Source organism: Caulobacter sp. LARHSG274 (genome assembly GCF_052871235.1).
In genome coordinates, this window is sequence record NZ_JBIXJO010000011.1 from 1 (window position 1) to 57179 (window position 57179).

51 protein-coding genes and 1 pseudogene (1 of these 52 running past the window's edge) are annotated in these 57179 nt (G+C 66.3%); 26 read left to right on the top strand and 26 right to left on the bottom strand.

Annotated features, from left to right (window positions below):
* Positions 1-224 (top strand): transposase (locus tag ACIPQB_RS16985; protein WP_446483963.1); only part of this gene is annotated, 224 nt, incomplete at its 5' end.
* 497 nt (positions 225-721) lie between these two features.
* Here the strand turns inward: ACIPQB_RS16985 and ACIPQB_RS16990 are convergent.
* A complete protein-coding gene (locus ACIPQB_RS16990) occupies positions 722-2740 on the bottom strand; it encodes a hypothetical protein (protein ID WP_446486436.1) in 2019 nt (672 codons plus the stop codon).
* Between the two features lie 150 nt (positions 2741-2890).
* Between ACIPQB_RS16990 and ACIPQB_RS16995 the strand changes: the two genes are divergently transcribed.
* Both ACIPQB_RS16995 and ACIPQB_RS17000 read left to right on the top strand, forming a co-directional pair.
* Positions 2891-3709 carry a phytanoyl-CoA dioxygenase family protein gene (locus tag ACIPQB_RS16995; protein WP_446486437.1) on the top strand — a complete coding sequence of 273 codons (819 nt, stop codon included), beginning with the start codon at positions 2891-2893 and terminating at the stop codon, positions 3707-3709.
* A gap of 125 nt (positions 3710-3834) precedes the next feature.
* Entirely contained in the window at positions 3835-5868 is a 2034-nt protein-coding gene (locus ACIPQB_RS17000; RefSeq protein ID WP_446486438.1) for an FkbM family methyltransferase, read from the top strand.
* A gap of 690 nt (positions 5869-6558) precedes the next feature.
* On the opposite strand, the gene ACIPQB_RS17005 is transcribed toward ACIPQB_RS17000, so the two are convergent.
* Together ACIPQB_RS17005 and ACIPQB_RS17010 are read right to left on the bottom strand one after the other, a co-directional pair.
* Positions 6559-7263, bottom strand: a complete 705-nt coding sequence (locus ACIPQB_RS17005; protein ID WP_446486439.1) for a nucleotidyltransferase family protein — start codon at positions 7261-7263, stop codon at positions 6559-6561.
* 12 nt (positions 7264-7275) lie between these two features.
* On the bottom strand, positions 7276-8751 hold the full coding sequence (locus tag ACIPQB_RS17010; protein WP_446486440.1) for a PfkB family carbohydrate kinase: 1476 nt from the start codon (positions 8749-8751) through the stop codon (positions 7276-7278).
* Positions 8752-9111: 360 nt separating this feature from the next.
* Between ACIPQB_RS17010 and ACIPQB_RS17015 the strand changes: the two genes are divergently transcribed.
* From ACIPQB_RS17015 to ACIPQB_RS17025, 3 genes are read left to right on the top strand one after another with little or no spacing between them, the layout of a single operon-like run.
* On the top strand, positions 9112-10821 hold the full coding sequence (locus ACIPQB_RS17015) for a hypothetical protein (protein WP_446486441.1): 1710 nt from the start codon (positions 9112-9114) through the stop codon (positions 10819-10821).
* A 39-nt stretch (positions 10822-10860) separates the two neighbouring features.
* Positions 10861-11541 (top strand): class I SAM-dependent methyltransferase, encoded by a 681-nt coding sequence (locus ACIPQB_RS17020; RefSeq protein ID WP_446486442.1) that lies wholly within the window; start codon positions 10861-10863, stop codon positions 11539-11541.
* Positions 11542-11580: 39 nt separating this feature from the next.
* Entirely contained in the window at positions 11581-12411 is an 831-nt protein-coding gene (locus ACIPQB_RS17025) for a TylF/MycF/NovP-related O-methyltransferase (RefSeq protein WP_446486443.1), read from the top strand.
* Between the two features lie 112 nt (positions 12412-12523).
* Here the strand turns inward: ACIPQB_RS17025 and ACIPQB_RS17030 are convergent, their stop codons facing one another.
* From ACIPQB_RS17030 to ACIPQB_RS17075, 10 genes are all read right to left on the bottom strand, one after another.
* Positions 12524-13780: a hypothetical protein gene (locus ACIPQB_RS17030; protein ID WP_446486444.1), complete on the bottom strand. Its 1257-nt coding sequence runs from the start codon at positions 13778-13780 to the stop codon at positions 12524-12526.
* Positions 13781-14194: 414 nt separating this feature from the next.
* Positions 14195-14857 (bottom strand): class I SAM-dependent methyltransferase, encoded by a 663-nt coding sequence (locus ACIPQB_RS17035; protein ID WP_446486445.1) that lies wholly within the window; start codon positions 14855-14857, stop codon positions 14195-14197.
* An 11-nt stretch (positions 14858-14868) separates the two neighbouring features.
* The gene (locus tag ACIPQB_RS17040; RefSeq protein ID WP_446486446.1) at positions 14869-15882 is read right to left on the bottom strand and encodes a phosphotransferase; all 1014 of its coding nucleotides are present in this window, start codon (positions 15880-15882) and stop codon (positions 14869-14871) included.
* A 3-nt stretch (positions 15883-15885) separates the two neighbouring features.
* Positions 15886-16509, bottom strand: coding sequence for a hypothetical protein (locus ACIPQB_RS17045; protein ID WP_446486447.1), 624 nt, complete (start codon positions 16507-16509; stop codon positions 15886-15888).
* Positions 16510-16512: 3 nt separating this feature from the next.
* A complete protein-coding gene (locus tag ACIPQB_RS17050) occupies positions 16513-17550 on the bottom strand; it encodes a zinc-binding dehydrogenase (RefSeq protein WP_446486448.1) in 1038 nt (345 codons plus the stop codon).
* 94 nt (positions 17551-17644) lie between these two features.
* A complete protein-coding gene (locus ACIPQB_RS17055; protein ID WP_446486449.1) occupies positions 17645-18574 on the bottom strand; it encodes a transketolase family protein in 930 nt (309 codons plus the stop codon).
* Positions 18571-19407 carry a transketolase gene (locus tag ACIPQB_RS17060; RefSeq protein WP_446486450.1) on the bottom strand — a complete coding sequence of 279 codons (837 nt, stop codon included), beginning with the start codon at positions 19405-19407 and terminating at the stop codon, positions 18571-18573. The genes ACIPQB_RS17055 and ACIPQB_RS17060 overlap by 4 nt, the downstream gene beginning before the upstream one ends.
* A 30-nt stretch (positions 19408-19437) precedes the next feature.
* Positions 19438-20433, bottom strand: a complete 996-nt coding sequence (locus tag ACIPQB_RS17065) for a GDP-mannose 4,6-dehydratase (protein WP_446486451.1) — start codon at positions 20431-20433, stop codon at positions 19438-19440.
* Positions 20430-21065, bottom strand: a complete 636-nt coding sequence (locus ACIPQB_RS17070; protein ID WP_446486452.1) for an SIS domain-containing protein — start codon at positions 21063-21065, stop codon at positions 20430-20432. Before ACIPQB_RS17070 ends, ACIPQB_RS17065 begins: the two co-directional genes overlap by 4 nt.
* Positions 21062-22018: an NAD-dependent epimerase/dehydratase family protein gene (locus tag ACIPQB_RS17075; RefSeq protein ID WP_446486453.1), complete on the bottom strand. Its 957-nt coding sequence runs from the start codon at positions 22016-22018 to the stop codon at positions 21062-21064. Before ACIPQB_RS17075 ends, ACIPQB_RS17070 begins: the two co-directional genes overlap by 4 nt.
* Positions 22019-22198: 180 nt before the next feature.
* Between ACIPQB_RS17075 and ACIPQB_RS17080 the strand changes: the two genes are divergently transcribed.
* The 4 genes from ACIPQB_RS17080 to ACIPQB_RS17095 all read left to right on the top strand — a co-directional run bounded on the left by ACIPQB_RS17080 (position 22199) and on the right by ACIPQB_RS17095 (position 26411).
* On the top strand, positions 22199-23308 hold the full coding sequence (locus tag ACIPQB_RS17080; protein WP_446486454.1) for an NAD(P)/FAD-dependent oxidoreductase: 1110 nt from the start codon (positions 22199-22201) through the stop codon (positions 23306-23308).
* A 245-nt stretch (positions 23309-23553) separates the two neighbouring features.
* On the top strand, positions 23554-24330 hold the full coding sequence (locus ACIPQB_RS17085; RefSeq protein ID WP_446486455.1) for an ABC transporter permease: 777 nt from the start codon (positions 23554-23556) through the stop codon (positions 24328-24330).
* Positions 24331-24346: 16 nt separating this feature from the next.
* On the top strand, positions 24347-25105 hold the full coding sequence (locus ACIPQB_RS17090) for an ABC transporter ATP-binding protein (protein ID WP_446486456.1): 759 nt from the start codon (positions 24347-24349) through the stop codon (positions 25103-25105).
* Positions 25062-26411, top strand: coding sequence for a glycosyltransferase family 4 protein (locus ACIPQB_RS17095; protein ID WP_446486457.1), 1350 nt, complete (start codon positions 25062-25064; stop codon positions 26409-26411). The genes ACIPQB_RS17090 and ACIPQB_RS17095 overlap by 44 nt, the downstream gene beginning before the upstream one ends.
* Here ACIPQB_RS17095 and tkt read toward each other — a convergent pair.
* Positions 26383-28338 carry a transketolase gene (gene tkt, locus ACIPQB_RS17100; RefSeq protein ID WP_446486458.1) on the bottom strand — a complete coding sequence of 652 codons (1956 nt, stop codon included), beginning with the start codon at positions 28336-28338 and terminating at the stop codon, positions 26383-26385. The genes ACIPQB_RS17095 and tkt overlap by 29 nt on opposite strands.
* Before the next feature lie 200 nt (positions 28339-28538).
* Between tkt and ACIPQB_RS17105 the strand changes: the two genes are divergently transcribed.
* The gene (locus tag ACIPQB_RS17105; RefSeq protein WP_446486459.1) at positions 28539-30575 is read left to right on the top strand and encodes an NAD(+) synthase; all 2037 of its coding nucleotides are present in this window, start codon (positions 28539-28541) and stop codon (positions 30573-30575) included.
* 105 nt (positions 30576-30680) lie between these two features.
* A complete protein-coding gene (locus ACIPQB_RS17110; protein WP_446486460.1) occupies positions 30681-31997 on the top strand; it encodes a mannose-1-phosphate guanylyltransferase/mannose-6-phosphate isomerase in 1317 nt (438 codons plus the stop codon).
* Here the strand turns inward: ACIPQB_RS17110 and ACIPQB_RS17115 are convergent.
* The gene (locus tag ACIPQB_RS17115; protein ID WP_446486461.1) at positions 31981-33138 is read right to left on the bottom strand and encodes an AGE family epimerase/isomerase; all 1158 of its coding nucleotides are present in this window, start codon (positions 33136-33138) and stop codon (positions 31981-31983) included. The two genes, ACIPQB_RS17110 and ACIPQB_RS17115, sit on opposite strands and share 17 nt — an antisense overlap.
* A gap of 97 nt (positions 33139-33235) precedes the next feature.
* On the opposite strand from ACIPQB_RS17115, the gene ACIPQB_RS17120 reads away from it, so the two are divergent.
* The 7 genes from ACIPQB_RS17120 (at position 33236) to ACIPQB_RS17150 (ending at position 38185) form a co-directional block, all read left to right on the top strand.
* Complete coding sequence (locus ACIPQB_RS17120) at positions 33236-33775, top strand: D-glycero-alpha-D-manno-heptose-1,7-bisphosphate 7-phosphatase (protein WP_446486462.1); 540 nt, start codon at positions 33236-33238, stop codon at positions 33773-33775.
* Positions 33776-33847: 72 nt separating this feature from the next.
* Positions 33848-34501 carry a fructose-6-phosphate aldolase gene (fsa, locus tag ACIPQB_RS17125; RefSeq protein WP_446486463.1) on the top strand — a complete coding sequence of 218 codons (654 nt, stop codon included), beginning with the start codon at positions 33848-33850 and terminating at the stop codon, positions 34499-34501.
* A 120-nt stretch (positions 34502-34621) separates the two neighbouring features.
* Complete coding sequence (locus ACIPQB_RS17130; protein ID WP_446486464.1) at positions 34622-34846, top strand: hypothetical protein; 225 nt, start codon at positions 34622-34624, stop codon at positions 34844-34846.
* Between the two features lie 97 nt (positions 34847-34943).
* The gene (locus ACIPQB_RS17135; RefSeq protein ID WP_446486465.1) at positions 34944-36344 is read left to right on the top strand and encodes a pyridoxal-phosphate dependent enzyme; all 1401 of its coding nucleotides are present in this window, start codon (positions 34944-34946) and stop codon (positions 36342-36344) included.
* Positions 36345-36400: 56 nt separating this feature from the next.
* Positions 36401-36664 (top strand): type II toxin-antitoxin system ParD family antitoxin, encoded by a 264-nt coding sequence (locus ACIPQB_RS17140; protein ID WP_446486466.1) that lies wholly within the window; start codon positions 36401-36403, stop codon positions 36662-36664.
* The gene (locus tag ACIPQB_RS17145; protein WP_446486467.1) at positions 36665-36988 is read left to right on the top strand and encodes a type II toxin-antitoxin system RelE/ParE family toxin; all 324 of its coding nucleotides are present in this window, start codon (positions 36665-36667) and stop codon (positions 36986-36988) included.
* 21 nt (positions 36989-37009) lie between these two features.
* Positions 37010-38185, top strand: a complete 1176-nt coding sequence (locus ACIPQB_RS17150; protein ID WP_446486468.1) for a trans-sulfuration enzyme family protein — start codon at positions 37010-37012, stop codon at positions 38183-38185.
* Here ACIPQB_RS17150 and ACIPQB_RS17155 read toward each other — a convergent pair.
* A complete protein-coding gene (locus tag ACIPQB_RS17155) occupies positions 38115-39095 on the bottom strand; it encodes a mechanosensitive ion channel family protein (protein ID WP_446486469.1) in 981 nt (326 codons plus the stop codon). The genes ACIPQB_RS17150 and ACIPQB_RS17155 overlap by 71 nt on opposite strands.
* Before the next feature lie 146 nt (positions 39096-39241).
* Between ACIPQB_RS17155 and ACIPQB_RS17160 the strand changes: the two genes are divergently transcribed.
* The 4 genes from ACIPQB_RS17160 to ACIPQB_RS17175 all read left to right on the top strand — a co-directional run bounded on the left by ACIPQB_RS17160 (position 39242) and on the right by ACIPQB_RS17175 (position 43488).
* Positions 39242-40402: a DegT/DnrJ/EryC1/StrS family aminotransferase gene (locus ACIPQB_RS17160; protein ID WP_446486470.1), complete on the top strand. Its 1161-nt coding sequence runs from the start codon at positions 39242-39244 to the stop codon at positions 40400-40402.
* 64 nt (positions 40403-40466) lie between these two features.
* Entirely contained in the window at positions 40467-41243 is a 777-nt protein-coding gene (locus ACIPQB_RS17165; protein WP_446486471.1) for a hypothetical protein, read from the top strand.
* Positions 41243-42127 carry a hypothetical protein gene (locus ACIPQB_RS17170; protein ID WP_446486472.1) on the top strand — a complete coding sequence of 295 codons (885 nt, stop codon included), beginning with the start codon at positions 41243-41245 and terminating at the stop codon, positions 42125-42127. The genes ACIPQB_RS17165 and ACIPQB_RS17170 overlap by 1 nt, the downstream gene beginning before the upstream one ends.
* Positions 42128-42267: 140 nt before the next feature.
* Positions 42268-43488 (top strand): multidrug effflux MFS transporter, encoded by a 1221-nt coding sequence (locus tag ACIPQB_RS17175; protein WP_446486557.1) that lies wholly within the window; start codon positions 42268-42270, stop codon positions 43486-43488.
* Here ACIPQB_RS17175 and ACIPQB_RS17180 read toward each other — a convergent pair.
* Together ACIPQB_RS17180 and ACIPQB_RS17185 are read right to left on the bottom strand one after the other, a co-directional pair.
* Complete coding sequence (locus tag ACIPQB_RS17180) at positions 43485-45092, bottom strand: cisplatin damage response ATP-dependent DNA ligase (protein WP_446486473.1); 1608 nt, start codon at positions 45090-45092, stop codon at positions 43485-43487. The two genes, ACIPQB_RS17175 and ACIPQB_RS17180, sit on opposite strands and share 4 nt — an antisense overlap.
* A 2-nt stretch (positions 45093-45094) precedes the next feature.
* Positions 45095-46144 (bottom strand): ligase-associated DNA damage response exonuclease, encoded by a 1050-nt coding sequence (locus ACIPQB_RS17185; RefSeq protein WP_446486474.1) that lies wholly within the window; start codon positions 46142-46144, stop codon positions 45095-45097.
* Here ACIPQB_RS17185 and ACIPQB_RS17190 point away from each other — a divergent pair.
* Complete coding sequence (locus tag ACIPQB_RS17190) at positions 46143-46640, top strand: PaaI family thioesterase (RefSeq protein WP_446486475.1); 498 nt, start codon at positions 46143-46145, stop codon at positions 46638-46640. The two genes, ACIPQB_RS17185 and ACIPQB_RS17190, sit on opposite strands and share 2 nt — an antisense overlap.
* Entirely contained in the window at positions 46637-47056 is a 420-nt protein-coding gene (locus ACIPQB_RS17195) for a PaaI family thioesterase (protein ID WP_446486476.1), read from the top strand. Before ACIPQB_RS17190 ends, ACIPQB_RS17195 begins: the two co-directional genes overlap by 4 nt.
* A 409-nt stretch (positions 47057-47465) precedes the next feature.
* Here ACIPQB_RS17195 and ACIPQB_RS17200 read toward each other — a convergent pair.
* Positions 47466-48368 (bottom strand): annotated as a pseudogene (locus tag ACIPQB_RS17200) (histone deacetylase family protein); the annotation flags it as partial.
* A gap of 79 nt (positions 48369-48447) precedes the next feature.
* Between ACIPQB_RS17200 and ACIPQB_RS17205 the strand changes: the two are divergent.
* On the top strand, positions 48448-49305 hold the full coding sequence (locus ACIPQB_RS17205) for an acyl-CoA thioesterase (protein WP_446486477.1): 858 nt from the start codon (positions 48448-48450) through the stop codon (positions 49303-49305).
* 21 nt (positions 49306-49326) lie between these two features.
* On the opposite strand, the gene ACIPQB_RS17210 is transcribed toward ACIPQB_RS17205, so the two are convergent.
* The 7 genes from ACIPQB_RS17210 to ACIPQB_RS17240 all read right to left on the bottom strand — a co-directional run.
* Positions 49327-49899, bottom strand: a complete 573-nt coding sequence (locus ACIPQB_RS17210; protein WP_446486478.1) for an NUDIX hydrolase — start codon at positions 49897-49899, stop codon at positions 49327-49329.
* A 10-nt stretch (positions 49900-49909) separates the two neighbouring features.
* Entirely contained in the window at positions 49910-50458 is a 549-nt protein-coding gene (gene rimM / locus ACIPQB_RS17215; RefSeq protein WP_446486479.1) for a ribosome maturation factor RimM, read from the bottom strand.
* 66 nt (positions 50459-50524) lie between these two features.
* A complete protein-coding gene (gene rpsP / locus ACIPQB_RS17220) occupies positions 50525-51043 on the bottom strand; it encodes a 30S ribosomal protein S16 (RefSeq protein ID WP_446486480.1) in 519 nt (172 codons plus the stop codon).
* A 25-nt stretch (positions 51044-51068) separates the two neighbouring features.
* Positions 51069-52604, bottom strand: coding sequence for a signal recognition particle protein (gene ffh, locus ACIPQB_RS17225; protein ID WP_446486481.1), 1536 nt, complete (start codon positions 52602-52604; stop codon positions 51069-51071).
* Between the two features lie 1481 nt (positions 52605-54085).
* Complete coding sequence (locus tag ACIPQB_RS17230; RefSeq protein ID WP_446486482.1) at positions 54086-56272, bottom strand: M10 family metallopeptidase C-terminal domain-containing protein; 2187 nt, start codon at positions 56270-56272, stop codon at positions 54086-54088.
* Positions 56273-56304: 32 nt separating this feature from the next.
* Positions 56305-56799, bottom strand: a complete 495-nt coding sequence (locus ACIPQB_RS17235; protein ID WP_446486483.1) for a hypothetical protein — start codon at positions 56797-56799, stop codon at positions 56305-56307.
* A gap of 147 nt (positions 56800-56946) precedes the next feature.
* Positions 56947-57179 carry the 3' end of a TraB/GumN family protein gene (locus ACIPQB_RS17240; RefSeq protein ID WP_446486484.1) on the bottom strand. The gene runs 754 nt beyond the window's last position, so only the last 233 of its 987 coding nucleotides appear in the window; the start codon falls outside the window, past its right edge — the gene reads right to left on this strand; the stop codon is at positions 56947-56949.

Genomic DNA, 57179 nt, shown 5'->3' on the forward strand with positions numbered 1-57179 from the left:
GGCTGGCCATCGAGGCCAGGGGCGCCCAGTTGGTCTTCCTGCCGCCCTACTCGCCCGATCTCAACCCCATCGAGATGGCGTTTTCCAAGCTCAAGACCCTGCTGCGCAAGGCCGCCGAACGAACCCGGGACAATCTGTGGGACCGCATCGGGCTGGTCCTGGACGCCTTCACCCCCGACGAATGCGCCAACTATTTTCGGCATGCCGGATATGTGTCAACTTAAGCGACGAATGCTCTAGCCGGCGAGCGTTGAGAAAGACCGCCAGGATGAAGCTGTCGATGATCTTACCGTCGCTGACGATGGCTTCGAACCGGTTGACCGACACCAGGTCCACTCGCCCATGCTTTCGTCGGGTACCGGCTTTCCGAAGCCGCCGATCCGAGCGAGATCGACGGCGACGCCCGCCGCGTTACCCCACTCGTCGCACGACGCGACGGTGCGCGCCCGGGCCGCCATCTAGGAATCGCACCGCGTCGCGAAGCACCCGCAGACAGGGATTTCCGTCGCCAAGGCCTTCCGGGCCCTCGCGACGAGCCAGCCGTTGCCGGCGTAGCGAACCGCCATCCTTTTCGATTCCGGCGATCTCCAGAGGATCGACGACGATCGCCACTCCGTCGACTGGGCCGCCGAACCAGTCGGGACGCTCTTTGACCAGGACCGGATACCCGGCCAATCGTGCGTCGCGGCTTCGACTGACCCGGCGACCGCCTCTTTCGGGCTCATCTGAGCGGCCCAGCCTCGTGACCTGGAACGACGCCGGAGAAGATCGCGCCGCTGGGATGGTAAGGCGCGGCGTCGCCGACGCGGCTCAGGCGGGCGGCGAGCGCCCAGCCAAAGCGCAAAAGGCCCTTCAGCCGCGTCATTCCCGATCGGCTGGCCAGTTCGCCCCGCGCTACGGCGATCCGAACCGCGTACTGATGGTGCTTGTGCGGGAAGGGATAGTTGCCGTGACGCTTGTCGATCAGCGGCGCCACCGCGAAGGCGCGTATGTCGTTCGTCGCCCGCCCCGCTGAATCCTCGTGCGTCGGATATTTGCACAACAGGGTGACGCGGCCGCCAGGTTTGATGGCGGGGAGAACGTTCTTGAGAATCCGCTCGAGCTCGGCCTGCTCCACGCCATTCTGCAGGATCACCACCTCATCCAGCGGAGGCTCGGGCCGGAAACGCCAGGTGGCGGCGATCAGCGGCTCCGTACGCAGTATGCGGTCGTGGTCGACCGGGAATACCCCGTCGATCCAGCCGCCGAGATCGGCGACCACCATGGCGCGGTAGTCGTGATCGCCGTCGATCCTGGACCGGACATGATGGGCGTGCCGAACCAGCGGGGCAAGGCCGCTGGCGTCGGGATGCAGGCGGGAGTAGGCGGGCAGTTCGCCGAAAATCCCGCGACGAATCTTCTGGGCGAGATTCGTCGCCGGGCCGGCGCCGCGATAGGCGCGACGTTGGCGGTCGGGATCGAAGGTCGGATGCTTCAACGCACCCGAGGCCAGGGTCAGGTCCAATTCCGGGGGCATGCCCGCCAGGCTGTCCTTCTCACTGCGGCGGATACGCCAGGCGGCCACCCCGTACACCCAATAGTAGTGACCAGGATGGGGCGCGGGCGTCCGGACGGAGGCCAACTGCCATTCGACGTAGTCGCCCGAGCCTGACAGGACCAGATCGATATTCGGCGGTAGGGCGCCCGCGTGATAGACGATCGGCTTGCGGGCGATCTGGGTGTGTTCAGGGGTGCACCACTCGTCGATGCTGGCCAGCCAATGGGGCTCGCGCCCGCCGCCGAAGATGACATCGTCGGCCTCTTGGCTTCGACCCTGAAGCTCCAGCAGGCAGACCTTGTCGCTGTCATCGACCACGTGGATCGGCTCGTTGGGGCAGAAGGCGGGCACGAAGCTGTAGTCGCAGTAGCCGTCGATGGTCGGGCGCGCGTGGGTCGGCCGCAGGCACAGCATAAAGATTTGGTAGAAGCGGGCGATCAGGGTCTGGTCGTCGACGTCCCAGAACAGGTGGTTGGGGCTACGGGCCCAGCAGAACTCCTGGTTGACGGTCTTGGCGATCTGCATGATGTGCGGATGCTCGAAGACGTACCGGGCCAGTTCGCGAGGCGGGGTGATCAGAACGCCGGTCTCGTCGACCTTGGCGTTGAGCAGGGGCTCGACCTCTTCCGACACCACTCGCACGCTGCCGCCCAGGATGACGTTCCGACCGTCGAGAATTTCATCGCTTAGATAGGCGAAAGATCCGTCGCCAACCACGAAGTCGGCGTTGCAGTAGATGAAATGCATGTCCGACATCGCGTCGCCGAACATCGCCATCCCGCGGGTGTAGGCCAGGGTGAGCGTAACGGAATACAGACCTGGCACGATCAGGTCGTCGATCGCCACGTAGCGAACCCCGGCATGGCCGCGGAGTCGCTCCATCTGCTTGAGGGCCTCAAAATGTTCGAAATCGGCCCGGCCCGTCAAGAAGATGAATTCGACATCGCAGACCGCCGCCAGGGCCGGCAGATTGCCCGGCGCCAGGATCGACGCCAGGCTCAAGCTGCCGAATCGGCGTATGTAGGATTCGCCCCAAACCGGGACGAGAATCTTGACTCTGGGCTTTGCCTTCGGCTCGGCCGCCTTGGATCTGGCGCTTCCTGCCGGAGCGGCCTTGGACCCGGGCCTCGCGGCCCCAACCGGCTTTTGAGCAGGCGTCTCCCCAGCCTTGATCGTCCTGGAGCGTCTTGCTCTCTGAGCCATGAAGTTCCCCCCGGCAAAACCCTGGGCGCCGCCACACGCGCGACGCGTTTCATGGTTCTAAGGGAACAGGGATTTCGGACAATACCTAGCGGCTTGCAAGCCGCAGGTAAGTTTGCTCTTTTTGCTGCGTATCAGAAAAGGCGGCCTCCCGTGACGGCATTTCCCTCTCAAAAGGTCACTTCGTTCGACGTACCGATGCTTGAGGGTCTTCCTGTCCTGACGGCGTCGGATCTGTTCGAAGGCCCCCGATCGGAAAAGAACTTTGGCGGAGCGCTGGGCCTTGGCCGGGGGCCGGCTTTTCGACCCTCCGAAGTCGCGCGTATCGGCGAGTTGATCAAGGCCCACATGCTGAACATGGCCAAGGAGGTCTCGCCCGAAGCGGTCGAGGAGTTGGAGGCCACGCCGCTGCAGCGCTTCCACGAGGTGGGCGGTTACGACCATCCGAAAATGCTGTCGAAGCGAGGGCGCATCCTGACCAAGGCGGCGGTGGACGAAATCAAGGCGATGTCGTTCTTCGATTTTGTCCGCGACGGATTTGGCGACTTCTACCTCGCCGACGAGGAAGAAGTCGGCCACGAGCAGATCACCTTTCGCCTCGTTCGGCCTCACCAGGAAGACGATGTCGGTTCGCTGCACCGCGACGCCTGGTTCTGGGACGCCTTCAGCACGCCGCTGCCCGAGGGGGTCAATCGCACCAAGGTCTGGACGGGGATTTTCGTCGAACCGGAGCTGAATGGCCTGCGTCTGGCGCCCGGCTCACATCGCCTGCCCGCGCCCTACCGCGTGGACGACAGCGGTTCGAAGGTCGCTTTCGTTCCTGATTTCGATATCACCAAGATCGGGCTGCGGCAGTTCGGCGGCCAAGCGGGCGAGACTATCCTGTTCAATTATCACACACTGCATGTGGGCTCGTTCAATCGTGCCGACGAGTCGCGGATTTCAATCGAAACCACGATTATGTATCGCTAGACAACGACACAGCGAGAGTTGTGTCGAGGCCCGATTCTCCCAGGCGCTCGAGGCGCGCCGTCGCAGAGCACGACGGCCCTGCGCCGCAATAATTCCTGAGCCGTGTCGACCGGGAGGGTAGAGTAATGGATCCGAACTCGTCGTTCTTCGACTGCAAGTTCCTGTATACGGCCGACGCGGTTCGTGGCGACGAGCCCTATGTCGTCTTTCAGGATAAATCCTCCGATCCGTTCACGGTGACGCTGATCGCCGCCTGTCGGCGGTCGCAAGGCGCAGTTTGTGCCGAGATCGACCTCGTAGCGGACTTTGTCGGCTTGGTCTTCGTGGAGGCGCCGGTCTGGCATCGGAACCATGCGCGCCTTGCGGCGGCCGGGGTGCGTGGCGATCGCGTACGGGTGCTGTTCTATTTCGACTTTGATCCCAGCGGCTATTGGGATTTCGCCAAGGCGGCCGGGGCTGCGCTCCCCGACCTCTTGGCGCGCGCGCCGCTGTCGGGCGCGACCCTGGAGGCCCTGACGCCGTTCCTGGAGCAGTGGATTTCGGGGCGCCCGGTCGATGGCCGCTTCAGTTCGGCCGTGGGCTTCGCCAACCGCGACTATGCTCCGCTCGTGCAGAGCAACGGCAACGCCATCGCCAGAATTTTTTCACACTTCGCCGACGATGTCAGTCGACAAGTCTACGCCCGGATCCTGTTCGGCACTCCCGAAGAGATCTTCGCGGCCTTTTCCCGCCAAGTGTTCGGCGAGCAGCAATATATGGAGATTGTCGACTTCAAACCTGGCGACTCCATTGTCAACTGCGGAGTCAACCGCGGCTGGGAACTACCTTATTTCCTGTGTAAAACAGGCGGGCGGGCCGCCATCTACAATATCGATCCGACCATTTGCTACGACAGCAGTCCCTATGGCGGGCTCATTGGAGATTTTGAGGATCGGATTACCAATCTACGCCTGATCGCCGGAGCGTCGGACGGCACCATCGACCTGCCTGTGGCCGACGCCGATATGATCCAGTCGAGCGCGACTCTCGCCGACGCCGATGTGCCCAAGATGACCTTTCCCATGCGCTCCATAGACTCGATGGTCGAGGAGGGCATCATCAAAGATATCACCTATCTAAAAATGGACGTTGAGGGTGGTGAAAAGTACATCTTGGAAGGGTCCATGCAAGCTATCAAGAAGCTTCGTCCGAAGTTGGCAGTAGCAATTTATCATGAACCGCATCATTTCTGGGAATATCCGACATATTTGCTCGACAACTTGCAGGACTACAAATTCTATCTTCGTCAATACGGCTATAGCCGGTTCGAAACCCTCCTCTATTGCATCCCCAGGGAACAGGTCGAGGCGCGTTCGGGCGAAGAAGCCTTGGGCTTCCCCCTCGACGAGGCGCGCCTGAAAGAGGGGGCCGTCGCCGCCTGCTATCTGCGCGATCTGAGACCGCGCGATTTTTATCTCGGTCCGAAACGCCTGCTGACCCGGTTCGAGGGCCGCTCGTGGCGGTCGGCAGATCTGACGCCCAGCGTCCGGGTCGATGACGACGTGATTTGCGGCATGCTGGAACGTGGCGAAGAGACCTATATTCTGGCGCGACATCGGTATGAGGATGGTCAGACTCGGTTCGTCCTAGGCCGTTGCGGGGCGACTCCGCTGCATCCCGAATGGGTAGCGTCCTATGGCTGCGCCCACGACGCCACCTGCCTGTTGGTGCCCGGGGTGGTCGGAGGAGTTGGGATCGCATCCTTCGAGCCTGGCGCGCACATTTCGGTGGGCATCTGGCGAGGCGGCGAGTTTACCTGGATCGCCGCTACGGGCGCGCCAAGCGCGCCGGTCTACGTCCATGCGGTCGACGAGGGTCGAGCCTTTGAAATGTTTGTGCTGGACGATATGCGCCGGCTGATCGGCGCAGTCTTCGACGCCAAGGGCAAGATCGCCGGCCGAGACACCGCGCTTGACCTGCCCGGCGACTTCGAGGGCGTAATCAGCGTCAAGACCTATGTCGAAGGCGTGCAGCGCGTGGAAATCGCCTTCGCACTCAGGCCTGACGCAGCCGGCCTGTCGCAGATCGTCGTCCCCAGGAACGGAACGGCGGTGTCGCTCGGTCGGTTGAGACTGGGCGACGGGGCGGCGATTGTCCCGCTGCATGTTGGGACCACTTAGAGCATATCTGGTTCAAATGGAATCGTCCGGACCAGACAGGCTTTATTACCGGATTCCATTGCTTGATTTATGATTCAGCATTGAGGTGGTCCCCAAGTCTGCTTTGGCCCGGTTGAGTCCGGAAGATCGCGTTGTTCTCGAGGCTCGGTCCCGGCCCAGATCTAGAGCAGCGTGAGGTGCTTCGTGCATGGATGTTGCTCGCTGACGCGGAGCGCTCGACGCGCTCTATCGCCAGGACGACGGAGATGATGCCGCCCATGGTGGCCATGGCACGGTCGCCATGCGCGCGAGGGGCTTGCCAGACTGGCGGAGAAGCGCGCTGGGAAACTCAGACATCCATCGCCCGTCTGCGATAGCGCGCTCACCACGCCCTGGGTCCTGAGCGGCGCCAGGACCCAGGCCGCCTTCGATCTCCACGTCGTAGCCCAGCTGACCCGGACTCTGGTTCCTGGCGATGTGGTATCCTTGACGATCTGAGCCTCCACAAAGGCGCCAAGACCGCTCAAGCCAATCCAGGCAAAGCTGCCGCCCGCACCTTTGACGCGCTAGGGGCCGCCCTCTGAGACATCTTCGCCCTCCTCCAACCCGAGGAATGCCGGAATTTCTTCAAGACCTCAGGCTATGCATCGTATTAAAAGCGCGATGCGTTAGGCGGCTTGCCCGAAGCCGGAAGGAGCGAAATCAGCATTCTCAGGCGCGCCGGGGCCGAAACTCTTCCTGGGCGCGGCGAAGGCTTTCGACCGTGCCGATGTCGCGGTGATACCCCGCATGGCGCACGGCCAGGACGCGGCCGACGAAGTGGGGAATGACTTCGGTCGATAGGTCGACGAAGGATCGCCCCAGGGAAGCGGCGTAGTCCGCGACCTCGGGTTCGAGCACGTAGACGGCGGCGTTGGCCAGATTGCCCGGCGGGTTCTCCACCTTTTCATGAAACCCTCGGACGATCGCCTCCTGGTCCAGTTCGAGGATGCCGCAGGAATGTGGATCGTCGGTCTCGAAAGCCAACATGGTCATGGAGACGCCGGCCCGCCGCGCCCAATGGGCCGCGAACAGGCCGGACGCGTCGAAATCCGTCAAATTGTCCGCGTGGCCCACCAGGAACGGCTCGTCGCCAAACCAAGCGCGATTGGCGACGATGGTCCCGCCGGTGCCCAGGAGTTCAGGCTCGTAGACCAGATCGATCCGGCCCCGCCAGCGCGAGCCTTCCACATGTCGAACCACGACCTCAGAGAGGTAGTGGGTGTTAATCAAAATCCGATCCACTCGGTCGCCCAGGAGGTCGAGCCAATAGTCCAGCAGGGGCCGACCCTGGATCGGGACCAGGCATTTGGGAATGGTGTCCGTGATCGGTCGAAGGCGAGTGCCCATTCCGGCAGCCAGCAGAAGCGCGCGCATACAATTCCTAACCTAGCCGTCGATATAATCGATTTCGGCGCAAAGAGCCTTGACGGTCAGCGGCGTGTTGCCAACGCGCGAAACCTGGCATGCAGCCGCTAAGGCCCCCAAATAGACGGAAGGCCAGAAATCGACGCCGGATCGGAGGGCTAGGGCGAGTGTCGTGAACAGCGAATCTCCCGCCCCGGCCACGTCCTTGGGCGAGGTGTTGAACGCGGGCAGGCGATCGGTCAGATATTCTCCACCCTTCATCGCATAGGCCAGTAGACCCTCTTCGCCGAGGGTGATCAGCACGTGCTTGGCGCGGGCCTTCTTCTGCAGTTCCTCAGCGATCACCACCAAGCCCGATTCGAAATCCTGCAATGCCAGCCTCGCCTCACGCTCTGTTGGCGTGATCAGGTCCATGCCCTTGAACCGCGAAATGTCGGCCAACTGAGAAGACGCCTGGCTGTCGGCGGCCATGACCACCCCGTTGGCTTGGGCCATGCCAATGACCGCGTCGACGACCACTTGCGGCAGGCAACCATAGTTGAAGTCGGCGAACAGAAGAATGTCGACATGCTTAAGCGCTTCGGCGGTCTTGGCGATCATCTCGGCCACCAGATGCTGCTCGATGGCGTGCTGGCGCAGTTGATTGACCCGCAGGAGTGTTTTGCCGCGCGCCCGATAGCGCCGCTTCTGGGTGGTGGGGCGGGTCTCGTCGGTCAACAAGTCATGCTCAACACCGTATTCGGTAAGGGCCTTGCGTGCAAAGTCCGCTGCCTGATCGCGCCCGGCCACCGAAATGAACTGTACCTTAGCGCCCATGCCGCAGGCGTGAGCGGCGACGATGCCGGCGCCGCCGACAAACACCTTCTCTTCAATCGGCGTGACGACGAGGGTTGGATCCTCCTGCGACATACCCAGGGGATCGCAGTTTACATAGGTGTCGACGATCAGGTCGCCGAGAACCAGGACGCGAAGTCCCTCGAAGGACAGTGCGGCGTCCTTCAGGTCATCGAGTCGGAAATCGTGGCGGTCGAGATATTCCCGCGGCATGCGAATAGCCGAGAAGTCGGGCTCAAACTCGCGTTGCAACAGAGCTTGGGGCGAGAAGCTCATTTCGCCGGAGCTGAACAGCAGCTTGCCACCGTAGGCTTCGGCTACGGCTTGCTCGGGATTCCGCCGTGCCTCGTGTTCCTTACCCTTGACGATTAGGTCCGGCTTGAGCGTCGCAACGACGTCAACCACCGGCCGGTCAAGTATGAAAGCCTCGCTGACCATGGACAAAGCTTGAATCCCGCCTAGGCGCTCGTCCTGCGACGCCGTCGTGCCGGGCGTGCCGTCGGGATTTACGCCCACGATCAGCCGGTCGGCGCTCTCCGCCGCGAAGCGCAGCAGACGGAAATGGCCAGGATGCAAGACATTGAAGTTCCCCGACACGAACGCCGTACGATGTCCCACTCGGATCGCCTCGCCGGCGACTTCCGAAGGCTTCTTAGTCGTCACTCAGAATGTCCTCTCTCTGACCTTTTCTTCAAGGCTTGGGGGGCTCGCATGTTCGTGATTCCCCCCGCACCCCTTGGATGGTCAACCTCTAGAATAAGTGGCAGACGGACGCCACCAAACCTTCTCCGAAACGAGTCGCGCGCTCCGCGGGCGGTTGACGTTGCGGCGGTCTATGTTCTTAAAGAAGCGCACAGCGTCTCCCATGCGCCTACGGTTGTCGTTCATATGTCCGTCAGTAAGACGCCCTCTTGCATCGTTACGCCTGTCTGGGGCTATCGGCATCTGCGGCGCTTTCTTGACTTTGCCCTGCCTTCGTGGCTCGCTCCCGGCAACTTGCCGGCCCTCGCGGCGGACCGTTCCTTGGAGATCGTTCTGCTGACTCGGGCTGAAGACTTGGCCCTGATCCGAGTCCACCCCACCTTTGCCCATTTGACCGAACTCGCCAAGGTCACCTTTTCGCCGATCGACGACCTGATGGGCGCCGGCGCGATGCCCGTGACCTTGACCCTCGCCTATCAGCGCGGGCTGCGTCAGGCTGGCGAGCGCCATGGCGAGGTCGATGCGATCCTGCTCAACGCCGATTTCATCCTGGCCGACGGGGCGTTGGCCTCGCTGGGCCGGACGTTCGACGCCGGCTCCCGGCTTGTGCTGGCGCCCAGCCTCCGCGCCGTGGAAGAGCTGACGGCCGTCAAGCTGGCGCGGGCCCGGGTCGAGACCCGCCTCGCCGTGGCGCCGCGCACGCTCGTGCGATACGCCTTCGACGCTCCGCATCCGACGGTTATCGCCTCTCGCGCCGATCAGGGGGCGGTACATTCGCTTAACCCAAACCAGCTGTTCTGGCGCGCCGAACCCCAAACCTTAGTGGGGCGGCCGTTCTGCCTTTTCGTGCTCGCCGCTCGGATCGGCGCCAACGTGCCGCCGGCTGAGGCGTTCTGCGATTACGGCCTCGGTCCACAGCTGGCGCCCGGCGTCGTTCCGACAATCATGAACGACAGTGACGCCTTCTTCGTGCTCGAGCTGGCGCCAAGCGCCTACGAAAGCGATTTCGTCGCCGTCGGCTCGACCACGCCGGCCGAGATCGCCCGGCGCCTATCGGTCTGGTCGATGGACTTCCACCGTCGCCAATCCGGGACGCCGATCTTCTATCGCACTGGCGATCCAGGCGCGGCGGCGCAGATCGCCGTGATTCGGTCTAAGGCGTTTCTGGACGATGTCCATTCGCGCCTTGGCCCTCCCCAGCCGGTTCGCAACCATCCGCACTGGCGGGGCGGGCTGGCGATCTGGCGCGCCAGCCGTGCGGAACGTGGCATCTGGGATGATCCGCCTGAACTGGGCGGCGTGCGGTCGGACCGGCCGGTGTGTCCGTCGGGCGGGAGCGGTCGGTTGCGGCGCGCCATGCGCCGCCTCCTGGTCGGCGACGACGGCCGCGCTCGTCTCTGGCATCCCAACTGGGCGCTGACGGCCAGCGTGCGCCGGCGCATGGCCGCCCGCGCCAAGACGGGATCGGCGATCCTCCAAATCGGCGCTCGACCGACCATTGCCATCCCCGAAGCGGCCGCTTCGGTGAATGGCGAGACGTCGGCCGTGTTCGTGAGGCTGGATCTCGACCGGCGAGAGCACTTCGACCCAATCCTCGAACGCGCCCATCTGGCCGCCAGCGCCGGAACCGAGATCAGCGTGATCTGCGCCAGTCCGACCGGCAGGCTTCTGCGTCGCGAAGACCTAGTCGACATCCTAAGTCGACTGGAAAGCTGGGCCGATCCGATCGCCGTCGAGACCTTCGATCTTCGGGCCGACGAGGTTGAACGCCATGTCCACGGCGCGATGGCCGACCATTTCGCTGGTCTGAGCGTCGGCGGCAAGCTGGCGACCGCAGCACGCTCGGCGTTCGGCCTAGCGCGCATGTTCAGCCTCAACGGCATGCGCGCCCTGGGTGCGATCCGGGCTCGGCCGGATCGCGCCACGGGCTTCATTCTGGACCTTACGGTGCGGCCGCCCATGCCGCCGACATTCGACCAATCTGAGCCGGAACAGGCTTCGTTTCACTTGACCCTCAAGGCGAAAGCCTGAAATGGTCCGTCCGATCTCCAATCCCATTCAGGCGCCGTTATGCTGCAAAAAACGACCAAGGATCCCGCTAACGCCCACGGTTACGAGGTGCAGTCGAAGATTGGCGAGACCCGTTTCGGCGTTCTCAAGAATTGGGAGTGGTATGACGATCCCAAACGCATTCTGTTCTCGATGGCGCGCTACAAATTCGTCTCGAAAATGTTCAATGGCCGGCGCAATGTCTTGGAAGTCGGTTGCGGTGACGGATTCAATGCTCCGGTTGTTCGCCAAACCGTGCAGAGTCTGACCATCGCCGATTTCGACCCAGTGTTCATAGAGGACGCCAAGTCGCGGATGCGTGACCGTTGGCCCTACGAAGCCATCGTGGTTGATGTGCTCAGAGACGATTTCCCGGGGCGATACGACGGTATCTACTCGCTGGACATGCTGGAACATATCCCGCAGGAGCAGGAACACATTGTCATCGAAAAGATGGTCAAGGCCCTGACGCCAGACGGAGCGGTGATCATCGGCATGCCGTCACTGGAGTCTCAGGAATTCGCGTCGCTCCCCTCGAAGCTCGGCCACATCAATTGCAAGACCGCGCCTGACTTTGAGGCGCTGATGAAGCGCTATTTTGACAATGTCTTCATGTTCTCGATGAACGACGAGATGGTGCACACCGGCTATCACAAGATGGCCCACTACATCATCGCGCTCTGCTGTCAAAAGAAGGCGTGATCGGCGAAGGACCGGCCGTTTGAAAGTGGGAAAAACGCGATGAGCGAGCGTCCCGAGTTCGACGAGGCCTTGGCTACGCTTCTGGAGCAGACGACGCCACACACCGCAGCGATGGCGGTGGATCAGGTGATCGCGACGTTGGTAGCGCCATTTCATGAGTCGATCTCTTGGGGAGATCGACTCATGACGCTGGATAAGACGATCGGCTTCCGCAGCGATCCGGCTTTCCAGGCCGCGTTCGCCAAGCTATCGACCAGCACCGGACAGACGCAGTACAATGCGCCCGATGGTATTGCTTGGCGCTTGAACACTCTAGTCTGGGCGGCGCGGTCGGCCCTACGCGTGCCGGGTGATTTCGTCGAGTGCGGCGTGTTCGAAGGCGAAATGTCGTGGTTAGTCAGCCAAGTGGTCGACCTGCAGGCAGCAGGACGAACATTCTATCTTTATGACACGTTCGACGGCTTTTCGCCAAAATACTCCTCGGCGGAAACCGACTATCCGCACAATCCGAGGGTATTCGATCTTCACGACGAGGTTTATCGTCAACCGCATCTGCACGGGAAAGTCGTTGATCTGTTCGCGAGCCAGCCGTATGTCAAGGTGATCAAGGGCGTCGTGCCGGATGTGCTGCACGAGGTTTCGCCGCAACGAATCGCCTATCTCCACATCGACATGAATTCTCCCGGGCCCGAGATCGCGGCCTTAGAGGTGTTATTCGATCGGGTTTCGTCGGGCGGCGTGATCGTTCTCGATGACTACGGTTGGCTGGTGCATCGCGCGCAAAAGGCGGCCGATGACGCCTTCTTCGCGGACCGAGGCTACGATGTCCTGGAAATGCCGACCGGTCAGGGCTTGGTCGTTAAGCGATGAGGCCCCGCTGTCCGGCCATGCATCGCGCCGAATGTCGTATCCGATGCGATGCTCCAGGTTTTTGCCTTACATCGGCTTCTGAAAACAGGACCCCGCCTTTCGGGTCGATCTCCTAAGCTGAAATGTCGGCCATGACCGCACACCCTGACACCCATAGTTTGGCGTGGTGCGCGCTCGCGGGCTTCTCGATCTCAAGGACGAGGTCCTGGGCCCGGTCCACCGGCAAGGCCCAATCGACGCAGAGCGCCCGGCCCTCCCAGCTCAAGCCGAGTCTTTCCAGTGGCTGGCCGTTGGCCCGCGCCGCGAGGCCGTCCAGCGCGGCCGCGTCGACGTTCCAAAGCCGGAGCCGAAAGCGTCGCGGACCGGGAGCCACCCGGGCGAGAATCACGGCCGTGCGCTCGTCGGCGATCCGCCGGAAGGCGTTGCCGTCGCCGTCTCGCTCCCGCAACGACCAGCCATAGCCCGCCCATCCGGCGTCGGCGTCGACGCTTAACCTCGCCAACGGTGAACTCTCGGTGAAGAACAGTGCAGCGTGCCGGGCGTTGACGGCCTCCGACGTCGCCTCGCCGGCCAGGGCGGCCAAACGCGAGCGCGTCTGCGAGATCAAAGGTTTGGCGAAGTCATAGATTGCATAGTCGGCCGGCGAGACCTGGCGAACTTTGATCTCGACAGAGTCACGGGCTGCGTCATTGTTGGTTGGGGCGTTGAAATCGTGAAATCGGGGAAGAATGGGCGGGGCGGGCCAGCCACGCTCGGCGGCGAGCAGCAGCAAGGAATCGTTGTAGGTCGCGTGGTCGCCCACTACCAGGGCGCGGCTGAGCACCTGCCGGCCGACGGTGATCTGGCGGTCCCGGATTGCGCGAGCGCTGGGCCCGCAGATCAGGCCGTCGTCGAAATGCTCTGATTCTGTCGCGCCGAGAAAGCGCGTTAGTGTATCCCAAAAGGCGAAGCGGATGCTAGGGTGGTCGAGATTCAGCACCTCTTCCAACGAAAATCGGCGGCAAAGGCCCGCCAGATGGTCGTTCAGACGTTCCCCGCGGTCGCCGCCGCCCGTGGGGCCGACCGCGCGTCGATGATAGTAGGCCGACGCAACGATCTGGGCGGGATCGCGCAGGATCGTAAACAGATCGCATTCGCGCGGTAGGAGATCCAATTGGCCGCCGAGGATATGGCCGGCATAGAGGTCGAAAACGCGACCCTCACCACGCAGGGCTTCAAACTCCCAGGGATTGCGGCACGGGGCCACGCGGTCGGCGGGGAACATCGATTCCAGCCAGGCGATGGCCGATGCGCCGCCCGTCTTCTGGACATGCAGAAAACACAGAGGCTTCGCATCAGGAAAAGGCTGATAGCCTCGGCGTGCTGACATATTTGTTCAACTCCAGGATGGGTGTCCAATGTCCGCGAGGGTCGTACTCGTTGGAGAAACCGGAACCTGGAGCATTTTCCATGGGTGCGGTGATCGGGCCGCGAGGCAAAATGCGTCAAAGCGAAAAACTAAGTTCCAGCTGACGCGAGGGCGATCGCCAGGCCAGAGCGATCCTCGATAGCCGGTTTGCTCCGTATCGTGAAAGTGATGATCTGGAACACCCGTCCGTTTCGCAGCCGCTGGCGCGGGAACCGGGGGGCACGAGCAGCGATTCTCGCTCCCTCCGATCCGAGCGGTCGATCGCGAGCGGAACCCCAAAACGCGGTCGAACCAGCCCCCGGGGCACGGCCGCGGTCGGGCCTGTGCCGATGTTCGCGCGGCAGGGCGGCGGCCCGTCGTAAGGACCCGCCTGCTTCATTCGAAATAGATGAACTCGTGGTCGCCGGTGTAGGCGGCGAGCTTGAAGTCGGCTTCCCATTCGGCGGGGGTGTGGAAGATGCGGCATGTCAGCTGCCAGTACATCAAGTTCATCTTCTCGCGCTCGTTGCGATAGGCCTCAACGCAGAGATATTTCCCACCCTTGGATACGCGTTCCATCTCGCGAAGGGCGTCCCACAGATCGTAGTTATAGAGATTGTGCAGGGTGTTGATGGAGATCACGAGATCGAAATGATCGTCTGGCCACGGAAGTCTGGCGGCAGTGCCATGCTGAATGAACGGCTGGACACTCTCCATCGTGTGGTCGATCGCGTATTTGGAGAATTCCAGGCCGGCGACCTCGAGTTCCGGCAGGACCTCCTTGAAGTCGTGCAGCAGGAATCCCTTGCCAGAACCGACGTCGAGGACGCGCATGCCCGGTTTCAGGCCATAGGCTTGGATCATCGCGTCCGCTACCTTGCGCCAGCGGCCATCGTACTTGTAGCCGCCATAGCCGTGCAGGCGGCTGCCGTCCCAGTAGTCTTTGTCGAACTGGATGGCGACCTCCGCCACCTCGGCCTTGTCGACTTCGTTCACCCGCTCGATGTAGTTCCGCGTCGTTGACTTGTGGACGAGGCTGACGAATTCTTTATAGGACACGCGGCGCTCCTTCAGGTTTGGCTTCCGATGCGGTCGAGACTGGCCTTAGCTCGATCGAGCTGGGCCTTCAGGCGCTCGGCCGTTTGGGCGTGGTCGGCGAAGGCGCGGCGATCCGCGCCCAGGGGCAGAAAGTCGTTGAGGACGATGCAGCTCCACTTGACCCGATAGGCATCGAGTAGGATGCGGCAGCGCTCGGCGTGCGGCGGCGCCAGTCCCAGACCCTCGACCAGTCCATCGACGAAGCGACCATGATGCCGGACCGGCGCGGGGATTTCGGGGCAGCAGAAAAAATCGGAGGCCAGCTTGGCCGGATCGTCCTGACCCGCATATTCGAAATCGACGAAAGCCACGCGGCCGTTTTCGACCAGGGCATTGTGGAAACCGAAGTCGGATGGCGAGAGGCAGACTTCCGATCGCTCCAGCGCCACGGCGAGGCCGAGCTTTCGGATGGCGCGATCTATTCGGGCGCGAGCCTCGCGCCAAGCCGGTACGAGGGAAGCGCGAACGAAGGTGGCGGCTTCCGGGCCGAAGGGCGCGTGAAGATCCAGATCCGACAGCCGCGCCACGCGCTGATCGACGGTTGCTAGGTGCTGGTCGAGGCTGAAACAGGCTTCTGAGCCCTGCGGCAGAGCGGCGATGTCGCGGGGCGGGGTGTTGATCTGGAGAATGAAGTCGAGCGCCGCGTCGATGTGGCTCTCGTCGACGTCGCCGGGCCGCAGCTTCTCGCCGCTGACGAAGCTGTAGAGGCCGGCATGGGCGGCAGCGTCGCGCGCCAGCGGCTCGGGCGTCGTGCGCACCCCGCGCGCCCAGCTGTGCACCAGGAAGCCCCACTCATGGGCGAGGCGATCACGCGTGTCGCGTGGATCGGCGTGGTAGAGCTTCAGCGCCAGGGATTCGGCGTCGGTTTCGACGCGAAACACCCGGTTGTTCTTGCCCCCTTCGAGCCGCTTCAGGGCGCGAACGGGGCCGCGTCCGGCGCGGGTGGCCAAAGTCGCCGCCAGAGTCAGAAGCTCGACGTCGTCCACCGGTCAGTTCGCCTCTCGCAGCACCGATCGAGCGATGGCGTTCCAGTCGCCGTGGGTTTCGAACGGATGCAGCACCGGCGCCCGATGATGACGATCGGGGTCGAACAGGATCTTGCGGGCGATCGGAATGAAGCCTTCGAGAGCTAGGATCTCGGGCAGATCGTCGATGAACACCTCGCAACCCAGCGCTACGGCGCGGGCGGCCTTGTCTTCCTTGGTGATCTCGAAGAATACGTGGTCCTCGGCGAACATGCCCCGGGCTGTGCCGATCAGGCCGCGGTTGACCAGGAATTCGCGCGCATGACCATGCAGGTCATACGGAGGCCCCGCGAACGGTGTCTTGGTCTTGTGGCTGACGATATACAGCTCGTGGCCGGCGTCACGAAACGCGGCGAGGGCTTCGAGCAAGCCGGGATAGAATCCGACGTGCTTCATGCCTGGCCCATATACGTAGCCTTGCAGCTCGGTGAAGTCGGGATCGCGATCCCGGGCCCGCAGATAGTCGCGCACGCTGGTCTTATCGTGCGCGACGCCTTCGGCGGGGATCAGGCCGCGCTCCACGCCGGCGGCATGGAACACGCCGTCATAACAGGCAATGGTGTTGTCGAAGTCGATCCCGATCCGCATAACCTAAAGGCTCATATCGATCAGCGGTCTGCCGACCCGGCCGGCAGCCAGGTCCTGCAGGGCCTGATCGGCTTCCGCCAAGCTGTAGGGGCGCGACAGCAGCTTGCGCAGGTCGAACCGCCCGGACGCCAACATGCCGCCAAACTTGGGATAGTCGCGGTCGGGAACGCTGTCGCCGCCCCAGGTGCCCATCAGGCTCTTGCCTTGGTTGAAGACGCCCGGATTCAGCGTCAGCGCGGCGCCGTGCTTGGCGTTGCCGATGACCACGGCGCGCCCGCCCTGCTGACGCGTGGCGTTAACCGCCTGATCCATAACCGGCGGCAGACCGGTCGCCTCAACGGCGAGGTCGACGCCGTTCGCGAGGATGGCTTTAATCGCAGCGATGGGATCGCTTTCACCGGGGTCGACCACGTGAGTGGCGCCGTACTGCCGCGCCAGAGCGCGACGATCGGGATTGGGATCGACGGCAATGATCGTGTCGGCGCCGCCGAACGCCGCCGCCATGCAGGCGTTCAGGCCGATGCCGCCGACGCCGAACACCGCGACGCTCTGGCCGGGCTTGACCTGCAGAACATTGAACACCGCGCCCATGCCGGTGGGGGCCGCACAGCCAAGCAGGATGGCCACATCTAGCGGCAGGCCTTCCGGCACCAGGGTTAGGCGATTCTCGCTCACGACCGCATGGCGCTGGAAGGTGGTGACGCCGCCAGCGTTCACCTTTTTGCCATCCCACTCATAGACGGCGCCTCCGGCTTCGATGCCTTCGCCCTTGATCCAGGATAGGACGACCTGGTCGCCGACCTTGACCTTGCTGACGCCCTCGCCCACCTCGATGACCGTGCCTGAGCCTTCATGGCCCAGGCAATGCGGCAACCACTTGTCCTCACCCTTGTCGCCGCGCCATTCCATGACCTGCGTGCCGCAAGCGCCGGAATAGGCGATCTGGACCAGGACCTGGCCGCGCTTGACCGGCGGAACTTCCATATCGACGATGACGAGGGGCTTTCCCGTCTCCACAAGAATGGCGGCTTGAGTTTTCATCTATGGGTCCTCTGCCCGAGTGCGCAGCGCATGTGGACGGCGTCTGCATCGCCGTCGCCGTCCACATCAAACATGAAGTGGGGCCGAGGCCCCATTAGTGGCGACCGAGCGCCTTTTCGATGACGTGCGCCATCTGGTGTCCGGTCAGGCCAAGCTGCTCGCGCGCATATTCCTGCTCGCCCGACTTCTTGAAGAAGGCGTCGGGCGTGCCGAACCGCAGGAGCTTTCCGACGGTCGCACCGGTGTCAATCGCCCATTCGGCGACCGCCGAGCCGAAGCCGCCGATCAGCGAATGCTCTTCCATGGTCACCACCCGCTTGAAGCGTTTGAAGGCGTCGTTCAAGCGGACTTCGTCGAGCGGCTTGACCGTATGGAAACTAACCACCTGGGCTGAAACGCCGGCTTCGCCGAGGAGGCGGGCGGTCTCGACCGCTTCCGGCAACATGTTGCCAGTCGAAAGCAGGCATACCTCATCGCCATCCTGGACGGTGATGGCGCGGCCGATCTGAAAATCGAGCAGCGGACCCTTGTGGACGACGGGCTCGCCCTTCTTGCCCAGGCGGATGTAGGCGGGGCGGTCCTGCTTGACGACGGCGCGCACCGCGGCCCGAACTTCCCAGGAGTCGCCCGGAGCGATCACCGTCATGTTCGGAATAGCGCGCAGGAAGGCGATATCCTCGCAGGCATGGTGCGTGGGGCCCAGGCCCGCATAAGCGAGGCCCGCGCCGACGGCGACGATGGTTACCGGCGCTTCATGATAGGCCGCGTCGGTACGGATTTGCTCGAGGCATCGCGTCGTGCAGAACGGGGTGATCGTGTAGGTGAAGGGCCGAAGCCCGTTCATCGCCATGCCGGTCGCGACGCCGGTCATGTTCTGCTCAGCGACGCCGCAGTTCAGGAAGCGGTCGGCCTGGGCGGCGCGATACTTGTCGAACAGCTTGTTGCCGATGTCGCCCGAAAGCATGACGACGCGAGAATCTTCCTGACCAAGTTTGGTGAGTTCGTCGGCGAAGGCGTTTCTCATGCGAGCCCAAGCTCCTTCTTGGCGAGCACCACCTCTTCGGCGGTCGGCGCGCGATAGTGCCAGTTGTTGTCGTCTTCCATGAAGGAGACGCCTTTGCCCTTGATCGTGTGGGCGACGATGGCCACCGGCTTGCCAGAGCCGTTCGGGACGTTCTGCATCAGCTTGGCGACGGCTTCTACGTCGTGGCCATCGACCTCGATCGCGTCCCAGCCGAAGGCGCGCCACTTGTCGGCGAGCGGCGCCAAGGCCAGGGTCTCGTTCGAGCGGGCGGTCGCTTGCCATTTGTTGTAGTCGACGATGGCGCAGACGTTCTCGAGCTTCTGACCGGCCGCGAACATCGCCGCCTCCCAGACAGAACCCTCGTTGTTCTCGCCGTCCGACATCAGAGCGTAGACCCGATAGCTCTGACCCTTGATGCGGCCAGCCAGCGCCATGCCCAACCCGAGGGGCAGGCCGTGGCCCAGCGAACCGGTAGCTGCCTCGATCCCCGGCAGCTGGTTGGCTGGCGGATGCTCGGCCAGCCGACCGCCGTCGGTGTTGTAGGTGACCAGCTCTTCCTCGGGGAAGAAGCCGCGCATGGCCAAGGTGGCGTAGATCGCCATGGCGGCGTGGCCCTTCGACAGGATGAAGCGGTCCCGCAACGGGTCGGTCGGATTCCGCGGATCGATGTTCAGCACGCGCCAGTAGGCCGCGGTGAGGATATCGGTGCAGGACAGCGACGAACCCAGGTGCGCAGAATTGGCGGCGTGGCACATGTCAATAATGCGTCCGCGTAACTTCGCCGCTTGGGCCCGAAGGCCGGCGCCGTCGATGGATAGAACCGGAGCGTTCATGCGCTCGTATCTCCTAATCCGGTACCCGATTCAGGGCTTGTGGACATAATCCCATGTCATACTGAGCAAGTCGCTCTCGAACCGGCGCGCCCAGGCGATGGTGTCCGCAACGCCCTGCTCAAGCGAGATCTTATCCGCCCAGCCCAACTCGGCGCGCAGCTTGCCGCTATCGAGCATATAGGCGGTATCCTTGCCGGCGCGTTCCGGACCGACTGTCACAGACGAGTCGAAGTCCTTGCCGAGCTTCTCAAGGATCATCTCGACGAGATCCCGGATCGAAACCATCCGGTCGGTCGAGATATGATAGCACTCGCCCACCTGGCCGCTCAGGGCGATCTTCAGGGTCGCGCCCGAGACGTCCGTCATGTCGATGAACGAGCGCACCGATTTGCCGCCGCCGTCCAGGGTCAGGCGCTTGCCCGCCATGGCCGACAGGATGGTTCGAGGGATGATCCTATAGAGCTGCTGGCCGGGACCGTAGACGTTGGCAGCCCGGGTGTAGAGCACCGGAAAACCGTAGTTGGCGAAATAGGTGCGCAAGCTCATGTCGCCGGCCGCACGGCTTACTGCGTAAGGCGTGGACGGATTAAATGGTGCGTCTTCCTTCACCCAGCCTTCGGTTGAGCCGTAGACCTCTGGCGTCGTCACGTGGACGTAGCGCTCCATGAAATCGTGAGCGCGCAGCCGGTCATGCAGTCGCACGGTGGAGACGACATTGGTCATCATCCAGTGGTCGGGATTGATCCAGCTTTGCCCGACCATGCTCTGAGCCGCGAAGTTCACCACGTGGGTGAACCGTTCGGCCTTCATGAGCGCGTCGAGCTTGTCGAGGTCGTGGTTGAGATCGAGCGTCTCAAAGCGCACTCGGCCCTCATGATCGCGCCACTTGTACGGCAGAAATGCGTCATGCGGTTCGGGGGAACGGCTGGTAGCCAGGACCTCGTAACCCTGACCGGCGATGAAATCGACAAATGTCGCGCCCGAAAACGAATTCGAGCCCAGAACCAGAAATCGCGGATTGGTCATGCTTGGACGTGACGCTCCGCCAGCGCTTCACGATTTTCCCAGAGCCACTGCATTAGCATGTGGCCGATGATCAGTTGCATGTCTTCGCTGATCTGCATGTCGTTCAACGCGCTGTGGATCGGCACGTCGGCGAGCGCCTTGCACTTGCCGCCGCTATAGCCGAGCACCGCGTAGCTGGTCACGCCGAGACGCCGGGCCTCCTCAAGGACCTTGACGATGTTCGGGGAGTTGCCGCTACCGGAGAAGACGATGAGGATGTCGCCACGGTTGGCGAGTTCCGTGAGCTGAATCTCGAAAACCCGATCATAGCCCTCGTCATTGGCTAGGCATGTCAACACTGCGGGATTGGCTCCCAGGGCGGTCACGCGCAGGGCTCGGCCAGGGTGCTTGGCGACCCCGTACAAGAAATCGTTGGCTAGGTGGACCGCGTTGCCGAGACTGCCGCCGTTGCCGCAAATGAACACCTGCCGCCGGGTCACGGTCGCGTCCGCCAGATCCTCGGCCAGCTTGGCGACGGGGGCCCAATCGGTCGCCTCAACCATGGCCAACAGTCGGCGGCCATAGTCACGGAAGTGCGGGATGGGATCGGAGAGGGCGCCCTTGAGCGCGGAGGGCGGAATAGTTGCGTTCATTGAGCAGCCTCCCCTACTTCGGCGACATTTCCCTGCATCCACTTGAGGTTATGCCACTGGTCCTCATTCTTCAGCGCGCCTTGGCGGTAGAGACCGACGATCTCTTTGATGGCGTCCTCGACAGTTTTCTTAGGCCGAAACCCGGTGGCAAGCAGGCGGTCGGAATTGACGCGATACGAGCGGGGGTCGTTCGAAGCTGTGATCACGACCTCGGCCGGTACGTGTCGCACGACTCGTTCGGCGATGTCGCCGATCGAGATGTTCTCGAACCCGGCGTTGAACACGCCGGTGTGCTCCGGATGGTCCAGCAGGAAGAGATAGAGGTCGGTGATGTCGTCGATATGGATGTTCGGGCGGGTCTGGTCACCGCCGAACACGGTGATGCGGCCGTTGGTCAGGGCTTGCATCGTCAGCATGTTGACCGAGACATCGAGGCGCATCCGGGGCGAGAAGCCGCACACGGTGGCCGGACGGACGATTTGCACGACCATATCGTCCTCATAGGACAACACGATGCGTTCGCCGCACATCTTGGTCTTATTGTATTCGGAGATCGGCAGCAGTTCGAGGTCCTCGGTGACCTGCTCCTCTTCCTTAACTCCGTAAACGCTGCCTGACGAAGCGTAGATGAAGCGTTTGATGCCTTGCCGATAAGCCCTGTCGCACAGCTGCATGGTGGCCAGGCAGCTGATTTCCCAAGTCAACTTGGGGTCGAGATCTCCGCAGGGGTCGTTGGCGACGCTCGAGAGATGGATGATGGCGTCGACGCCGGTCAAATCGATCTGGTCGGGGTCGCGAACATCGCCCTTGATAACGGTCAGAGCGGGGTGGGGCGTGAGGTGGTTACCGAACCATTGGATGTCGAAGCCAACGACCTCGTGACCGGCGGCAAGAAGTTTCGGAACCAGGACGGAGCCCTTGTAGCCGCAGGCGCCAGTGACAAAAACCTTCACGTTTACAACCTCGCTCCGTAAAATCCGCGCACCACAAACATTGGTCGCATTGCATTCTGATCCTGTTACCCGATGCCGCCACGGGGCGCAACGCTGACGCCTATGACAATCCGATGGCTATCGGCGAGAGTTCAGCTAAATGCTCCGGCACGGAATTCACATGTTTTTGAGAGATCCAGTTTGGCCATCGGGGAAACGGTCGTGATCGGCGCCGGCGTGATCGGCCTGGCCTGCGCCGCCGAGTTGGCGCGCCGGGGTCATGAGGTGCTGGTCCTGGAGAGTCAGGACATTATCGGCGGCGGTATATCCTCCCGGAACAGCGAGGTCGTGCATGGCGGCATGTATTACCCTGAAGGGTCGCTGAAGGCGAAGCACTGCGTCGCGGGACGCAGGCTGATCTATGAATATTGCGCGGATCGGAGCGTGGCGCATCGCAAGGCCACGAAACTGATCGTCGCGACCAGTGAGTCCGAGGTGGCCAAGCTTGAGAGCATCGCCGCTCAGGGCGGGCGCAACGGCGTCGAAGGGCTCGAATGGCTGGACGGGCACCAGGCTCTGGCGCTGGAGCCGGCCCTGAGCTGCTTGACCGCGATCCTCAGCCGCGAAACCGGCATCGTCGACACCCATGGCCTGATGCTGGCGTTGCAGGGCGAGATCGAAGATGCGGGCGGCACAGTGGTGTTCCGTACGCCAGTCGTCGGGGTCGCGCATGCGGGCGGCGGCTTCATCGTGCGGACGGGCGGGGCCGAGCCCTTCGAGGTCACCGCTCGCGTCCTAGTCAACGCGGCCGGCCTGCAGGCGCCGGCCGTGGCCCTCGGCGTCGAGGGCCTGGAATCCTGGCATGCGCCGCGCCAATGGCTCGCGAAGGGCAATTATTTCAGTTATGCGGGCCCACCGGCGTTCTCGCGCCTCATCTATCCCGCCCCGGTCGACGGAGGCCTAGGAACCCATGTCACGATCGACCTCGCGGGACGGATGCGGTTTGGCCCCGACGTCGAATGGGTCGATTCCGAATCCTATGCCGTGAACGACGACCGGGCGGATGGCTTCTACGGCGCCATCCGCCGCTACTGGCCGGGCCTGCCGGAGGGAAGCTTGGTCCCCGACTATGCGGGCATACGTCCGAAGCTGACCGGACCAGGCGGCGATGCCGCGGATTTCGTCCTTCAGGGGCCTGAGATTCACGGGCTGGCTGGGCTGGTCAATCTGTTCGGCATCGAGTCGCCTGGCCTGACCTCCGCGCTGTCGATCGCGCGCGAGGTGGCCGACAAGGCGCTTGGCGCCATCTGAGCCGGAGCGGACCGTCCGACGGTCACGGTCGCGCGGATGAGGTCGGCGTGGCCGATCGCGTTCCATCCCATCCTCGTGTCGCCGAATGGCTCCGCAAGGCGAAAACCCAAACGACGTCACCACTCTTGACGGCTCCATGGTGACAATGCGACAGCATCGCCCACGAATCCCGGGCATCTTTCATGGTGTTTCACGGGTCTTTAGCTGGTCGCGACCGCGACGGGCGGTTGCGTGAGCTATTTTGAATGAACGCGTTTGGCGAAATCGTTCGTGCGCTAGTGTCTTGGCGCATCTGGACTTCGATAGCCGTCGATGACGTCATCGGTCGCTACCGCCGCACAGTGCTCGGCCCAATCTGGTTAGTGGTCGCCCAAGGCGCGTTCGTCGCGGGTCTCTACCTGCTGCACCGCACCGGCTTCGGCGGCGGCTCGGGCGACTATCTGAGCTGGCTGGCGATCAGCCTGCCGCTGTGGGGCCTTATCGTTTCACTGATCACCGACGGCACCAGCGCCCTGACGCGCTCCAAGGGCATGATCGAGTCCTATCCGCTACCGATGGCACTATACATCATACGGTCGGTGGCCGCCTCATTCGTCACCTTCGCCCACCTGATCCTAGTCTATGTCATCGTCTGCGTGATCACTCTGAGATTCCCCGGACCGACGGCCGTGCTGTCGCTGGCCGGATTGGCCATCGTCGCGATCTTCGGTCTAGGCGTCGGCCTGCTGTTGGGGCCGCTTGGCGCGAGGTTCCGCGATCTCGGCCCCGCCGCGACCGCGGGCATGCAACTGCTGTTCGTGCTGACGCCAGTGTTTTGGGTCCCGAACGAACAACAACGCGCCAATATTCTGGTGCAGAGCAACCCGCTCTACCACATGCTCGAAATCGTCAGAGCGCCGCTGCTGGGCGGATATGGCACGCCGGAGAATTGGATCGTTTCTCTCGTCGTCGCGATCGGCGTTCTTGTCCTTGGCGCCGTCGTTTACCGGCAGATGCGCCCCAAGATCGTGTACTGGATTTAAGGGCGAACTTCCGATCATGGCGAGAATCACGCTTCGAAACGTCACGGCGGCCTATCCCGTCGTCGTTTCCACCTCCCAGGTCTCCGCGTTCGCTCACACCGCCAAGGCGATGAGCTTTGGCCGGCTGGCTCGCGGCGCCGACAGGACGAACTACGTCATGGCTCTGCAGGGGGTGTCTCTAGACATCCCCGACGGCAGCCGCGTGGGTCTGATCGGTCGCAACGGTTCGGGCAAGAGCACCTTGCTCAAGCTGTTGTCGGGCATCATCGGGCCGATGAGCGGGACGCGCACCGTGACCGGCACCATCGGCTGCGTGCTCAACACCAGCGCTGGTTTGGATCTCGACAAGAGCGGTCAACAGAACATGGAATTCGTCGCGCGCCTGTACGGATTGCACGGCGGCGAACTGCATCGCACTGTGGCCGAGGCTGCCGATTTCGCTGAACTGGGCCCATATATCCATATGCCCATGCGAACCTATTCGTCGGGCATGGCCGCGCGGGTGGCCTTCGCCATCGCCACGGCCCAAAAGAGCGATGTGATGCTGGTCGACGAAGTGATCGGCACCGGCGACGCGCACTTCATCGACAAGGCCACCGCTCGCGTGAAGGCGATCTGTGAGGACTCGGGCATCAGCGTGGTCGCCACCCATTCGGAAGGAATCCTGCGCAATTTCGCAACCCACGCCATATGGCTGGACGGCGGCGTCATCCGGGCTCAGGGTCTGGTGGATGAAGTTTGGGAGCGATACGCCACGGAAGCCCACGCTGCCTGACGATGTCGCGGAGCGCAGTATCGGTCTGCGTCCGCTTGAGCGCGTCTCGCGCGCCTTATCTGGAGCGGCTCCGCCGGCGCTTCGCCAACATCTGACGGCTTTCGGCGCCGGCGTTCTCTATCGTCGACGCGCTCGTCACTGGTCCGTGGAGCGGACGCCGCCGACGCGGGTCGGCCGGGTGCTGGTCAGCGGGTTCCTGGGCGGCGTGTTCGGCGTCGCCCAGGCCGGCCGCTTGACCGCCGAAGCGCTCGAGCGCGGCGGCTGGGACGTGGCGCGACATGATCTCGCGGCCAGTCGAACCAGCCTGTTGACGGGCCGCGGAACCTTGCCGGAAGCCGAGGTCGGCGGAGTCTGGCTCATACATGCCAATCCGCCAGAACTGCGTCATGCCCTGATGGCCTATCCCCGCGCCGCCTGGGCCGACCGCTACCGCATCGGCTATTGGGCTGGCGAGTTGCCGCTCGCTCCGCGGGATTGGCTGGAGGCCAGCCGGCGCGTGCACGAGGTCTGGGCGCCAAGCCGCTTCGTCGCCGACGGTCTGATCGCGCGGGCGCGAGGTTCGGATCAGGTCGAACTGGCCGACCGCGTCCGCGTGGTGCCGCATCCAGTCGCAGCCCCCGGCCTCGTAGTCCCCGCGCCGGAACGCTACGGAATGGATCCCCACAGGGTCGAGATCCTCTGCATGATGGACGCCCGATCCAGCGTCGCGCGCAAGAACCCGCTGGGGGCGATCGAGGCTTTCCGAAGGGCCTTTCCGCGCCAGCAGGGGCACGCCCGGCTGACGATCAAGGTCCTGGCCCTCGATCAGTCTCCTGCCTGGCGACGGCGCCTGGTGGTCGAGGTTGGCGGTCGGTCGGACATCCGGTTGTTCGATGAGGCGCTTGATCAGGGCGAGATGCGGCAGTTCCTGCGTTCAGTCGACATCCTGCTGTCCCTGCATCGGTCGGAGGGGTTCGGCATGGTCCTGGCCGAGGCCATGGCATTGGGACGGGCGACGATCGCCACCGGCTGGTCGGGCAATCTCGACTTCATGGACGACGGCAACGCGATCCTGGTGCCCGCGAGGCAGGTTCCGGTCCGCGATCCGCAGGGGCTGTACCGCGGCCAGACTTGGGCCGAGCCCGACCTTGACTACGCGGCGGACGCCCTGCGAGCGCTCGCCGACGACAGCGGATGGCGAGCCCGGCTCGGCCAAGCCGGGCTCGCGACGCCCGCCCGTCTAGCCGACGCCTTCGATCGGGCGGTCGCGGCTTCCGGCCTGCCGTTGCGCGTTCGGACTAAGCCGCCACCACCGCCTCAGCCGTGATCCCAAACTCCTTGTACAGCCGCTCATACGGCGCGGACGCCCCAAAGCCCGTCATGCCGACGAATTTGCCGGCCTCGCCGATGAAGCGCTCCCAGCCTTGGCGGACGGCGGCTTCGACGGCGATGCGGGTCGGGGCCCTGCCGATCACCGCCTGGCGATAGGCCGCCGGCTGCTGTTCGAACAGCTCCCAGCAGGGGGTGGAAACCACGCGGGTCGGCTTGCCCTGGGCCTGCAGGATGTCGCGGGCCGCCACGGCGACCGAGACCTCCGTGCCGGAGGCGAAGATCGTCACCGCCGCTTCGCCGCCCTCGGCGGCCAGCAGTTCGTAGGCGCCCTTGGCCGACAGGTTCTCGGCGGCCGTGTCGCGCACGCCCGGAATCTTCTGGCGCGACAGGCACATCACCGAGGGGGTGCTGACCTGCTCCAGGGCGATCTTCCAGCATTCGGCGGTCTCGACCGCGTCGGCGGGACGGAAGACCAGCAGGTTGGGGATGGCGCGCAGGGAGGCCACGTGCTCGACCGGCTGGTGGGTGGGGCCGTCCTCGCCCAGGCCGATGGAGTCGTGGGTCATCACGTGGATGACCTTGGCGCCCATCAGGGCCCCCAGGCGGATGGCCGGGCGGCTATAGTCGGCGAAGGCCAGGAAGGTGCCCGAATAGGGGATGACGCCGCCGTGCAGGGCCATGCCGTTCATCGCCGCGGCCATGCCGAACTCGCGCACGCCGTAGTGGACGTAGCGACCCGCATAGTCGGGGGCGTCGAACGGCTTCATGCCCTTGACGAAGGTGTTGTTGGAGCCGGTCAGGTCGGCCGAGCCGCCGATCATTTCCGGGATGGCCGGGATCAGCTGGTCCAGGGCCGCGCCGGAATGGACGCGGGTGGCGTTGCCCGGCTTGGTCCTGGCGGCTTCGGCGATGTGGGCGTCGACGCGCTCGAAGGCGCCGGCCGGCAGCTGGCCCTTGATGGCGCGGGCGAAGTCGTCGGCCAGGGGCGAGGCGGCGACGGCGGCTTCCCAGGCCTTGCGGACGCGGGCGCCGCGGCGGCCGACGCTCTTCCAGGCCTTGGCGATGTCTTCGGGCACGGTGAACGGTTGGGCGTCCCAGCCCATGGCCAGGCGCGCGTCCTTGATCTGGTCGTCGAACAGCGTGTAGCCGTGGCTGTGGGGGTCGCCTTCCTTGGGGCCGGCGCCCTTGGAGATCAGGGTCTTGCAGGCGATCAGGGTCGGGCGGTCCTGCTTGATCGCCCAGCGCAGGGCGGCGGCGATCTTGCCGTGGTCGTGGCCGTCGACCGCCTTGACCGCCCAGCCGGCGGCCTTGAAGCGGGCCAGCTGGTCGCCGGTCTCGGCGATGGTCGCCTCGCCGTCGATGGTGGTGTTGTTGTCATCGAACAGCACGGTCAGCTTCGACAGCTTCAGCCGGCCGGCCAGGCTGATCGCTTCATGGCTGACGCCTTCCATCAGGCAGCCGTCGCCGGCGATCACCCAGGTGCGGTGGTCGACCACGTCCGGACCGAAGCGCGCGGCCAGGTGGGCCTCGGCCATGGCCATGCCGACCGACATCGCCAGGCCCTGGCCGAGCGGGCCGGTGGTGCATTCGACGCCGGGGGTGTGATGCACTTCCGGGTGGCCGGGGGTTAGCGAGCCCCATTGGCGGAAATTCTCGATCTCCTGCATCGTCACGGCCTTGAAGCCGGTCAGGTGCAGCAGAGAATAGAGCAGCATCGAGCCGTGGCCGGCCGACAGCACGAAGCGGTCGCGATCGGCCCAGTCGGGCTTGCTGGCGTCGAACTTCAGGAACTTGCCCCACAGCACCGTGGCGACGTCGGCCATGCCCATCGGCATGCCCTGGTGGCCGGACTTGGCCTTGTGGACGGCGTCCATCGAAAGGACGCGAATCGCGTCGGCCATCTTGACGGGCGAAACGGGCATGAATGATCCGGTTTGTTCTTGTTTTGCAGAGCTGCGCGAGGCGGCAGGTCGCACGCCGACCCCCTGAGGGTCAACCCGCCAGCCGGCTCTTAAGGCCTACAGGGGCTGTCGCGTGGGCGCTATGCAACAACGTCGGCAGGCGTTATAGCTGGAGACAGCCTTATGCTCATTTTTAGCATAACCTTGAAAGGCCGGATCGCTTGAGCTCTCCCTCGTTCTTCTCGCCCTATCGTCACGGCTTCGTCCGGGTCGCCACGGCGGCGCCGAAGGTCAAGCTGGTCGATCCCGCCACCAACGCCCAGCGCGTGCTGGACCTGGTCCGGGAGGCCGACGCGGCCGGCGTGGCGGTGATGGCCTTTCCGGAACTGGGTCTGAGCGGCTACGCCATCGATGACCTGCTGCAGCAGGACGCCTTGCTGGACGCGGTCGAGGCGGCGATCGCGACCCTGGCCGAGGCCAGCAGGACCCTGGCGCCGCTGTTCGTGGTTGGCGCGCCGCTGCGAGACGGCGGGCGGCTGTACAACGCCGCCGTGGCCATCCAGGGCGGGCGAGTGCGGGCGGTGATCCCCAAGAGCTTCCTGCCCAACTATCGCGAATTCTACGAGCGCCGCTGGTTCGCCCCCGGGGCGGGGGTGGTCGGCCGCACCCTGACCCTGGCTGGCCAAGCCGTTCCATTCGGGACCGACGTGCTGCTGCGCGCCGTCGGGGACGCGGCCTTCACGGTCGGCGTCGAGGTCTGCGAGGACGTCTGGACGCCAGCGCCGCCCAGCACCGCCCAGGCCATGGCGGGGGCCGAGATCCTGCTCAACCTGTCGGCCAGCAACATCACCATCGGCAAGTCCGAGACCCGTCGCCTGCTGTGCGCCAGCCAGTCGGCCCGGGCGCTGGCCGCCTATGTCTATTCGGCGGCCGGGGCGGGCGAGAGCTCGACCGACCTGGCCTGGGACGGCCATGTCGACATCCACGAGATGGGCGTGCTGCTGGCCCAGACCCCGCGCTTCTCGCCGGGGCCGGTGGTGGCCATGGCCGATGTCGACGTCGGGCGTATCCGCCAGGAGCGGATGCGGACGGGCAGCTTCGGCGACGCCACGATTCTCAACCCGCCGGCCCATCCGTTCCGGATCGCCACCTTCGATTTCGCGCCGCCGGCCGGCGACCTGCCGCTGCAGCGGGCGATCGAGCGGTTCCCGTTCACGCCGTCCGATCCGGCCAAGCTGGCCGAGAACTGCTACGAGGCCTACAATATCCAGGTCCAGGGCTTGGCGCGGCGGGTCGAGGCGACGGGCTCCAAGTGCCTGGTGATCGGCATCTCGGGCGGGCTGGATTCGACCCACGCCCTGATCGTCGCCGCCAAGGTCATGGACCAGCTGGGCCGCCCGCGGTCGGACATCCGCGCCTACACCCTGCCGGGCTTCGCCACCTCCGACCGCACCAAGTCGAACGCCTGGGCGCTGATGCGGGCGATCGGCGTGACCGCCGAGGAGATCGACATCCGACCGGCCGCCGAGCAGATGCTCAAGGACCTCGGCCATCCGTTCGCCCGGGGCGAGCCGGTCTATGACGTGACCTTCGAGAACGTCCAGGCCGGCCTGCGCACCGACTACCTGTTCCGTCTGGCCAACCACCACCAGGGGATGGTGGTCGGCACCGGCGACCTGTCGGAACTGGCCCTGGGCTGGTGCACCTACGGGGTCGGCGATCAGATGAGCCACTACAATCCCAATTCTGGCGTGCCCAAGACCCTGATCCAGCACCTGATTCGTTTTGTCGCCACTTCCGGCGACGTCGACGCCGCGACCTCCGACCTGTTGGAGGACATCCTCGCCACCGAGATCTCGCCCGAACTGGTGCCGGGCGAGGCGGTCCAGGCCACCGAGAGCTTCGTGGGCCCCTACGCCCTGCAGGACTTCAACCTCTACTACATGACCCGCTACGGCATGGCCCCGTCGAAGATCGCCTTCCTGGCCTGGAGCGCCTGGCATGACGCGGCGGCGGGCGCCTGGCCGACCGGCGTTCCGGAGGCCGCGCGCAAAGCCTACGACCTGCCGGAGATCAAGCGCTGGCTGGAGCTGTTCCTGAGACGGTTCTTCGCCAACCAGTTCAAGCGCTCGGCGATGCCGAACGGCCCGAAAATATCGTCCGGCGGCGCGCTGTCGCCCCGCGGCGACTGGCGGATGCCTTCGGATGCGACGGCCGACGCCTGGCTGGCGGAATTGCTCGCCGGAACGCCAGATTGAAATTTCCGCGGTGCGCCATAAAGGCGGCGCGACAAACCGACATTTGAGCGTGCTAGGACCGAGGGGATTGACGCCGCGCGTCCCTGTGACGTCGAAGGAGACATCTTGACAGCGATCTATCCCGTCATCCTGTGCGGTGGCTCAGGAACGCGTCTGTGGCCGGCCTCGCGGCCGGATCGGCCCAAGCAGTTTCTCAAACTGCTGGGGCGCTATTCCAGCTTCCAGGAGACCTTGTTGCGGGTCAGCGACCTAGCCGAAGGTCGCGAGATCATCATTGTCACCGGCGCGGCCATGGCCGATTTCGTGCGCCGGCAGGCTGACGAGATCCAGGCGTCGGTGGTCGTGCTGATCGAGCCGGAAGCCCGCGATTCCGCTCCGGCCGTTGCCGCCGCCGCCGCCTATGTCGAACGCCGTGATCCCGACGGCGTGGTCCTGATGCTGGCCGCCGACCACCATGTGGGTGAGCCGGAGGTGTTCCGCGACGCCGCGCGGGTGGCCGCCGCCGCCGCCGGCCAGGGCCTGATCGTCACCTTCGGCGTGCGGCCGACCGGACCGGCCACCGGCTTTGGCTACATCCGGCCCGGCGCGCCGGCCGGCGAGGGCGTCTTCCGTGTCGCCGCCTTCGTCGAAAAGCCCGACCTTGAGACCGCCAGGGGCTATGTCGCCGACGGCTATCTTTGGAACAGCGGCAATTTCGCTTTCCAGGCCTCGGTGCTGCTGAGCGAGCTCGAGCGCTTCGAACCCAGCATCGCCGAGGGCGCCCGGGCCGCGCTTGTCGACGCCGTGGTCGGAGACGGCGCCACCCGTCTCGACGCCGCCGGCTTTGGTCGGGCCGCCAAGATTTCGCTCGACTATGCGGTGATGGAGCGCACCGACAAGGCCGCCGTGGCGCCGGCCGCCTTCAGTTGGTCGGACCTGGGCGCCTGGGACGCCATCTGGGACGCCTCGCCCCAGGACGTGGCGGGCAACGCCGCCCAGGGGGACGTCACCCTGATCGACACGGCCGGCGTGCTGGTCCGCTCGACCGGACCGTTCGTCGGCGTGATCGGCGTCAGCGACCTGATGATCGTCGCCGAGTCCGACGCCGTGCTGGTTTGTCGCCGGGACGACGCGCAGGCGGTCAAGACCCTGGTCGACGGACTCAAGGCCAACGGGCGAGACCTGGCTCACCGTCATCCTGTTTCGATCGGCGGCGGCGTCGAGCGCCAGCCCCTGACCCGGACCGACCAGGCCAGCGTCGAGGTGTGGCGTTTCGAGGCGGGGGCCTCGGCGATCCTGCCGGCTGCGACCGTGCAGGTGCTGGAAGGCGCGCTGGCCGGCGAGACCGACGCCCTGGCGGCCGGCGATCGCCGGGAATGGCCGGCTCAGGCCAAGGTCACCGCCAGGTCGCCGGCCACGGTGCTGGTCACGACCTGGCGCTGACCGCCCGGTCCAGTTCCAGGATCGCGCAGACGATGTGGTAGAACGAGCTGGCGGGCGCGGCTTCGTCGACGAAGGTCCCGTCCGCCTGCAGCTTGTCGCGCCACAGGCCTTTGACCGGCGTGTCGAAGTACTTGATCAGCCCCTCGGCGCCGGCCGCGGCCGTCGACCACCAGCGCGGGTCGCCGGTGACCGCAGCGGCGAGGACGCCGGCCTTGATCCGCTCGGTCTGGGCCCAAAGCCGGGCCACGTCGTCGTGCACGCTCATGTCGTCGAGCAGGGCGAAGATCGCCACGCCGCGCGCGGGATCGACGCCCGGCCCGTCGCCGATCTCGATCATCCGCAGGGCCGCGGCGACGGCGTCGTCGCGGTCTGCCAGCTGGCCCCAGCGCAGCAGCAGCCAGGCCCATTCGAACTGGTGGCCCGGCTCGATGATCCGGCCCTGGAGCCCTGGGGCCGGATTCCAGTCGCCGTCATAATATTCGCGCAGGCCGCCGCTGACCGGGTCGATGAACTTGGCCAGGGCCAGCTCCGCGATCTCGTCGGCAAGGGCCCGCCAGCCGGCGTCGCCGCCGGCCTCGACCCAGGCCAGGCTGGCCTCGAACAGGTGCATGTGCGGGTTGGACAGCAGGGGCAGGGTGCGCGGGACGCTTTCCTCGAAGCCGGCCACTGGATGCTTGAGGGTAGCTTGCAGCTTGCCGCGAAGCTCCACGGCCAGGGCCGGCAGGTCGGTCCGCTCCGGCAGCACCTGGGCGGCCATGGCCAGGCCGAACAGGCCGAAGGCCTGGTCGTAGAGATCGACCTTGTCGTCCAGCGGTGTTCCATCGCTGGCCACCAGGGTGCGGATGAAGCCGTCGGGGCGGCGGTACTTGCTGAGATAGAAGTCCAGGCCGTGGGTCAGGGCCTGCTTCCACGGACCCTCCCAGCCCAGCAGGCCCGCCGCGGCGTAGGAATAGATCTGGCGAGGCTGCACCCGCGCCCGGCGCGGGGCTTCAACCGGCGTCCCATCCAGGTCGATCTTCTCGAAAAAGCCGCCCTTGGCCTGGTCGGCGCCGACCTCCCACCACAGCGGGAACGCGTGATCCAGGGCCCAGCTCTTGAGGTCGTCTCGCAGGCGGACAAGGCGGGCGAAATCTTGGGTCATCGGAGGCTCCTGGTGGCAGGGCCGTTCTAGGGGCTGGCGCGAACTTCGCCAACTCTTCCGACTTGTAGGCGAGCGGCGGCGCGCGTAAGTCGCCCTTATGTCCACCGACACGCCACTGAAAGCCGTTTTCTTCGACCGCGACGGGGTGCTCAACCTCGACCACGGCTATGTCTGCGACCCCGAACGGCTGGACTGGATTCCGGGCGCCCGGGAAGCGGTGGCGCGGCTGAACGCCGCCGATGTTCGGGTATTGGTGGTCACCAACCAATCGGGCGTGGCGCGCGGCTATTTCACGGAAGAACAGGTCGACCTGTTCCATGCGGCGCTGCAGGCCAGGCTGGCGGAGGTCGGCGGGCGCATCGACGCCTTCTATGTCGCGCCGCATCACGAAGACGCCGCAGTCGAGCGCTACCGTCATCCCGACCATCCCGACCGCAAGCCCAATCCAGGCATGGTGCTGCGCGGCCTGGCCGACTGGTCTCTGCGTCCGGAAGAGACCGTGCTGGTCGGCGACAAGGAGTCCGACATCGAGGCCGCCCGTCGTGCGGGCGTCGAGGGTTTGCAGTTCCCAGGCGGTGATCTGCTGGCCTTCCTGCGGCAGGTGCTGGGGGCGCGCTTCCCGGCGGGCGACGAATAACCGCCGTTCCCGACTTGGCGCGGGCCCCGGCGGCGGATAAACGAACCTGAACCTCAGAACAGGCGCAGGCCCATGCAGATCTTCCTCGACAGCACCGACACCAAGGTCATCGCCGACCTGGCCTCCACCGGCCTGGTGGACGGGGTGACCACCAACCCGACCCTGATCGCCAAGGCGGGGCGGCCGATGCTTGAGGTGATCGCCGAGATCTGCGACCTGGTGCCCGGACCGATCAGCGCCGAGGTGGCCGCCGTCACCCACGAGGCGATGATCGCCGAAGGCCGGAAGCTGGCGGCCATCGCGCCGAACGTCGTGGTCAAGGTGCCGCTGACCCGCGACGGCCTGATCGCCACCGCCGCCTTCGCCGGCGAGGGCATCTCGACCAATGTCACCCTGTGCTTTTCGCCGACCCAGGCCTTGCTGGCCGCCAAGGCCGGCGCGACCTATGTCTCGCCGTTCATCGGCCGTCTGGACGACTACGGCTTCGACGGCATGGACCTGATCCGAGACATCCGCGCCATCTACGACAATTACGGCTATGAAACCGAGATCCTGGCCGCCTCGGTGCGCAACGTCGCCCACGTCAAGGACGCGGCCATCGTCGGCGCTGACGTGGTGACCATACCGCCGGCCGTGTTCGCCGATCTGTTCAAGCATCCCCTGACCGACAAGGGCCTGGAGCAGTTCCTGAAGGATTGGGCCGGCACGGGTCAGTCCATCCTCTAGGCGGTCCGCCGATCGATCATGGCCCCGGTTGATCCGGGGCCGTAACAATTTGTGCGCCTGCTAAGTTTGTTCGCAACTGCGAAGTCGTGCGTTATACCCCGGAGTTCACGGGAGTAGCCCATGCGCGCTGTCGATGTCGTCACCGAAGTCTGCCTTGCCTCCGCCGAGGAGGCGATGCGGTTCTCGCACTTCGTGCAGGCCTTCCTGTCGCGCAACGGCTTCCCGTTCATCATGATCCACAATGCGCCGGACCTGACCGGAGAGCGCCGCCGGGTGGAGTTCGAAGACCCCAGCATCAGCCGCCGCTTCGCCCAGGAATGGCGCAGCGTGCAGCCGACGGCCTGAGCGGTCCGACGCCTCGCGGGAACGGCGAACGCCGTTCCCTCTTCCAAGAAACGGGTCTAGATAGGGAGATCGTTTCTCCCTGTCGCCGAGTTGCGCCATGAATGACCCCAAAATCGCGCCGCCTCCGGTGGTCGATTCCGCGTTGCAGATGATCGGCAACACCCCGATGCTGGAGGTTCGCAACCTCGACACCGGCCTTTGCCGCCTGTTCCTGAAGCTTGAGAACCAGAACCCCGGCGGCTCGATCAAGGATCGGGTCGCCCGCTCGATGATCGAGGCGGCCGAGGCCGACGGCAGCCTCAAGCCGGGCGGGACGATCATCGAGGCCACGGCCGGCAACACCGGTCTGGGCCTGGCCCAGGTGGCGGCGCTGAAGGGCTACAAGCTGATCCTGATCGTGCCCGACAAGATGGCGCGCGAGAAGATCCTACACCTGCGGGCCATGGGCGTGGAGGTGCGGCTGACCCGCAGCGACGTCGGCAAGGGGCATCCGGAATACTACCAGGACATGGCCCAGACCCTGGCCCAGTCGATCCCCGGCGCGATCTACGTCAACCAGTTCGAGAACCCGGCCAACCCGCGGGCCCATGAGACCACCACGGCGCCGGAGATCTTCGAGCAGATGGGCGGCGATCTCGACGCGGTGGTGGTCGGCGTCGGGTCGGGCGGCACCCTGACCGGCGTTGGCCGCTACATGGCCAGGCATTCACCCAAGACCCAGATGGTGCTGGCCGACCCCGTGGGCTCGATCCTCTGCGACTACGTGGCGACCGGGACCTATGGCGAGGCCGGATCGTGGATCGTCGAGGGCATCGGTGAGGACTTCATTCCGGCCGTCGCCGACATGAGCCTGGTCAGGAAGGCCTATTCGATCAGCGACCGCGAAAGCGTCGACACCGCGCGCCTGCTGCTGCGCAAGGAAGGAATCCTCGCCGGCTCGTCCTCGGGCACTTTGCTGGCGGCCGCCCTGCGCTGGTGCCGCGAGCAGACCGAGCCCAAGCGGGTGGTGACCCTGGTCTGCGACACCGGCTCCAAGTACCTGACCAAGATGTTCAACGATATGTGGCTGGCGGCCCACGGCTTCGACCACCGCGAACTGCACGGCGACCTGCGCGACCTGATCGCCAAGCGCTACGCCGACGGCGGCGTGGTGGCGATCGGCCCCGAGGATACCCTGCTGACCGCCTATAACCGCATGCGCAGCGCCGACATCAGCCAGCTGCCGGTGGTCGACCACGGCAAACTGGTCGGCATTCTCGACGAGAGCGATGTGCTGGCCGCCGTCGAAGGCGCCGACGACCATCGCGGGCTGAAATTCAAGACCCCGGTCGGGGCGGCCATGACCAAGGCGGTCAACACCCTGCAGGCGACCCAGGGCGTCGACGTTCTGCCCGAGGTGTTCGATCGCGACGAGGTGGCCTTGGTCTGCGACGGCGACGAGTTCGTCGGGGTGATCACCCGGGTCGACCTGATCAATCACCTGCGGATGAGCGCCTGACCGTTGCGGAAATGTTCCGGCGGGGTCATTCTAAGGTCGAGGATCGGAGAAGGTTGATGACCTTGGAAGTCAAACTACCGCCTGCCCTGGAAGCGTTCGCAGAGCGCTGCGTGGCTGACGGCCGTTACGCGGACGTCAACGAAGTCGTGAGTTCTGGTCTTCGCCTGCTGCAGGACCAAGAAACTCGCAAGCAAAGCTTTATGGCGATGTTGGCGGAGGTCGAGGCGGAAGTGGCGCGGGGCGAAGTGTTCACGCTCGACGAGGTCATGGCGGACATCGACGCCATCATCGAAGCCGCCGAAACGCACGCCGCCGAGTAGATGCCGCCCGCCACGCTGTCAGCTACCGCACGCCGCGACATGATGGCGGTGGCGCTTTGGATCGCCAGGGATAGTCGAAAGGCGAGCTTTCAGTTTAAAGAGCGACTGAGAGCAGCCTTGATCCGACTGGGTGAATACCCGCAAGCCGGTGTCACGCGTCCAGAGATGGCTCATGAAGTCTACCGCTTCGCGGTCCTGTCCGGTTTTCCATACGTCCTGGTCTATAATTCCCGACACCAGCCGCCTGTGATCATGCGCATTTTGCATGAATCTCAGGATCTTCGTGAAATTTTGAGCACGCTGCCGTCACCTGACGTTTCGTGACGGCATGAAAGGCCATTCGCAATGACCGACATCCTCGGCAAGAACCGCCTGGCCTTCGCCACCCGCACGATCCATGGCGGGCAGTTTCCCGATCCGACGACCGGGGCGGTGATGGTCCCCATCTACGCGACCTCGACCTATGTCCAGTCCAGCCCGGGCGAGCACAAGGGCTTCGAATACAGCCGCAGCCACAACCCGACCCGCTTCGCCTTCGAGCGCTGCATCGCCGACCTGGAGAGCGGGACGGCCGGCTTCGCCTTCGCCTCGGGCCTGGCGGCGGCCTCGACGATCCTGGAGGTGCTCGACAGCGGCGCGCATGTGATCGCCAGCGACGACCTCTATGGCGGCTCGTTCCGGCTGTTCGACAAGGTGCGCAGGCGCTCCGCCGGGCTTGAGTTCAGCTTCGTCGACATGGGCGACGTCGCCGCCATCGAGGCGGCGATCCGGCCCAACACCCGGATGATCTGGGTGGAGACCCCGACCAATCCGATGCTGCGCCTGGCCGACCTTGCCGCCATCGCGGCTCTCGCCAAGGCTCGCGGCCTGATCACCGTGGCCGACAACACCTTCGCCAGCCCGTTCGTGCAGCGGCCGCTGGAGCTGGGCTTCGACATCGTCATGCATTCGGCCACCAAGTACCTGAACGGCCACTCCGACGTGGTGGCCGGGGTGGCGGTGGTCGGCGACAACGCCGAGGTCGCCGAAAAGCTGAAGTTCCTGCAGAACGCCGTCGGCGCGGTGCTGGGGCCGTTCGACAGCTTCCTGGCCCTGCGCGGGGTCAAGACCCTGGCCCTGCGCATGCAGCGGGCCTGCGACAGCGCCCTGACCATCGCCCGCTGGCTGTCGACCCGCGGCGACGTGGCCCGGGTGATCTATCCGGGCCTGGAGAGCCATCCGCAGCACGCCCTGGCGCGCCGGCAGATGCTCGGCGGCTTCGGCGGAATCATCTCGGTGGAGCTGAAGGGCGACATCGACACCGCCCGGCGGATGCTGGAGCGGACGCGGCTGTTCACCCTGGCCGAAAGCCTGGGCGGCGTCGAAAGCCTGATCGAGCATCCGGGGATCATGACCCACGCCTCGATTCCGGCCGATCAGCGCGCCGCCCTGGGCATTTCCGACACCCTGATCAGGCTGTCGGTGGGGATCGAGGACTGCCAGGATCTGATTTCCGATCTCTCCGAGGCGCTCTCAGCCTGAACAGGTGATGGTCCTTGTCGCCTGGCATGGCCGGCGACGGATCGGGCGCCTTGGAGGGCCGGGGCGGCGGCAGGGCGCGGGTCGGGTCCTCGGCCAGCAGGTGGGCGGCCAACATCAGGTCGGTCTTGACCGGGCCGTAGTCCTCCTTGGCGGTCCAGACCCGGATGGCGGCCTGGGCGAAGGCCTCGGAAAGGTCGACCACCTCGATCATCGGGGCGGGGTCCTTGCGCACCCGCGGATCGTTCTCGGCCCGCTCGCGCATCCGCTGCAGCACAGCCACGAGGTCGGTCTTCAGCGGCGTCTTGAACACCACGTCGGCCCGGCGGTGGCGATGGGCCGAGTAGTTGAGGATGACGTCGCCGAACACCTTGCTGTTGGGGATCATCACCTTGACGTTGTCGGGCGTGGCGATCTCGGTGAACAGCAGGTCGAGCGACTTGACCGTGCCCTGGCGCGTCGAGGTCTCGATGACGTCGCCGACCTTGTAGGGGCGAAACAGCAGGATCATCACGCCCGCGGCCACGTTGGACAGCGCGCCCTGCAGGGCCAGGCCGATGGCCAGGGAGGCCGCGCCGAGCACGGCGATGATCGAGGTGGCCTGCACCCCCAGCCGCTGCAGCACCGCCACCAGGCCGACGGCGACCACCGCATAGCGCATCAGCGAGGCGCCGAAGCTCTGCAGGGTGGGATCGGGATTGGTCCGGTGCACGCGGCCCAGGGCGCGGCGCACCACCCCCGCCAGCCAGCCGGCCATCCAGAAGGTGACGACCAGGATCAGCACCGCGACGACCAGGTTCACCGCCACCTTGCCCAGCCAGTCGAGGAAATGCCCCAGCATGGTCTCGTCGGCCTTCACCCTGGCGATGGCGGGGAGGGCTGTGTCGGGCGGGATCAGGGTCGGCTTGGTCATGACTCTCTCGATGGCGCCCTCGCGCGGGCCGGTCAACGAGCCGGGCGCCGGGATGTTCCAAGTTCCGGTTCCGCTTCGTCCCCAGGAAACAGTCGGTTACATCAATTGGCTCGAATCGCCGTCCGTCCGCCTCTAAGAGCGCCGCCATGAGCATGCCCTTTATAGACCTGGCCGCGCAGCAGCGTCGGATCCGCGACAAGATCGACGCCGCCATCGCCGGCGTCCTGGACAGCGGCGCCTATGTCATGGGTCCGCAGGTCCGCGAGTTCGAGGCCAAGCTGGCGGCGTTCGGCCAGGCCAGGCTGGCCCTGTCCTGCGCCAACGGCACCGACGCCATCGCCCTGCCGCTGATGGCCTGGAGCGTGGGGCCGGGCGACGCGGTGTTCTGTCCGTCGTTCACCTTCGCTGCGACGCCGGAAGTCGTGCCGTGGGTCGGGGCGACGCCGGTGTTCGTCGACGTGCTGCCCGACACCTTCAACCTCGACCCGGCGCGGCTGGAGGCGGCCATCGCCGGGGTGAAGGCCGAGGGTCAGCTGGTCCCCAAGGTGGTGATCGCCGTCGACCTGTTCGGCCAGCCCGCCGACTATCCGGCCATCAAGGCGATCTGCGACCGCGAAGGCCTGAAGCTGATCTCCGACAGCGCCCAGGGCTTCGGCTGCACCCTGAACGGTCATCATCCGCTGCACTGGGCCGACGTCGCCACCACCAGCTTCTTTCCGGCCAAGCCGCTGGGCTGCTACGGCGACGGCGGGGCGGTGCTGACCAACGATCCGGTGCTGTGGGACCTGATGGACAGTTTCCGGGTCCACGGCAAGGCGGTGGCCCCGGACCTGGTCGGCCGCACCTTCGACCACGACACCAAGTACCTGAACACCCGCATCGGCATGAACTCGCGGCTGGACACGATCCAGGCGGCGATCCTGATCGAGAAGCTGGCGATCTTCCAGGAGGAGATCGACCTGCGCCAGGGGGTGGCGAACCGCTACGCCGAGGGCCTGAAGGGCGCGGTGCTGGCGACGCCCGAGGTGATCGACGGCGGCGTCTCGGTCTGGGCCCAGTACGTGATCGAGCACGAGAACCGCGACGGCCTGGCCGCCCACCTGAAGACGCAGGGGATTCCGACAGCGGTCTATTATCCCGTGCCGATGCACGTCCAGGGGCCCTATGCTGACTTCCCGCGCGGCGTCGGCGGCCTGCCGGTCACCGAGGCCAGGGCCGAGACGGTGCTGGCCCTGCCGATGCATCCGTACCTGTCGGAAGCGGATCAACAGCGGATCATCGGCGCGATCCTCGCCTACAACGGTTAAGCTGCGCCCCATTACCGCCTCACCCCAGGGTATTGTGGCCGCGGATTTTGATTCGAAGGTTCAGATGCACGATCCGGTGACGTCGTTCGTGGTCGCGGTGTTCAGCACGCCGGGCGCCGCCCTGATGATGGCGGGCGGCATCCTCGTCTTCGCCATTGGGCTGATTTTCCAGTCGGGTCATTTCGAATATGGTCCGTTGCGCGAGGACCTGAACCGGCGCGCCGACCTGCTGAACGAGCTGTCCGGCGATCGCCAGAAGGCCTTCGCCGAATCCTTCGAGGCCATCGACAAGCGCCTCAGCGGACTCGCCCATCCGGTTCTGGAGCTGGGCTGGGCGCATTATCGCAGCCAGCTGACCCCCACGGGCGACGGACGGCTGGCGGCCTCGATCCACGCTGCAGAGGCCTTCGAGCATGCCGACACCCCGGCCCGGACCCTGGAATGGTGGGCCAATCTGATGGTGGCAATCGGCCTCGTCATCACCTTCATGGGCATTGTCGCGGCCCTGACCGAAGCGACGACAGCCATGGCGCCGGGCGCGGCGGGCGCCAGCGGCGGCGCGGCGATGCAGGGCGCCCTGATCAATCTGTTGACCATCGCCGCCACCAAGTTCTGGACCTCGATCGCCGGGGTGCTGGCCTCGATCATCCTGCGCCTGGCCGCGCGCCGCCGCCGGCACGCGATCGAGGCGCTGGAGGCCCATTTCTTCGCCCTGCTCGACGCCTGCGTCCGCTTCGCGCCGCCGGAGAAGGTGATGCTGGAGCAGTTGGCCGTGCTGGGACGGATCGAGGCCGCCCTGACCGGCGCGGCGGCCGCGGCCCCGCGGGCGAGCCTGGCCTGATGCGGGGCAGGCGCCGCCGGGCGGCCGACGTCGAGGAAGGCGAAAGCTACTACGTGTCGATGACCGACATGATGGTCGGGGTGATCTTCATCTTCATCATCATGCTCAGCTATTTCGCGTTCGAGTTCCGCTCCACCACCGCCAAGCTGACCAGCGCCAAGCAGCCGGAAACCGCCGCCCTGTTGCAGACGGCCGGCAACCTCAAGCCGCGCAACGCCGATCTCGAGGTCGATTATCAGGCGCGGGTGCTGTGCGTGCCCGAGACGGTGCTGAGCGAGACCGACAGCGGATCGTCCAGCGAGCGCCGCTGCTTCTCGTTCTCGCCGCCGATCAAGGCTTCGGCCCAGACCGCCTCGGCCGCCGACGCCCAGAAACTGCTGATGGAGTCCCTCGAAGCCGACCTGCGCGACGCCGGAACGCCGCTCAGTGGCGATCTGTCGGGCGGGTCGATGAGCTTCAAGGCCGACCAGCTGTTCCTGCCGGGCACGGCGACGCTGTCGCCCGGCGGTCAGAAAATCGCCGGGCAGGTCGCCCAGACCCTGGCGCGCCGTTTGCCCTGCCTCGGCTACGGCGCGCCGGCCGGGGCCAATTGCGAATCGGGCGGACCCAAGCTGGCGATGGTCAACGTGCTCAGCCAGACCAATCTCGACGCCTTCACGCCCGAAGGGCAACAGGCCGCCAGCCTGGCCCTGCAGCGGGCCGCCGCCTTCCACCAGGGCCTGACCGCCGCCCAGCCGTTGTTGGCGACGCTGCGCAATGCGCCGCCCGGCCAGCCGGGATCCCAGCCGCTGTTGCGCGTGGCCAGCGTCGGCCAGTCGCAGGAGTCCGCCTCGCGGGTGGGCGATGACCAGACGGTGAGCATCCAGTTCCAGATGGGCTCCTGAGGCGAGAGGACGTTGGCGACGCGGCCGCGCCGGCCTATATGGCGGCCACTGCGTCTCGCGCCCGCTGGCGCTTCGGCGTTTCCGGCCAGCGAAAAGAGCCCATGTCCCCTACCGCCGCCCGCCCGTCGCCCCATCCCGGCATGGGTTTTGGCCAGTTCGTCGCCCTGATCGCCGCGATGATGGCCACCAACGCCCTGGCCATCGACTCGATGCTGCCGGCCATGCCGCAGATCGGCCACGCCCTGGGGGTGACGACCGACAATGAGCGGCAGTGGATCCTGACCGCCTATCTGCTCGGCTTCGGGGCGGCGCAGATCGTCTATGGCTCGCTGGCCGACCGGTTCGGGCGCAAGCCGGTGCTGCTGGTCGGGCTGTCGCTCTATGTGCTGTTCGCCGCCGCCTGCGCCTTCGCGACCTCGTTCGAGATGCTGCTGATCGCCCGGGCCCTGTGCGGGGTCGGGGCGGCGGCGACGCGGGTGCTGTCGATCTCGATCGTTCGCGACTGCTACAGCGGCCGGCAGATGGCGCGGGTGATGTCGCTGTCGTTCATCGTCTTCTTGGGCGTGCCGATCATCGCCCCGTCGGTGGGCCAGGCGATCCTGCTGGTCGCGCCGTGGCCGTGGATCTTCGGCGTGCTGGCGATCTTCGGCCTGGCGGTGATCGCCTGGTCGGTGGTCAAGCTGCCCGAGACCCTGCATCCGCAGGACCGTGTGCCGCTGGAAGTCGCCCCGGTGCTGGCCGCCTTCAAGGAGTGCCTGACCAACCGCGTCGCCGTCGGCTACACCCTGGCCGCCACCCTGGTGCTGGGCGGGCTGTTCGGCTTCCTGAACTCGGCCCAGCAGGTGTTCGTTGACGTGCTGGGGGCGGGCAAGCTGTTCACCCTGATCTTTGCGGCGATCGCCGGCGGCATCGCCGTCTCGTCGCTGATCAATTCCCAGATCGTCGATCGGCTGGGCATGCGGCTGGTCTCGCACACCGCCCTGGTGGGCTATATCGCCTTCGCCCTGGTCCATGCCGCCATCGCCTGGAGCGGCCACGACACCCTGCTGAGCTTCTCCCTGATGCAGGCGGGCATGATGTTCTGTTTTGGCATGGTGATGTCGAATTTCGGCTCGATCGCCATGGAGCCGCTGGGCCACCTGGCCGGTACGGCGGCCTCGGTGCAGGGCTTCATCACCACCATCGGCGGGGCGCTGTTCGGCTTCTGGATCGGCCAGATGTTCGACGGCACGGTGGGCCCCCTGACCCTGGGCTTCGCCGGCTTCGGCATCGCCGGCCTGGTGGCCGTGCTGATCACCGAGAAGGGCCGCATGTTCCATGCCGGTCCGGGACCAGGCGCCGAGGCTGCAAGCTTTCACTAGGAGTCCAGCATCCGCTCCAGGGTCGTCAGTTCGTCGGCCTCGCGGGCGGGCTTGTCCCAGCGGATGCGGTTGATGCGGGGAAAGCGCATGGCGATGCCCGACTTGTGCCGCGTCGAGCGCTGCAGACCCTCGAAGGCCACCTCGAACACCAGGCCGAAGTCCCGGTCGGCCCGCACCGAGCGCACCGGACCGAAGCGTTCGACGGTGTGGTCGCGCACGAACTTGTCGATCTGCTTCAGCTCCTCGTCGGTGAAGCCGAAATAGGCCTTGCCGACCGGGGTCAGATGGCGCGTCCCGGTCTCATCCTCGCGCCAGACCCCGAAGGTGTAGTCGGAATAGAAGCTCGACCGCTTGCCGTGGCCGCGCTGGGCATACATCAGCACCGCGTCGATCAGGTGCGGGTCGCGCTTCCACTTGAACCAGGGGCCCTTCGGCCGGCCGGGCTCGTAGACGCTGTCCCAGCGCTTGAGCATCAGCCCCTCGGCCACGGCAGGATCGCCTTTGGGCGGCTGGGCGCGCAGGGCGGCCAGGTCTTCCCAGGTCGCGAAGGGCTCAATCGGCGACAGGTCGATGCGCGGGCTGGCGGCGCGGGCCACGAAGGCTTCCAGCCGCCGTCGTCGCTCGGCGAAGGGCAGGGCGCGCAGGTCGGTCTCGCCCTCCAGCAGCAGGTCGTAGGCGCGGATTCCGGCCGGATAGGCCGCCAGCTGCCGGGCGTCGACCGTCTTGCGGTTCAGCCGCTGCTGCAGGTCGCCGAACGGCGCCACCGCCCCGTCGCGCATCACCAGCAGCTCGCCGTCGATCGCCCCCTCGAAGGTCAGGGCCTCCAGCACGTCGGGAAAGGTCGCCGAGATGTCGTCGCCGGTGCGGGTGTAGAGCCGTCGCTGGCCGCGCTCGCTGACCGCTTGGACCCGGACGCCGTCCCACTTCCATTCGGCGGCGTAGTCGGCCGGATCGAGCTTGGCGAAGTCGACCGTCTCGTCGAGCGCCTGGGCCAGCATCACCGGCCGGAAGCGCCCCGGCGCGTCGGGCGAGGGTTGCTCGGAGCGCCCCTCCAGCCAGGCGAACAGGTCGCCATAGGGCGGGGCCATGGCGTGCCAGACCTCCTCGACCTGGCCGATCTCCACGCCGCCGAAATCGGCGCAGGCCTGCTTGGCCAGCCGGGCCGAGACTCCCACCCGCAGGCCGCCGGTCATCAGCTTCAGCAGCGCCCAACGGCCGTTGGCGTCGAGGGCGTCGAGCCAGCCCTGGATCAGCCGCTGGATCTCGCCGCGGGACGCCGTGCGCAAGGCCTCGACCACGTCCGACAGATCCGGCTCCCGATTGGCCCCCGGCTTTTCCGGCCAGACCAGGGCGACGGTCTCGGCTAGGTCGCCGACATAGTCGTAGGACCAGGCGAACAGCCGGGCGTCCATCCGCGCCTCCACCGCCTTGCGGATCGCGGCCGGCTTGGCGACGCTGAACGACAGGGCTCCGGTCAGGGCCGCCAGCACCCAGCCGCGCTCGGGGTCGGGGGTGTCGCGTAGGAAGTCCTTGATCAGGGTCAGCTTGGCGTTGCGTGCGCTGGTCAGGGACAGCCGGTCGAGCAAATGGGCGAAGGCGCGCATGGCTACTCCCCCTCCTCCTCGTCGTAGCCGACCAGCCGCAGGGCGCGGGCCGGCAGGCCCTGCAGCTCGCACCAGCGCTCCAGGGCCTCCTCGCGGCCGTGGGTGATCCACACCTCGCCGGGACGCAGTTCGGCCAGAGTGGCGGTCAGCTCGTCCCAGTCGGCGTGGTCGGAGATGATCAGCGGCAGCTCCACGCCCCGCTGGCGGGCCCGGGCCCGGATGCGCATCCAGCCGCTGGCGAAACAGTCGACGGGGTCGGGAAACCGCCGCGACCAGCGATCGGCCAGGGCCGAAGGCGGGGCGATGATGATGGCGCCCTCGAAGTCCTTCTTGGCGCCGGCGGTGGCCGGGGCCAGCGGACCCAGATCGACGCCGTGGCGTTCGTACAGCCGGTTCAACCGTTCCATGGCGCCATGCACGTGGATCGTCCGGTCCCAGCCGGCCTCGCGCAGCAGCCTGATCACCCGCTGGGCCTTGCCCAGGGCGTAGGCCCCGACGATGTGCGAGCGCTCGGGGAACTGCTCAACCGACTTCAGCAGCGCGGCGATTTCGCCGGCGTCGTCGGGATGGCGAAACACCGGCAGGCCGAAGGTCGCCTCGGTCACGAACACGTCGCAGGGCACCGGCTCGAAGGCCGCGCAGGTCGGATCGCGGCGGCGCTTGTAGTCGCCGGAGACGACGACGGTCATACCCTTCCAGCGCACCACGACCTGGGCCGAGCCGAGTACGTGGCCGGCGGGGACCAATCCGACCTCGACGCCGTTGTGGGTGAAGCTTTCGCCATAGGCCAGGGGCGTGCGCCGGCCGGCGAAGTCCTCGCCATAGCGTTCGGCCATGATCGCCAGGGTCTGCGGCGTCGCCGCCACGACGCCGTGGCCGGCCCGGGCGTGGTCTGCGTGGCCATGGGTGATCACCGCCCGGTCCACAGGGCGGACCGGGTCGATATAGAAGTCCCCGGGCGGGCAATAGAGACCGTCGGGCTTCGGACAGAGCAGGTCTTGCGGCTTCATCACGGTGGATATGGGAACGCGGCCGGCTATAAACCTATCCATGAGCCGTGATGACAGCCCCAACGACCAGCATCGCCTGATCGCGACCGCCATGAACGCCGGCAGCCCCCAGGCCCGGGCGCTCGGCTTCGAGACCCTGGAGATCGGCGGCGGCGTCGCCATCCTCAAGGTCCCCTACTGGCCCGAGATCGTCGGCGACCCGGAGACCGGGGTGATCGCCGGCGGGGTGGTCACCACCCTGCTCGACCACGCCAGCAGCCAGGCGGTGCATGCGGCCATGGCCGAATGGACGACGATCGCCACGCTGGACCTGCGCATCGACTATATGCGGCCGGCCGAGCCCGGGCGGGACATCCTGGCACGGGCCCACTGCTACAAGCTGACCCGCTCGGTGGGCTTCGTCCGGGCCGTGGCCTATGAGGACCACCCGGACAATCCCGTCGCCGCCGCCCAGGCCGCTTTCATGCTCGACTCCAGCGCCGGCCGCAAACCGGGCGCCAACCTGAAGCCGCCGCGCGATCCGGGGGACAGAGCATGAGCGACGCCGACACTCGCCTGAGCGCCGTGCTGTCCTCGATCCCCTACGCCCGCTTCATCGGCATGCGGGCCGAGCTGGCTGGCGACGAAATGACCGCCATCCTGCCGTTCTCGGACCACATCATCGGCAATCCGATGCTGCCGGCCATCCACGGCGGGGTGCTGGGCGCCTTCATGGAAATGACCGCACTGGCCCAGCTGTCGATCGCCGAGCCGCTGAAGCGCCAGCCGCGGACCATCGACATCTCGATCGAGTACCTGCGCTCAGGCCGTCCGCTGACCACCTTCGCCCGGGCCCAGATCAAGAAGGTCGGCCGCCGGATCGCCAATGTCCATGTCGAGGCCTGGCAGGAACAGCGTGCCGCCCCGATCGCGGCCCTGCGCGGCCATTTCCTGCTGACCTCGGCCGAGGATTGAGCGGGCCGCACGTTGGAAGGACAACTCCCGGTTCGCCCGGTATCACCTCACGCCGCCCCGCGAACGCAGGTCTCTAAAGGAAATATATTGCTCCAGTAAAAGATTTACCGTCACATTACACCCTTGTAACCTGAATTTTCGGCGTCAACGTTTCTTAAAAGACGTTCATGACGCAAAGGTAACGGGTGTTCACCATCCGCCGGGCCTATACCCCTGATCACCGGACGCGGTCGTCGCGCCGGACTTTCAGGGAACCAAGACAATGACCTTCACCACCAACAGCTTCGCCGGTTTCGCCAGCCTGGTCCTGGCGCTTCTGCCCCTCGTCGTGATCGCCGGCTCCATCTCCACGAGCTTCTGAGTGATCGCCGCGTAGCTCCACCGGAACGCGACCTCCAGGCCCCAGGGCCGCGCGGGCCGCCCGGTGGAGCAAGGCGTGACGATGCGCCAATCGATCGATGTCGGCGTCGTATCCGCCGCCGATCACCCCCGCCACGGGGACCTCCCTTTCCAGACATGAGCCCAGGACGAACGCCTCGCGCCGCGCGAGCCCCTCGTCGCTCAAATTCAGACGCCCCAGCCTGTCGTCCGCGTGCGGATCGACCCCGGCGTTGAAGAACACCAGGTCCGGCGCCACCCGCTTCAGCAATTCGGGCAGGATCGCAACCAGCCTTTCCAGATAGGCCTCGTCGCCCATGCCGTCGGGCAGCTCGACGTCGAGGTCGCTCGCGGCCTTGCGGCTGGGGAAGTTCTTTTCCGCATGCATCGAAAAGGTGAACACCGACGGATCGCCCTCGAAGATCCGCGCCGTGCCGTCGCCCTGGTGGACGTCGAGGTCGACGACCAGCACCTGGCCCACCCGCCCTTCGGCCTGCAGCCGTCGCGCCGCCACCGCCACGTCGTTGAACACGCAGAAGCCGGCCCCGGTCTCGGCCTGGGCGTGATGGCTGCCGCCGGCGGTGTTGCAGGCGATCCCGTGTTCCAGCGCCAGGCGGGCGGCCAGCAGGGTGCCGCCGGTCGCCGCCCGGGCCCGCGCCGCCACCGACTCGGTGTTGGGCATGCCGATCCGCCGCACCGTCTCGGGCGGCAAGCTCTGCTCGATCACCCCGCGCACATAGGCCTCGTCGTGGACCAGCAGCAGGCTCTCCAGATCGATCGGCTCGGGGCGGGCGAAGCCGCCGGGACCGGCCAGGCCCTCGGCCTCCAGCACGGCGGCCAGGCGCGAGAACTTGTCCATCGGGAAGCGATGGCCGGGCGGCATCTCGGCGCGGAAGGCCGGATGGTGGACGATGGGAGGAAAGCACGCGGCCATCCGGCGACGATGGGGAGCGCGCGGGCTTGACGCAAGGTCACGACTTGCCCCGCCGCCCCGGCGCGCTTAACGGAACAGGATGCGCATGCCCGAGAACCTGGTCGAGATCCTCGCCCTCGAGACCATCGAGGTGAACCTGTTCCGGGGCGTCAGTCCCGACGACGGCTTTCCGCGGATCTTCGGCGGCCTGGTCATCGCCCAGGCCCTGACCGCGGCCTACAAGACTGTGCCCGACCGCGTCTGCCATTCGCTGCACGCCTATTTCATCCGCCCCGGCGACATCAACGCCCCGGTGCTCTACGAGGTCGAGCGGGCCCGCGACGGCGGCACCTTCACGACCCGGCGGGTGGCGGCGATCCAGCACGGCGAGCAGATCTTCAACCTGGCCTGTTCGTTCCAGACCCCGGAGCAGGGGTTGGAGCATCAGGCGCCGATGCCATTCGCCGTCGATCCCGAGACCCTGCCGACCAACGCCGACTATCTGCGCTCGCTGGGCGAGGCGCTGGACCCGCAGTTCCTCAGGATGGCCGAGTTTCCGCGGCCGATCGACCTGCGCTGGGTGGATCCGCAGAACCCGGCCCTGCCGGTCGCCAAGCCGCCGGCCAAGGAGGTCTGGATGCGGGCCAAGGCGCCGCTCGGCGACGATGTGCGCCTGCAGCAGGCCGCCCTGGCCTACGCTTCGGACATGGCGTTCATGGACAGCGCCCTGCGCCCGCACGGCCTGATCTGGACCATGCCCAACCTGCAGGCCGCCAGCCTCGATCACGCCATGTGGTTCCACCATCCGTTCGATTTCAACGCCTGGACCCTGTTCGCCCAGGACAGCCCCTCGGCGTCCCAGGGCCGCGGCCTGGTGCGTGGCCAGATGTTCAGCCGCGACGGCAGGCTGGTGGCCTCGGTGGCCCAGGAATGCCTGATGCGGCTGCGGACGCGGTAGAGGGGCGCGGGCCGATCCGCCTTATGGCGTGACAGGCTTGATCGTCGCCACGCCGGCGTGGACCAGCCCGGCCAGAAGGGACGCCACCTGGATCGCCGTGACCATTTCGCCGTCCAGGGCCAGGCGGATCGCCTCGCTCGCCGGAACCCACAGCAGCTCGATCCGCTCGGTGGGATCGTCGGCCGGGGCGGCCACGTGGACGATGTTTCGCGCGACCACGGTGTGGATCTGGTTCGTCTGAATGGCGGGATTGGGCGCGGTGCGCCCGACCAGGGACAGGTCGCCGGCGTGCCCGGTCTCTTCCAGCAGTTCGCGGGCGGCGGCGGCCAGCGGATCGGCGTCGGCCGCGTCCATCGCCCCGGCCGGCAGCTCCAGGGAGAAGTCGCCCAGCCCATGCCGATACTGGCGGATCAGCAGCACGTTGTGGGCGGCGTCGAGCGCCACCACGTGCACCCAGTCGGGATATTCGAGCACGTAATAGGGCGCGATCGAAACGCCCTCTTCGGTGACGCAATCGTCGGCGCGGACGGCGATCCAGCGATCCTTGTGGACATAGCGCGAAGCGGTGACCCGCCATTTTCCGTCCAGCGCCATGGTCGATCTCCTAATCGTCGCCTTCCGGCCCTTCCGGCTCGCCGACCAGGGCCGGCGGGTCGGCCAGGACCAGGCCCTCGGCGATCCTCACCTCGGGAACGGCGGCGCGGGTGAAGGGCAGGTACCAGGTCTGGCCGCCCAGGGCCGGGGCGATCTCCAGCAGGTCGTCGGCCCCGAAGTTCTGCACGCTCTTGATCTTGCCCAGCAGTTCATCGGTGGCGACATGGCGCACGGCCAGGCCGATCAGGTCGGCCAGGTAGAATTCGTCCGCGTCCGGCTCGGGCAGGGCGGCGCGGGGAACATAGAGGCGCAGGCCGCGCAGGGCGTCGGCCGCCTCCTTGGTGTCGATCCCGGCGCAGCGGGCGACGACGCCCTCCTTGACGACGCGGGCGCTGGTCACGGTCAGGGCGGGCGAGCCGTCCTGGCGGGTCAGGGCCTTGAACTTGGCCAGGGTCAGGGGGTCTTCGGTATAGGTCGCAATCCTCAGCTCGCCGCGCACGCCGAAGGCGCCGGCGACGCGGCCGACGAGGATCAGGTTGCCGGCGGGGGACTGGGCCATCGGACGCGCAAACGAAAAGCGCCGCCGCCGGGCGTGAACACCCGGCGGCGGCGCGTCTCGAAAGCCTTAGCCTTCGGTGGTTTCTTCCGCAGCCGGGGCGTCTTCAGCAGCGGCTTCAGCGGCCGGAGCCTCTTCGGCGACGACTTCCGGTTCCGGGGCCGGAGCGGCGGCGGCTGCTGCAGCTTCGGCCGCGGCGGCTTCAGCGGCGGCCTTGGCGTCTTCCTTGGCCTGGGCCTCGGCGGCGACGCGGTCGGCGTCGCGCTGGGCGCGCTCGGCGTCGCGTTCCTGGGCCTTCTTGCCCGGCTTGCCCTTGTTGGGGTTCTCGCCGTGGGTCCATTGCACCAGGCCCTCGGCGGCCAGGAAGCGGGCGACGCGGTCGGTCGGCTGGGCGCCCTTCTTGAGCCACTCCTGGATCGACTCGACCTTCAGGGTCACGCGCGAGGCGTCGTCCTTCTTGAGCAGCGGGTTGTAGGTGCCGACCTTCTCGATGAAGCGGCCGTCGCGGGGCGAGTGGCTGTCGGCGACGACGATCGAGTAGTAGGGGCGCTTCTTGGCGCCGCCACGGGCGAGACGGATCTTCAGCATTTTCGTAGTCCTTGAGTCTAAAGTTCTATTTCTTGAACGGGTTGAAGCCGGGGGGCAGGCCGCCCAGACCGGATAGCAGGTTGGGCTTGGCGTCGCCGCCGCCCCCGGATCCCGGAAGACCGGGGAGCCCCGGAAGGCCGCCAAGGCCTCCCGCGGAAGTCTGATCGGACGAGGCCAGCTTGCCGCCGCCCATCGCCTTGAGCTTGGCCATGTCGCCGCCGCCCATCATCTGGGCCATGCGGGCCATGCTCTTGCCGCCGTCCTTGCTCATGGCCTTGAACATGTCGGCCATCTGGCGGTGCTGCTTGAGCAGGCGGTTGACCTCGGCCACGTCGACCCCGGCCCCGGCGGCGATGCGGCGCTTGCGCGAGGCGGCCAGCACGTCGGGCTTCTTGCGCTCCAGCTTGGTCATCGAGCTGATGATCGCCTGCTGGCGGCGGAAGACGCTGTCGTCGATGCCGCTCTCGGCGATCTGCTTCTTGACCTTCTGGACACCGGGCAGCAGGCCCATGATGCCGGCCATGCCGCCCATCTTCTGCATCTGGCCCAGCTGGGCCGACAGGTCGTTGAGGTCGAACTGGCCCTTGGCCAGCTTCTTGGCCATGCGCTCGGCTTCGGCGTGGTCGAGGTCCTGGGCGGCCTTCTCGACCAGGGCCACGACGTCGCCTTGGCCGAGGATCCGGCCGGCCACCCGGCGGGCGTCGAACACGTCCAGGGCGTCGATCTTCTCGCCGGCCCCGAGGAACTTGATCGGCAGGCCGGTGACATGGCGCATCGACAGGGCCGCGCCGCCGCGGCCGTCGCCGTCGGCCCGGGTCAGGATCAGGCCGGTCAGCGGCAGGCGCTCGTGGAAGGCCTTGGCGGTGCGCACCGCGTCCTGGCCGGTCAGGCTGTCGGCGACCAGGATGGTCTCGGACGGCTGGGCGATGCGGGCGATTTCCGCCGCCTCGCTCATCATCGCCTCGTCCAGGGTGGTGCGGCCGGCGGTGTCGAGGATCAGGACGTCGAAGCCGCCCAGCCTGGCGGCGGTCAGGGCGCGCCGGGCGATATCCGCGGCGCTCTGGCCGGCGACGATCGGCAGGCTCTCGACCTCGACCTGTTTGGCCAGGGTGGCCAGCTGCTCCATGGCGGCCGGGCGGCGGGTGTCGAGCGAGGCGACCAGCACCTTCTTGCGCTCGATCTTGTTGAGCCGCAGGGCCAGCTTGCCGGTGGTGGTGGTCTTGCCCGAGCCCTGCAGGCCGGCCATCAGGATCACCGACGGCGGGTTCAGCGCCAGGTTCAGGCCGGTGGGGACCTCGCCGCCGAGCATGTCGACCAGACCGTCATAGACGATCTTGACCACCTGGTCGGCCGGCTTGACCGAGCGGATGACCGCCTCGCCCTGGGCGGCGTCCTTGGCCTTGCTGATGAAGTCCTTGACCACCGGCAGGGCGACGTCGGCTTCCAGCAGGGCGACGCGGACCTCGCGCAGCGCCTCGTCGATGTCCTTCTCGGACAGCACGCCGCGACCGCCGAGGCGGTCGAACACCCCTGAAAGTCGCTCTGTAAGGCCGTCGAACATGCGGAACTCGCGTTAAACCAAGACCCAAACGCCATCAGCCCCCATGGACGATCACGTCGATGGGGGTCCTCGCCGTCCTCGTCCGGATGGATCCCACGCTAGCGGGCCGGGGTCGTGACGGTGGAGGCGCTGCTGATGAAGCGCCGGAAGGGCGCGCTTATGCACCGAAAGGAAGGCGGAGTCAAAATCGGTGCGCCGCCTGCTGAGCGGCCTGGATCTGGGCAGGGCGGCGCCTTCCGGATTGGGGGAGGCCGTGCGTCCTTCGAGGCCCTCCTCCGGAGGGCGCCTCAGGATGAGGACTCCAGCGCCGGGGTTCCTCTTCCTGAGGTGCGAGCCGCAGGCGAGCCTCGAAGGACGCACGGCGCGTAAGAGGGGATCGTTTACAGACACGGCGCTTCGACCTCGGGCTTTCGCGGCGAGGGGGTGAGGAGGTGCGGAGCGGCCGGGCCAAGCCCGGGGACCGTGGGGTTAGTGTGTGCGTTTCGGCGTGGACAGACCGCTCCGCGGAACCGTTTTTCTCGAGGGACGGCGACTGAGGGCCTGTTTCATCCCGATCGACGTTCCCCCTCGGACGGGCAGGATCAAAGTCGCCCGGAAGGGGCCGTCAGCGACTCCGACAGATCCTGGAACAGGCCGGTTTGAACCTCCCGGCCCCGTCGACCCGCCTGTCCCGCCACCGTCCGCGCCGGACCTTGGAGCCTTCTGAGCCCCGCAACCCGCCGCGATCCGATCGCCAGGCCCAGGCGGCCCCGCTCGGTTCCATCTCCATCGCCGCTTCGGGTCGGTACCAAGCGCCCTCCTCCGCGACGGAGACAGCCGTGATTGTGCGCGCGGTTTGAGCCCTGGCGGGTGGGTGACGGTGGTTATTTTTCAGGGCGTTGAAGTTGCTGGGGTTCTTGGCGTGGGGGACGGGGATGGAGCCGCGTCGATCCCCGCAAACGCCTGCGCTTTCCTCCTCCGCCAGCGCCCCCTCATCCGATCATCCCCGCACAGGCGGGGACCCAAGCCGAGTCCGGGACTTCGCACCTCATTGCAGCCGCCCTGGCCGCTTGGGCCTCCGCCTTCGCGGGGGTGATCGGGGGTGGAGGCGGCGCGGTCTCATCCGACCTCGCTCCGTGAGCCGCCCTCTCGCAAGGAAGAGAAGGAGATTCCGCCCGCATCCGACGGGCGGATGCGGGCTTGCGCCGAACGGACGTTTCTAAGGTCCGTGGAGGGGGGAAGCAGTCCCTTCGCCATTCCCTTCTCAGCCGTCATTCCGGGCCTTGTGCCCGGAACCCCTCTCTCCGCCGCAGGTGCAGGAGGGGCGGTTCGCTGGCGAACCGCTTGCACTTCACGTGCGGGCCGAACCAGGGGTTCCGGGCACAAGGCCCGGAATGACGGGTGTATTTTTTGGGTGGGCGCTTAGACCTAAGGTCCGACTGGGGTCGAAAACAGCCTATCGCGCAATGCCAGCAAACGGATATCCCTCCCCCCGCCTTCCCTCAGAGCAGCCAGCCGCCGGTCGACAGCGAACCGCCGGTGACCAGCACCGCGAAGTCCGACTGGGCGTCGCCGTCGACGTCGCCCCAGACGATCGAGGCTCCGCCCCACAGGCCCCAGCCATAGGCGCCCAGGTCGACCCCGCCCAGGGCGCCGATCGCCGAGACGGCGCTGGCGTAGGCGCTGACCATGATCTGGCCGGCGACGCCGGTCCAGCTGGACACCAGCGAGAAGGCCTGGTCGCCGGCCAGGGTGCTGTCGGCGTCCAGGGCGCTGAAGTCGAACAGGTCGCCGCGGCCGAAATCGCCGACGAAGTCGACCGCCAGGCTGTCGCTGTCAGGGAAGGATCCGGCGTCGAAGGCGAAGACGTCGTTGCCGCCGCCGCCCAGCAGGATGTCGAAACCCGCGCCGCCGTTCAGCCGGTCATTGCCGCCGCCGCCCGACAGGATGTCGTCGCCGTCGCCGCCCGACAGGTTGTCGCGGCCCGCGCCGCCGTCCAGATAGTCGACGCCGCCGAAGCCGGACAGGGCGTCATCGCCGGCCCCGCCGGTCAGCAGGTTGAAGGCGTCATTGCCGTCGATGACATTGTTCAGGCCGTTGCCGGTTCCCAGCATGGCCTCACCGGTCAGGCGCAGGTTCTCCAGATTGGCGCCCAGGCCGTAGCTGATGGCGCTCCAGACGGTGTCGGTCCCGCCGCCCGCCAGCTCGTGGACGGTGTCGCGATAGGTGTCGACGACATAGCGGTCGTCGCCGGCGCCGCCGGTCATCCGGTCGGCCCCCTCGCCGCCGTCGAGGATGTCGTTCCCCGTCCCGCCGTCGAGGATGTCGGCCCCGGCCCGGCCTTCCAGGCTGTCGTTCCCCGCCCCGCCGGTCAGGGTGTTGGCGGCGGTGTTGCCGATCAGCCGGTCGGCGCCCGTGCCGCCCACGGCGTTCTCGATCGTCGCGCCATAGGCGATGGAGACATTGTCGGTCAGCCGTCCGACCACCGGATTGGCGGCCAGCACGGCCATGTTGGAATTGTAGGTCGCCAGGGCCACCGGCGCGTAGCCGGCCGCCGCCCGGTTGGCGTTGACCTGTTCGAACGACGGGGCGGTGTCGTAGGTCACCCCGCCGATGCCGCTGAGCGAGCCGGGCGTCAGGTCGATGATCTGGTCGGTGGCGTAGCCGGAGGCGTCCAGGGTGTCGATTCCGCCGGCGTCCCAGATGGCCATCACCGGGGCCGGGGTCTTGGTGAAGTCGTAGGAATCGCGGCCGGCGTTGCTGTTGAAGCCGTAGGTGGTGTCGCCGGTGCGGGTGGTCATGTCGGCGCCGTAGATCGCCTGGATGGCGGCGATGTCGTGCACCAGGGGCGTGGAGGCGTAGACCGTCGTGGAGAGGTTGAAGTCGAAATGCCGCGCGCCCACCTCGGCGGCGCTGAAATAGGACATCACCGTATAGGCGCGGCTGTCCTGGTAATATTCGGCGTTGTCGGCGTAGGTGATGCTGACCCCGGGGGCGGCGTTGTAGTCGCCGGGATGCTCCAGGCCCAGGGCGTGGCCGCTTTCATGGACCAGGGTGTGGATGCCGTAGAGGCCCTCGTCGAGCTGGAAGTTGCTGGGCTGGTTGGCGCTGACCCAGACGTCGCCGGCGATCAGGTCGGCGTTGTCGGGGGTGTAGTCGTAGGGCAGGTAGGCGTAGGCCTGGGTGCCGGGACGGTTGGTGTAGTTGGCGAAGGTGATGTCGGCCTGCTCGGGCGCGGTCTCCACCAGGGACGGGGCGATCAGGTCGTCCCAGGCGGCCATGCTTTCGCGCGCTGCGGCCTTCTGGGCGTCTGAGAACTCGGCGAACCCGAAATATTCCGGCCGGCCGTAGAGCTGGCCGTTCTCCTCGTAGACATAGGGCTCGGCGAACATGCTTTCCGCGGTCTGGAAGCCGAAGTTCAGCACCGAGACATCGCCGTCGCGCGGCACGGCGTGGTCGACGCCGCCGGGCGTCCAGCCGGCCCCGCCGCGGTTGAGCTGCTCGACCACCTGATCGATCGTGAACACCGGCTTGCCGCGGATCTCTCCGCCCTGGCCGTCGACCGAGGCGTCGACCGGCGTGACCGCGACGTCGAGGCCCGGGGCGAGCGCGTCGCTCGGCCCTGTGAAGACCGGCAGGTCGATCTCGCGGTGAAGGTCCTGGTCGCGGGTCTCGTCATACTGAAGCATCGGAGGGGTCCTGGGTTGGGAAGAGACGTGTTTCAGGGGATCGGGCGGGCGCGCCAGGGCAGGGTCTCGCCTAGGGCGGCGTCGAGGGCGGCGTCGAGGTCCGGGCCGGTTCCGCCGGGCGGCAGGGCGACGGCGCGGGGCATGGCGCCGAACAGCTCGGACGGCGCCGCGGTCGGCCGGTAGGCGCGGGTGGTGAACACCAGCAGCGGCCGGCCGCCGTCGTCCTGCACGGCGGCGTGGAACAGCAGCACCACGGTGTCCGGGGCGATCAGCCGGGGATCACCCGGCGGCAGGATGGCGACGGGCAGCGGCGCCTTGGCGGCGGCCAGGGTTCGGACCCGCTCGCAAAGCGTCGCCTGCAGCGGTCGCCGGCCGGCCAGATGGTCGGGGTCGAGCAGGCAGTGGACGCCCAGCCTCTGGGCGCCCTCCCAGGCCAGGACCGGCGTGGCGGCCGTCGCCGGCGGGCCCGCCGCCGCCAGTAGCGGCGCAGCGCAGGCCAGCGCCATGATCCCGCGATGTCGCGACATCGACCCCCGTCGCGGCCCCACGTTGCGAAAGATTGCCGGCCGCTTGCGAAGTGTCACCCTCGCGACAAATTCGCTCGGATGCAAGCTTGACGCGAATTGCTCAGCTTACAGAAATAACGAGAGTGGTTAACCGACGTCCGCGGCGGCTCAGTCGGCCGGCGAGGTGACCGTCGCGCCGGCCGCGCGCAGGCGGTCGAGCACGCCGTTGGCCGGCAGCAGGAAGGCCAGGTCGACCACCGCGATCGTCACCCCCGGACGGGCGAGCGCCTCGTTCAGGGCCGAGGCCGACTGGGCGATCTGCTGGTCGAGCAGGGCCGCGCCGCCGGGGGCGCGCAGCAGGCAGCGCTGGGCGGCCGAGGCCGAATAGCGGGCCCGCACGC

Coding starts and splice junctions, on each gene's coding strand:
- ACIPQB_RS16990 (WP_446486436.1), bottom strand. CDS start 2,740: ATGGCTCAGAGAGCAAGACGCTCCAGGACGATCAAGGCTGGGGAGACG.
- ACIPQB_RS17000 (WP_446486438.1), top strand. CDS start 3,835: ATGGATCCGAACTCGTCGTTCTTCGACTGCAAGTTCCTGTATACGGCC.
- ACIPQB_RS17005 (WP_446486439.1), bottom strand. CDS start 7,263: ATGCGCGCGCTTCTGCTGGCTGCCGGAATGGGCACTCGCCTTCGACCG.
- ACIPQB_RS17020 (WP_446486442.1), top strand. CDS start 10,861: ATGCTGCAAAAAACGACCAAGGATCCCGCTAACGCCCACGGTTACGAG.
- ACIPQB_RS17025 (WP_446486443.1), top strand. CDS start 11,581: ATGAGCGAGCGTCCCGAGTTCGACGAGGCCTTGGCTACGCTTCTGGAG.
- ACIPQB_RS17030 (WP_446486444.1), bottom strand. CDS start 13,780: ATGTCAGCACGCCGAGGCTATCAGCCTTTTCCTGATGCGAAGCCTCTG.
- ACIPQB_RS17045 (WP_446486447.1), bottom strand. CDS start 16,509: ATGCGGATCGGGATCGACTTCGACAACACCATTGCCTGTTATGACGGC.
- ACIPQB_RS17050 (WP_446486448.1), bottom strand. CDS start 17,550: ATGAAAACTCAAGCCGCCATTCTTGTGGAGACGGGAAAGCCCCTCGTC.
- ACIPQB_RS17055 (WP_446486449.1), bottom strand. CDS start 18,574: ATGAGAAACGCCTTCGCCGACGAACTCACCAAACTTGGTCAGGAAGAT.
- ACIPQB_RS17060 (WP_446486450.1), bottom strand. CDS start 19,407: ATGAACGCTCCGGTTCTATCCATCGACGGCGCCGGCCTTCGGGCCCAA.
- ACIPQB_RS17065 (WP_446486451.1), bottom strand. CDS start 20,433: ATGACCAATCCGCGATTTCTGGTTCTGGGCTCGAATTCGTTTTCGGGC.
- ACIPQB_RS17070 (WP_446486452.1), bottom strand. CDS start 21,065: ATGAACGCAACTATTCCGCCCTCCGCGCTCAAGGGCGCCCTCTCCGAT.
- ACIPQB_RS17085 (WP_446486455.1), top strand. CDS start 23,554: ATGAACGCGTTTGGCGAAATCGTTCGTGCGCTAGTGTCTTGGCGCATC.
- ACIPQB_RS17090 (WP_446486456.1), top strand. CDS start 24,347: ATGGCGAGAATCACGCTTCGAAACGTCACGGCGGCCTATCCCGTCGTC.
- ACIPQB_RS17095 (WP_446486457.1), top strand. CDS start 25,062: ATGAAGTTTGGGAGCGATACGCCACGGAAGCCCACGCTGCCTGACGAT.
- tkt (WP_446486458.1), bottom strand. CDS start 28,338: ATGCCCGTTTCGCCCGTCAAGATGGCCGACGCGATTCGCGTCCTTTCG.
- ACIPQB_RS17115 (WP_446486461.1), bottom strand. CDS start 33,138: ATGACCCAAGATTTCGCCCGCCTTGTCCGCCTGCGAGACGACCTCAAG.
- ACIPQB_RS17120 (WP_446486462.1), top strand. CDS start 33,236: ATGTCCACCGACACGCCACTGAAAGCCGTTTTCTTCGACCGCGACGGG.
- fsa (WP_446486463.1), top strand. CDS start 33,848: ATGCAGATCTTCCTCGACAGCACCGACACCAAGGTCATCGCCGACCTG.
- ACIPQB_RS17130 (WP_446486464.1), top strand. CDS start 34,622: ATGCGCGCTGTCGATGTCGTCACCGAAGTCTGCCTTGCCTCCGCCGAG.
- ACIPQB_RS17135 (WP_446486465.1), top strand. CDS start 34,944: ATGAATGACCCCAAAATCGCGCCGCCTCCGGTGGTCGATTCCGCGTTG.
- ACIPQB_RS17140 (WP_446486466.1), top strand. CDS start 36,401: ATGACCTTGGAAGTCAAACTACCGCCTGCCCTGGAAGCGTTCGCAGAG.
- ACIPQB_RS17145 (WP_446486467.1), top strand. CDS start 36,665: ATGCCGCCCGCCACGCTGTCAGCTACCGCACGCCGCGACATGATGGCG.
- ACIPQB_RS17150 (WP_446486468.1), top strand. CDS start 37,010: ATGACCGACATCCTCGGCAAGAACCGCCTGGCCTTCGCCACCCGCACG.
- ACIPQB_RS17155 (WP_446486469.1), bottom strand. CDS start 39,095: ATGACCAAGCCGACCCTGATCCCGCCCGACACAGCCCTCCCCGCCATC.
- ACIPQB_RS17160 (WP_446486470.1), top strand. CDS start 39,242: ATGAGCATGCCCTTTATAGACCTGGCCGCGCAGCAGCGTCGGATCCGC.
- ACIPQB_RS17165 (WP_446486471.1), top strand. CDS start 40,467: ATGCACGATCCGGTGACGTCGTTCGTGGTCGCGGTGTTCAGCACGCCG.
- ACIPQB_RS17170 (WP_446486472.1), top strand. CDS start 41,243: ATGCGGGGCAGGCGCCGCCGGGCGGCCGACGTCGAGGAAGGCGAAAGC.
- ACIPQB_RS17175 (WP_446486557.1), top strand. CDS start 42,268: ATGGGTTTTGGCCAGTTCGTCGCCCTGATCGCCGCGATGATGGCCACC.
- ACIPQB_RS17180 (WP_446486473.1), bottom strand. CDS start 45,092: ATGCGCGCCTTCGCCCATTTGCTCGACCGGCTGTCCCTGACCAGCGCA.
- ACIPQB_RS17190 (WP_446486475.1), top strand. CDS start 46,143: ATGAGCCGTGATGACAGCCCCAACGACCAGCATCGCCTGATCGCGACC.
- ACIPQB_RS17185 (WP_446486474.1), bottom strand. CDS start 46,144: ATGGATAGGTTTATAGCCGGCCGCGTTCCCATATCCACCGTGATGAAG.
- ACIPQB_RS17195 (WP_446486476.1), top strand. CDS start 46,637: ATGAGCGACGCCGACACTCGCCTGAGCGCCGTGCTGTCCTCGATCCCC.
- ACIPQB_RS17205 (WP_446486477.1), top strand. CDS start 48,448: ATGCGCATGCCCGAGAACCTGGTCGAGATCCTCGCCCTCGAGACCATC.
- ACIPQB_RS17210 (WP_446486478.1), bottom strand. CDS start 49,899: ATGGCGCTGGACGGAAAATGGCGGGTCACCGCTTCGCGCTATGTCCAC.
- rimM (WP_446486479.1), bottom strand. CDS start 50,458: ATGGCCCAGTCCCCCGCCGGCAACCTGATCCTCGTCGGCCGCGTCGCC.
- rpsP (WP_446486480.1), bottom strand. CDS start 51,043: ATGCTGAAGATCCGTCTCGCCCGTGGCGGCGCCAAGAAGCGCCCCTAC.
- ffh (WP_446486481.1), bottom strand. CDS start 52,604: ATGTTCGACGGCCTTACAGAGCGACTTTCAGGGGTGTTCGACCGCCTC.
- ACIPQB_RS17230 (WP_446486482.1), bottom strand. CDS start 56,272: ATGCTTCAGTATGACGAGACCCGCGACCAGGACCTTCACCGCGAGATC.
- ACIPQB_RS17235 (WP_446486483.1), bottom strand. CDS start 56,799: ATGTCGCGACATCGCGGGATCATGGCGCTGGCCTGCGCTGCGCCGCTA.